Source organism: Paenibacillus sp. FSL R7-269 (genome assembly GCF_000517865.1).
In the GTDB taxonomy this organism is placed as follows: domain Bacteria; phylum Bacillota; class Bacilli; order Paenibacillales; family Paenibacillaceae; genus Paenibacillus_AQ.
The window spans coordinates 1-57,671 of the sequence record NZ_ASPS01000025.1; the positions used below are offsets into that span (position 1 = coordinate 1).

The 57,671-nt window shown below is 43.5% G+C and carries 47 protein-coding genes (1 of these 47 running past the window's edge); 38 read left to right on the forward strand and 9 right to left on the reverse strand.

Annotated elements, in window-relative coordinates; all coding sequences use genetic code 11:
* Both C162_RS36350 and C162_RS12675 read left to right on the forward strand, forming a co-directional pair.
* Positions 1–322 (forward strand): hypothetical protein (locus C162_RS36350; RefSeq protein ID WP_162174460.1); only part of this gene is annotated, 322 nt, incomplete at its 5' end.
* A gap of 791 nt (positions 323–1,113) precedes the next feature.
* Entirely contained in the window at positions 1,114–2,688 is a 1,575-nt protein-coding gene (locus tag C162_RS12675; RefSeq protein ID WP_036694830.1) for an HNH endonuclease, read from the forward strand.
* Between the two features lie 294 nt (positions 2,689–2,982).
* On the opposite strand, the gene C162_RS36890 is transcribed toward C162_RS12675, so the two are convergent.
* Entirely contained in the window at positions 2,983–3,348 is a 366-nt protein-coding gene (locus C162_RS36890; RefSeq protein WP_235218417.1) for a hypothetical protein, read from the reverse strand.
* Positions 3,336–4,409, reverse strand: coding sequence for a transposase (locus C162_RS12680; protein ID WP_235218418.1), 1,074 nt, complete (start codon positions 4,407–4,409; stop codon positions 3,336–3,338). Before C162_RS12680 ends, C162_RS36890 begins: the two co-directional genes overlap by 13 nt.
* 158 nt (positions 4,410–4,567) lie before the next feature.
* On the opposite strand from C162_RS12680, the gene C162_RS35375 reads away from it, so the two are divergent.
* From C162_RS35375 to C162_RS12760, 16 genes are all read left to right on the forward strand, one after another.
* Entirely contained in the window at positions 4,568–5,857 is a 1,290-nt protein-coding gene (locus C162_RS35375) for a TnsD family Tn7-like transposition protein (RefSeq protein ID WP_084648913.1), read from the forward strand.
* A 206-nt stretch (positions 5,858–6,063) separates the two neighbouring features.
* On the forward strand, positions 6,064–7,125 hold the full coding sequence (locus tag C162_RS12690) for a Wadjet anti-phage system protein JetD domain-containing protein (RefSeq protein ID WP_036694832.1): 1,062 nt from the start codon (positions 6,064–6,066) through the stop codon (positions 7,123–7,125).
* Positions 7,115–8,581, forward strand: coding sequence for a hypothetical protein (locus tag C162_RS12695; protein WP_036694833.1), 1,467 nt, complete (start codon positions 7,115–7,117; stop codon positions 8,579–8,581). Before C162_RS12690 ends, C162_RS12695 begins: the two co-directional genes overlap by 11 nt.
* A gap of 2 nt (positions 8,582–8,583) precedes the next feature.
* Complete coding sequence (locus C162_RS12700) at positions 8,584–9,327, forward strand: DUF6063 family protein (protein ID WP_036694834.1); 744 nt, start codon at positions 8,584–8,586, stop codon at positions 9,325–9,327.
* Positions 9,314–10,534 carry a hypothetical protein gene (locus C162_RS12705; protein ID WP_036694835.1) on the forward strand — a complete coding sequence of 407 codons (1,221 nt, stop codon included), beginning with the start codon at positions 9,314–9,316 and terminating at the stop codon, positions 10,532–10,534. Before C162_RS12700 ends, C162_RS12705 begins: the two co-directional genes overlap by 14 nt.
* Before the next feature lie 9 nt (positions 10,535–10,543).
* Entirely contained in the window at positions 10,544–13,804 is a 3,261-nt protein-coding gene (locus tag C162_RS12710) for a hypothetical protein (protein WP_036694837.1), read from the forward strand.
* 546 nt (positions 13,805–14,350) lie between these two features.
* A complete protein-coding gene (locus C162_RS12715) occupies positions 14,351–16,012 on the forward strand; it encodes a hypothetical protein (protein ID WP_036694839.1) in 1,662 nt (553 codons plus the stop codon).
* Positions 16,013–16,374: 362 nt separating this feature from the next.
* The gene (locus C162_RS12720; RefSeq protein WP_036694840.1) at positions 16,375–22,680 is read left to right on the forward strand and encodes a hypothetical protein; all 6,306 of its coding nucleotides are present in this window, start codon (positions 16,375–16,377) and stop codon (positions 22,678–22,680) included.
* Positions 22,577–23,305 (forward strand): hypothetical protein, encoded by a 729-nt coding sequence (locus tag C162_RS12725; RefSeq protein ID WP_156949622.1) that lies wholly within the window; start codon positions 22,577–22,579, stop codon positions 23,303–23,305. Before C162_RS12720 ends, C162_RS12725 begins: the two co-directional genes overlap by 104 nt.
* A gap of 224 nt (positions 23,306–23,529) precedes the next feature.
* Positions 23,530–24,900, forward strand: coding sequence for an AAA family ATPase (locus tag C162_RS12730; RefSeq protein ID WP_051493436.1), 1,371 nt, complete (start codon positions 23,530–23,532; stop codon positions 24,898–24,900).
* 3 nt (positions 24,901–24,903) lie between these two features.
* The gene (locus C162_RS12735) at positions 24,904–25,413 is read left to right on the forward strand and encodes a hypothetical protein (protein WP_036694842.1); all 510 of its coding nucleotides are present in this window, start codon (positions 24,904–24,906) and stop codon (positions 25,411–25,413) included.
* Positions 25,410–26,105, forward strand: coding sequence for an RNA ligase family protein (locus C162_RS12740; protein ID WP_036694845.1), 696 nt, complete (start codon positions 25,410–25,412; stop codon positions 26,103–26,105). Before C162_RS12735 ends, C162_RS12740 begins: the two co-directional genes overlap by 4 nt.
* A 387-nt stretch (positions 26,106–26,492) precedes the next feature.
* Entirely contained in the window at positions 26,493–26,789 is a 297-nt protein-coding gene (locus C162_RS34350) for a hypothetical protein (protein ID WP_051493437.1), read from the forward strand.
* A gap of 359 nt (positions 26,790–27,148) precedes the next feature.
* Entirely contained in the window at positions 27,149–27,736 is a 588-nt protein-coding gene (locus C162_RS12750; RefSeq protein ID WP_036694846.1) for a hypothetical protein, read from the forward strand.
* A gap of 93 nt (positions 27,737–27,829) precedes the next feature.
* Entirely contained in the window at positions 27,830–29,137 is a 1,308-nt protein-coding gene (locus C162_RS12755; RefSeq protein WP_235218419.1) for a hypothetical protein, read from the forward strand.
* Positions 29,138–29,635: 498 nt separating this feature from the next.
* Positions 29,636–30,145: an AAA family ATPase gene (locus tag C162_RS12760; protein WP_036694848.1), complete on the forward strand. Its 510-nt coding sequence runs from the start codon at positions 29,636–29,638 to the stop codon at positions 30,143–30,145.
* Here C162_RS12760 and C162_RS12765 read toward each other — a convergent pair.
* Positions 30,138–31,046, reverse strand: a complete 909-nt coding sequence (locus C162_RS12765; protein WP_036694849.1) for an AraC family transcriptional regulator — start codon at positions 31,044–31,046, stop codon at positions 30,138–30,140. The genes C162_RS12760 and C162_RS12765 overlap by 8 nt on opposite strands.
* Before the next feature lie 180 nt (positions 31,047–31,226).
* Between C162_RS12765 and C162_RS12770 the strand changes: the two genes are divergently transcribed.
* The 11 genes from C162_RS12770 (at position 31,227) to C162_RS12820 (ending at position 41,272) form a co-directional block, all read left to right on the forward strand.
* Complete coding sequence (locus C162_RS12770; protein WP_036694850.1) at positions 31,227–31,964, forward strand: SDR family oxidoreductase; 738 nt, start codon at positions 31,227–31,229, stop codon at positions 31,962–31,964.
* A 67-nt stretch (positions 31,965–32,031) separates the two neighbouring features.
* Entirely contained in the window at positions 32,032–32,628 is a 597-nt protein-coding gene (locus C162_RS12775) for a chloramphenicol phosphotransferase CPT family protein (RefSeq protein ID WP_235218420.1), read from the forward strand.
* Positions 32,625–33,023 carry a GNAT family N-acetyltransferase gene (locus C162_RS12780; protein WP_036694852.1) on the forward strand — a complete coding sequence of 133 codons (399 nt, stop codon included), beginning with the start codon at positions 32,625–32,627 and terminating at the stop codon, positions 33,021–33,023. Before C162_RS12775 ends, C162_RS12780 begins: the two co-directional genes overlap by 4 nt.
* Before the next feature lie 106 nt (positions 33,024–33,129).
* Positions 33,130–33,498 carry a VOC family protein gene (locus C162_RS12785; protein WP_036694853.1) on the forward strand — a complete coding sequence of 123 codons (369 nt, stop codon included), beginning with the start codon at positions 33,130–33,132 and terminating at the stop codon, positions 33,496–33,498.
* Positions 33,499–33,672: 174 nt separating this feature from the next.
* Positions 33,673–34,548 carry a stalk domain-containing protein gene (locus tag C162_RS12790; protein ID WP_051493438.1) on the forward strand — a complete coding sequence of 292 codons (876 nt, stop codon included), beginning with the start codon at positions 33,673–33,675 and terminating at the stop codon, positions 34,546–34,548.
* A 130-nt stretch (positions 34,549–34,678) separates the two neighbouring features.
* The gene (gene licT, locus C162_RS12795; RefSeq protein WP_036694854.1) at positions 34,679–35,536 is read left to right on the forward strand and encodes a BglG family transcription antiterminator LicT; all 858 of its coding nucleotides are present in this window, start codon (positions 34,679–34,681) and stop codon (positions 35,534–35,536) included.
* A gap of 192 nt (positions 35,537–35,728) precedes the next feature.
* Positions 35,729–37,603 carry a beta-glucoside-specific PTS transporter subunit IIABC gene (locus C162_RS12800; protein ID WP_036694855.1) on the forward strand — a complete coding sequence of 625 codons (1,875 nt, stop codon included), beginning with the start codon at positions 35,729–35,731 and terminating at the stop codon, positions 37,601–37,603.
* Between the two features lie 24 nt (positions 37,604–37,627).
* Entirely contained in the window at positions 37,628–39,037 is a 1,410-nt protein-coding gene (locus tag C162_RS12805) for a glycoside hydrolase family 1 protein (RefSeq protein WP_036694856.1), read from the forward strand.
* Positions 39,038–39,186: 149 nt separating this feature from the next.
* Positions 39,187–40,296, forward strand: coding sequence for a WG repeat-containing protein (locus tag C162_RS12810; protein ID WP_036694857.1), 1,110 nt, complete (start codon positions 39,187–39,189; stop codon positions 40,294–40,296).
* Positions 40,297–40,337: 41 nt separating this feature from the next.
* On the forward strand, positions 40,338–40,586 hold the full coding sequence (locus tag C162_RS12815) for a hypothetical protein (protein WP_036694858.1): 249 nt from the start codon (positions 40,338–40,340) through the stop codon (positions 40,584–40,586).
* A gap of 14 nt (positions 40,587–40,600) precedes the next feature.
* Entirely contained in the window at positions 40,601–41,272 is a 672-nt protein-coding gene (locus tag C162_RS12820; RefSeq protein WP_036694931.1) for a class I SAM-dependent methyltransferase, read from the forward strand.
* 42 nt (positions 41,273–41,314) lie between these two features.
* On the opposite strand, the gene C162_RS12825 is transcribed toward C162_RS12820, so the two are convergent.
* From C162_RS12825 to C162_RS12835, 3 genes are all read right to left on the reverse strand, one after another.
* On the reverse strand, positions 41,315–42,925 hold the full coding sequence (locus C162_RS12825; RefSeq protein WP_084648914.1) for a DUF4179 domain-containing protein: 1,611 nt from the start codon (positions 42,923–42,925) through the stop codon (positions 41,315–41,317).
* Positions 42,882–43,475, reverse strand: coding sequence for an RNA polymerase sigma factor (locus C162_RS12830; protein WP_036694860.1), 594 nt, complete (start codon positions 43,473–43,475; stop codon positions 42,882–42,884). The genes C162_RS12825 and C162_RS12830 overlap by 44 nt, the downstream gene beginning before the upstream one ends.
* Positions 43,476–43,885: 410 nt before the next feature.
* Positions 43,886–45,277 carry a hypothetical protein gene (locus C162_RS12835; RefSeq protein ID WP_036694861.1) on the reverse strand — a complete coding sequence of 464 codons (1,392 nt, stop codon included), beginning with the start codon at positions 45,275–45,277 and terminating at the stop codon, positions 43,886–43,888.
* Positions 45,278–45,476: 199 nt separating this feature from the next.
* On the opposite strand from C162_RS12835, the gene C162_RS37605 reads away from it, so the two are divergent.
* From C162_RS37605 to C162_RS12860, 6 genes are all read left to right on the forward strand, one after another.
* The gene (locus C162_RS37605; RefSeq protein ID WP_442792436.1) at positions 45,477–45,716 is read left to right on the forward strand and encodes a VOC family protein; all 240 of its coding nucleotides are present in this window, start codon (positions 45,477–45,479) and stop codon (positions 45,714–45,716) included.
* Complete coding sequence (locus tag C162_RS36355; protein WP_162174459.1) at positions 45,664–45,891, forward strand: hypothetical protein; 228 nt, start codon at positions 45,664–45,666, stop codon at positions 45,889–45,891. Before C162_RS37605 ends, C162_RS36355 begins: the two co-directional genes overlap by 53 nt.
* 208 nt (positions 45,892–46,099) lie before the next feature.
* Positions 46,100–46,846 carry an SAM-dependent methyltransferase gene (locus C162_RS12845; protein WP_036694864.1) on the forward strand — a complete coding sequence of 249 codons (747 nt, stop codon included), beginning with the start codon at positions 46,100–46,102 and terminating at the stop codon, positions 46,844–46,846.
* A 166-nt stretch (positions 46,847–47,012) separates the two neighbouring features.
* Entirely contained in the window at positions 47,013–47,900 is an 888-nt protein-coding gene (locus C162_RS12850) for a M23 family metallopeptidase (protein ID WP_036694865.1), read from the forward strand.
* 86 nt (positions 47,901–47,986) lie between these two features.
* Positions 47,987–48,928, forward strand: a complete 942-nt coding sequence (locus tag C162_RS12855) for a metal-dependent hydrolase (RefSeq protein ID WP_036694866.1) — start codon at positions 47,987–47,989, stop codon at positions 48,926–48,928.
* An 11-nt stretch (positions 48,929–48,939) separates the two neighbouring features.
* Positions 48,940–49,626 (forward strand): DUF5071 domain-containing protein, encoded by a 687-nt coding sequence (locus C162_RS12860; protein WP_036694867.1) that lies wholly within the window; start codon positions 48,940–48,942, stop codon positions 49,624–49,626.
* 21 nt (positions 49,627–49,647) lie between these two features.
* Here the strand turns inward: C162_RS12860 and C162_RS12865 are convergent, their stop codons facing one another.
* Together C162_RS12865 and C162_RS12870 are read right to left on the reverse strand one after the other, a co-directional pair.
* Entirely contained in the window at positions 49,648–50,475 is an 828-nt protein-coding gene (locus C162_RS12865) for a DUF2785 domain-containing protein (RefSeq protein WP_036694868.1), read from the reverse strand.
* Between the two features lie 142 nt (positions 50,476–50,617).
* Positions 50,618–53,272 (reverse strand): cation-translocating P-type ATPase, encoded by a 2,655-nt coding sequence (locus C162_RS12870; RefSeq protein ID WP_036694869.1) that lies wholly within the window; start codon positions 53,270–53,272, stop codon positions 50,618–50,620.
* A 209-nt stretch (positions 53,273–53,481) separates the two neighbouring features.
* Here C162_RS12870 and C162_RS12875 point away from each other — a divergent pair, with 209 nt between their 5' ends.
* Positions 53,482–54,156, forward strand: a complete 675-nt coding sequence (locus tag C162_RS12875) for a response regulator transcription factor (RefSeq protein ID WP_036694870.1) — start codon at positions 53,482–53,484, stop codon at positions 54,154–54,156.
* A gap of 1 nt (position 54,157) precedes the next feature.
* On the forward strand, positions 54,158–55,069 hold the full coding sequence (locus C162_RS12880) for a sensor histidine kinase (RefSeq protein ID WP_051493439.1): 912 nt from the start codon (positions 54,158–54,160) through the stop codon (positions 55,067–55,069).
* 18 nt (positions 55,070–55,087) lie between these two features.
* Here C162_RS12880 and C162_RS12885 read toward each other — a convergent pair whose 3' ends face one another.
* The gene (locus tag C162_RS12885; protein WP_036694871.1) at positions 55,088–55,843 is read right to left on the reverse strand and encodes a LytR/AlgR family response regulator transcription factor; all 756 of its coding nucleotides are present in this window, start codon (positions 55,841–55,843) and stop codon (positions 55,088–55,090) included.
* 151 nt (positions 55,844–55,994) lie between these two features.
* Between C162_RS12885 and C162_RS34355 the strand changes: the two genes are divergently transcribed.
* On the forward strand, positions 55,995–57,671 hold the 5' end (the start) of the coding sequence (locus tag C162_RS34355; protein ID WP_051493440.1) for an ATP-binding protein. 2,145 nt of this gene lie beyond the right edge of the window; only the first 1,677 of its 3,822 coding nucleotides appear in the window; it begins with the start codon at positions 55,995–55,997; its stop codon lies off the right edge, out of view.

Here is a 57,671-nt window from a genome sequence, read left to right on the forward strand (position 1 = left end):
TGATGTCATCAAAGCCATGGGGACACCAACTTCAGTTAACGGTAGTAATTGGAGTTATGATTTCTCAAGTGTCGATTTCAATAGAGAAGGTAAGGTAGAGGGCTATAGTGATATTAGTGATAATTTAAAAGTTTGGTTAGGAAACCAAGAGGCTAATAAAAGTTTCTCGATCGGTTCAACAAAAAGCGATGTTATCAAAGCCATGGGGACACCAACTTCAGTTAATGGTAGTAGTTGGAGTTATGATTTCTCATCTATTACGTTCAAAGACGGAGTTGTCGCTTCTTATTCAAACATTAGTAGTAACCTTCGTATACAATAGCTGATGCATTTCCAAGAAATCTATCGCTTCGATAAAGTGATGCTGTGAATGCCATACCATCAACCGGTATTGGCAGGCTTATAAAGCTTGAGTCCCACTAAGGATATTTTCTGGACCACCCACTTAACTCATAAAGGGACCGCGTCGTCCGTTAGACTCCATGCTAGAGCAGTAAAAACTTGCCGTTGTCTGTTTTGATACATGCTACCTTAGTTTTTTCGCTAGTGCCGAGTTTATCAAACAGGAGTTTGATTTAATGAAGAGCGTACGCGAAAATAGTGCCTTGTTGAGACTGGTGCCAGTTACTCCCTTGCTAATACGATCGAAGGACACAAAGCTCTTCTGCCAAAAATACTCCTTCGCCGAAAGTAGTACAGATGGACGACGTCAAATATTGGCTCTTTGAAGCTGAATCGATAATTCGCTCGTATTAAGCCTTGCAATACATTAGTTCCTCATGGTAACAGCCTTGAGCGGCGAGGTACGAAAAACATGAAGGAGATAAATTGTTCGGTGCTATTAACTTTGAAACCGGATATCTACTCAATAGAGAAGGAGCCCCTCAAGATATCACAGAGTTATTTGATTTCTTCAGGATCTTACGTTGGCATATTAAAGTGGGGGGGAACTTAATTCTGGATAACTGCTGAAACCTCAGAGGTGAAATTATTTTAAAGGAACATCTGCACCTTCAGTTGGTCTAATTACCCCGTACAGGGTCCAGGCTGTGCTGTTTAGTTCGGTGATATGCAGAAAACAAAAATATATTTTTTGTTTAATTGGAGGAAACTATGGATCGTGATTCACAAATCATAAGGGATCGACTCACATATTTGTATCCTAATAAAATCGTACAAGCGTTAAGCTTGAAGGATAGGCCTTTTTACAGTGTTATATATGGATATCTCAAGGAAAAGTATCCGGAGGTTAGTATAGGAGAGTATATTCGATCTCTTGGTTTTGAATACATAGGTAAGACTACAAGCTATAACGTGTTGGGGGAATTTGATTTTCGTTCGATGCATTATTTAATTGGACATTATGAGGATATAAACCAAACTGTAATCGCCCAGCTCTTAGGTATTTCTCGGCAACGAGTTTCCCAGCGTCTAAATGAAGCGACCCAGGGAGGAAGAGACTGGAGGGTATCTTTATTTACGGATGAAGAGCGTATCATTGTGAAGAGTATGGTTGATGAAGAACTTTTTGTCTTTGAATATGACGATAATAGCATTGCTATATTGACTGCGGCACAAATAGGCCCTGTATTTATACTTCGAAATACCGACTCTATCAGGATTCATTTTGATTTTGATTTAGAAACGCTACAATTGCTTGCTTCCAAAAATCGGGATCGTTTCAGTGAAGTGAATTATGTACATAGCCATACTTTTGAAAAAGTGAATGTCGGAGGCCAGATGGTTTTCCGGGAAAAATCAGGTAAAAGCAGTCTAAATATAAAACAATACTGTAGCGCCCGTGGACTTGATTATGGAGAGTATTTAAGAAACCTTGGTATCCATCCCACAATTGATGGAAGAGTATTAACAGATGAAGACTGGTTCGATAGACTTTTACCCTACGTAGAAAGCGACGGTGTACTTCGTGTGCCTCACCAGTCGGGTGTTCAATCAGGCTTGGCGTGGCGTGCCAAGGTGTTAGGCATGAGTGGGCAAGAATACGCTGAAATGCTTGGGTTTCAATGGAGACAGCGTGATTTTGCTTCCGAGCATGAAAAGCGTATGTTACGTTATGAGAGACTGGTAAAGGAGCAATCTTTTGAAGGATTTGTTTATTTGCCATCTGAGGAGGGACTATATCGTTCCTTATACTCCTTTTTACGAGGCAGAAATGAAACGCTTCATATATTTTTAGAAAGAATTGGCCTTGAACGACTGGATAAAGATGAATACCAATCTCGTTTTGGGATTACAGGCGCGATTTTAGATAAATTAAAAGAGTTGCAATCGACTCCCCAATATGAGATTAATCCAACTGCACGGATTATGAGAAATAAAAAAATGGTGACTTTACTCAAAAAATTGTATGACTATCATTGTCAGATTTGTGGAATGGATAATCCTCTGGTTCCTCGTATCGAAAAAGATGATGGCACATATTATTGCGAAGTCCATCACGTGACCCCGCTTGGAACTGCGGAGGCGGCTTCTGACATTGAGACGTTGGACCATTATTCAAATGCAATTTGTTTGTGCTCTTTCCATCATTCTTATGTTCATTATCATCAAGGAGGAGCCTTTCAAATCAGCTTGGATGGAAACCAGATTTTCCTTCTTTCGACTCTGGGGGAGAAGTTACCTATACAAATAAACAAGCACATAAGCTTTCATATAAAGGAAAATTAAGAATCTCATTGTAATATAGATACTATCTAAATGCTTTCTATTGAGCTGAGGTTTATAGTGATGGCTGTGTTTCCTATATTATATGATTTATTAATAGTACTCAAAAATATATGAGTCATTAAACGTACAACAGAAAGGGAAATTGAGGAGTTATTACCTCAGTAAGATGAGGAAAAAGAATCGGTTAATCATCCGCTAATCTCACTTGAGATTGCAGTATATGAAAATCAACTTGTTAAGATGGAAAATAAATTTAGGCATTATATTAACTGGACAGTGAAAAGTTCTACAACTCTAAGAAACCCACGAATCCTCGTCAATAGTAGACGTAGCCTGCTTGGATTTAATTATTTTGGTTATGGATAAGTGCGGATTTTGAGTAAACAGCCGAAAAATAGATTTGCGTAAATAGGCAGCAACCGTAGCCTCGGATACCACCGCGTGGGAAGGTGTCCGCAGATAGCGGAAAAAGAGTCCCGGTGTCCGGTCTGAAAAACGTAAAGCCATGAGCTGTAGCAGTCCCATGGCGATGCACTGGCACATGACAAAACCTTCGATCGCTTGAACCGTTTGTTCAATTCGCCGCCGGTCTTGTTCGTCCTGTACCGCTTCGAGCGGGTGGGCTTCCTCTTTCTTCAGAAAGCGGTTCAACTTCGGCATAGACTTGCTCCAAAATCGGTAGCAAACGCACCAATGACCTGCTTCATTTCCCGGAACATAGGCTCGTTCTTGAAGCGATAGCCGTACAAACGAATGATATCGGTGGCAGCCAGAGTAAGATCTGTACTGACCAGAATCGAGTGACGGCCCTCATGGACGACGAGTACAAACCGTAATTCCTGATACCACCCCTGCCCCCAAAGCAAATTCAGGCAGAAAAATTCAATCCTCTTCTCTTTACCGTACAGGGAAACGCTGGCCGTTTGAAAATCGGCAGCACGATTCGAGAAGAGCTCCTTCAGTTTGACGGATTCGCCTTTTTTCGGGGGAGGCTTCTTGGCAGGCGGACGTTCGTAGGCCACCACGTTAGATTTAGCTTTGGTCACCAGATACATCTGGACTTCGGAGTTCAGATGACACGCCTGCAACTGCTGCAAGGCCGGAACGGACAAGAAGTAGCGATCGAGGAGCAGCAGCGCTTGGCCAAAGGCTTTTGCCGCCTCAAACCCTTGTTCAATCATCTGAACGACATGGGAAGGCGTCTGTGTTTCGTCCTCTGTTTTCTTCCAGTTTAGGATGGTTTGGATGCCGTCTTGCAGATTAATGAATAGGGGCAAGCAGAACCATTTCCGGGGCGTACCGGCCAAAATGCCAATGGCTCCAAACAGATGGCCGAAAATATATTCGCCCTTGGAGACATTCTCGGATTCTTGATGCAGTTTCTTGACGCCTGGCATGCGCCGAGCTTCCTTCGTTTGTTTCATCCCGTCACCCACAAGAACCACCCGATGGTCAACGAGCAGTAGAGGCGCAGAGCGGCGAACGACACGAAGCCACGTTTGCTGCAAGGAGGACAACGACCAGGCCGAAGAACGGAAGAAGTGAATCAGAATCTCGTAACGTTGGCTCGGGAGGGAGAGATCCCGAATGATGGAAGTCACCCCCAGATGGTCGGAGCGCAGCATAAAGCCGATAACGATAACGACAAGCCACTCAAACGTGGCTTGTCTGGAGAAACAGGTACGGAAGGGGAGTAAAAGTTCATTCAAGTATTTTAGCATAGGTATGGTCAATCGCTCGGAAATGGGGTACACTTTTTGTCGTAACCCATTCGGCAATTATTCCTTTCGTGTGAGAACTAAAGGATACCATAATTCGCTCGATTGGGTTATTTTTCTATGCACATTTTATCGACAAGAACTTTTGACTGTCCAGTATTATGAATAACTCCTTAAAAATAGATCGAGAAATGGTTATAGGAAAACTGCGCGAAGCTTGCTGGGAGCATGGATACTATACATATTCCGGTCGTCTAACTACGAAGTTAGGGAATGACATTTTATTGAGATATCCTACAGAGGTGCTATCCAAGTTTGGTTTTTCTAAAAACAGAATTTTATCAACTAAATTTTGGAGAGAAATGCTCTGGGAAAATGATCGCTTAAGAAGTGCTGGTATATATATTTTAACGATGCGAATGTTTTCTCCAAGTGTTGAAGAGTTTCTTAAGAGAGAGAATGTTTGCATAAGCAATCCTCTTCCATACGGTTGTGGACCATGGAGATGTATGAATAAACTTTGTGGAAATTATCAGGACAGCTCTTTTTTGAAAATTAATCGTTCGAAAATAATGAACAGTATTCATTATGTCCAATTTACTTGTCCTGAGTGCAAGATGAGATTTACAGTCCGTTGGGACTGGAGGGAAAAGAAAAACATGGATATGACGATCGAATATAGAGGGGAAATGTGGGAAAGTAAAGTTCTTGAACTCTACTTACTGGGTTTAAACAATAAAGAAATCGCTGCTGAAGTGTATTCATCCCCACATCTCATAAAAGTTACTTTAAAAAGGCTATTAGGACACAACTACAATGGTGACAAGTTCCTTGAAGAACACAAGATTGTTATTGATCAGATAATGGATGCACGAAAAAGTGTTGCCGTGACATGCCATGAAGAAGAATTGATAAGAAAATGTCGAGAGAAAATACTCAATATTATTGAAGTGAACCCACACATGTCTCGTATTCAAATCGACAGATTAGCTGGAAGAAGTTATACGATATTAATGAAATATGATCGTGAATGGCTTAATGATATTTTACCAATTAAGAAGAAAAACCCCAATAAATTAAATTATGAACTTGTTGATCAAGATTTAAGTCTTATAGTTCAAGAAGTAGCACAAAGATTCCATTATAGTAACCCCTCTACGCAAATAAAGAAGTACTCGATATTGAATGCTTTAGTTCCATCAGACCGTTCTCGAATACTTAACCACGAATTGAGTCTTCCTAAAACAAAAAGTATGATTGAGAAATACATTGAATCAAAGGAGGCTTACTTGCTAAGGCATGTTCCTAGCATTGTGTCTCAACTAAAAGCGTCAGGATACCGTAATCCTACATTCCAAAGCATTGTTGCTTTTCGAAGGTCTTATCGTAATCTTCCAGAAAGTACACGGACTAAAATACAAGCGAAAGTACATGAAATATGTTCATTTTGAGTTGATTTCTGAACAAGATAATTAAAATAAATGAAAGTGAAAAGGATGAGCACAGCGATATATAGTCGCGTATGTTCATCCTTTTATAGTTTGTTACTATTGCTTTTTTGATGATTATTGTTAAAAAAGTAGGATTTTATTGATAGGTGTCGAATTTTAACATATATCAACAGTTCTTTATACATAACTGCATTAGGTAGGTGCCTATGAGTACAAAGTGGATAAAAACTTATTTAGAAAGCCTAAAGCGGCAAACGTTTGATATTTTTTCTCTAGAAAAAACGGTTCAAAACCATATTGGTATGAAGGCATTTGAGTATGCTTCTTTCGCAAACGATATTAAAGCTCTAGAACGAGACGGAGTCATTGAACCTGTTAAAAGCAAAATGAAGAATCATCAAAACGGAAGATTCCCAGTCCTTCCTATCTACTGGCGTGTCTTGAGAATGAAAGAGGAGCCGCGGTGGGATATGCGGAAAATGGTTCAACTCGCGGCAGTGATCGATTTATCATTTTATCAATCTCATCCGGAATGCCAAACCGAAGAGACGTGGCGACGGATTGAATCCGTAGCCGCTTTTTTTATGGACCTGACTCCAAAATCATGGGTGGAACGGGAAGAACGAAGTTATCAGCTTTTTCACGATGAAAAATGGCTGAAAGAGAAAAGTGCGGAATTTTTGAGAAGATTAAAACTTTCCCTTTCAGACCTTTACGTTCAAGTAAGTCCGGAGCCATTTGTTCATTGGCATAAGCCCGGCAAGTTGCTGGAGGACACCCGGGAAATTCTGATTGTAGAAAACCGAGCAATCTATCATACCTGTCTTCGCATCATGCGTGAGGGGTTGCCAGTATGCGGCTTTCGCCCGGACATGCTGATCTATGGAGAAGGAAACCATATCCATACTTCTCTTCCTTATTTGATGGAACTCGGCGTACCCGTTGGCCTCTGCACTATTTTTTATTCAGGCGATTTTGATCCAAGTGGCTTTTGGATTTACAGCAAACTTAGAAGGACATATCCAGACTACCCAATCCATCTAGCTCTTTCTCTTTATGCAAGTATTGCGTATCACGCCCGTGTTCCTGTGGAAGTCAAACCAGGCCAACCTAAGGGGGAAGACGATGTACAAATATTTTTTGAGGACTGCTCAGGCTATCAAGATGTGGAACTGGCGGCAAGGCGGTCCTGGAAGGAGCGTCACCGTTTGCCCCAGGAGGCATTATCTTATGAAGTTTTAAAAGGAGAGGTTCCTCATGAACACTGAAGTCTGGGATGGATTTCGGGAACGGGTGTCCATTCTAAATCCTATTTCGATGTTGGGTAAAGGAATGGATCTAGGCGTCGCATTAAATCCTTATCTGTTTCAAATCTGTTTGGCAGTCCTCCTCGAGGTGTTTTATCGAGAAATCAAAGATGACGATCACAGACATTTTTATGATATAAAGGAAATCGTAAATCATGTGATCGAGGAGCAAGGGTTGGAAGCAACCGAAGATCACGTGGAGCGTATAGCAAACGGATTGGTATCTTTTGGTCCACCCCAAAGCCGCCAATCGTTCCCGGGTAAAGTTTTTGATCCTAACACCGGGGAGTTTGTAGAGAAGCCGTTCTTTTATCTTACGATTGACACAGCCTATAGCAAAAAACGAGAGGCGGTATATAAGTTAACTCAAATCTCCCAAAATATGATTTTCTTAAGTCGAGAAGTTATTTTGGAATTTTCCATTGAATTTGAGCAGTTGTATACTCTTAAACTCATTCGAAACAAGAACTTCAAATCAGCCCTTCAGTCTCTCGATATGTTGATAACGAAACTTCGTTTTCTAATTTCTCAAGAGATGGAATACCGCCGTCAATTTTTGCGCAACCCCAAGATTATGATGGGACCGGATAAAGAAGTCAGGTACGAAAAGCGCAAAGAAATTGAACGCCAAATTAAAGAAGCCGATGACCGGTTTGAAAGTATGCTACGAATGTTGCAAAAATCGGATTTGGCCACCCTCGAGGCAAGAGGTCAAATCATGGAGATGGAATTAAAGGTTCGTAAAAGCTCGGAATTAACGACGAGCCTGCACACCCATATGTACGAAAATATCGAACTGGAAACCTCAACGAGAAAGAATCGCCCGTCTGCCTTTATGAAGAAGAGAACCACATCATTTAAAACAGATGTATGGGAGAATGAGTTGCTGGCCAAAGGCATAGGGGCGCCCGATACGATGGAGCTACTTCTCTCACCTCTATTTTCCCCACGTCCTCCTTTCATTTATCCATTGGGTTGGATTTGGGAGGAACAAAACACTAAACAGTCTGAAGATGAACTCGAAGCGGAGCAAGTGCAGATGGAGCAGGCGGTAGAAAAACCGAAACGGGATTGGTCTCTGTTGTGTAGGTTGTGGGGTCCCGTATTTAAAGAATTGTTACGGGATAGCTCTGTTAGATTAGGTTCCCGTCCGGTATCTGAATGGACTCTGGAAGCACTGGAAATGTGGATGATCTTTAAGACGGAACCAATGCACGTTCCCCTCTCTTTGGGAGAGGCCAAACCCTATCCCGATGAACGGATGGAATTAATCCGACAATTGATTTTGTTAGACCCTGCATTTAAGGAGATCGCAGGAAAAACTATTCGGGCTGTCTTCACTAATGAAGCACCGCTGCAATTTATGGGTGTCCGCATCTCCCCTATTACAATTTTTATCGAACCCCAGGAGGGATAACCGTGACTACAACATCCGAGCAGCTGCACCAAGCCTCTGCCGTTTATTTTCATTTGCTTAAAAACCATATGGTAGATAAAAAACATGACGCGCTTAACCCTTATTTTGCGGATCCAGCTATTCAGGAAGCTGTTCATATTTTTGCGAAACAATCCGGTACGCTTGTACTGGAGACATTTACTAAACTCCACTTGGTAGTGGAGGCCCAGGGAAGCTTATATGCCAGCAATTTCAGTCACTTAAAAGAGAACCACGGAAGGATCAAATCCATCCCTGAAATGTACATGGCTCACCTTTTGCTCATGGTGTTGCTGAGTGAGATCGATGGAGACATGACCATTCGAAATGAACGAGAATTGAGCGGAGTCGGCTTTTACAAGTGGGTTGAATTGATGGACCAAACCTTTGCTAAATGGACTAAAGATTTGACAGAACGACCAGAGCTTGAAGACCAGTGGGGAATCGCCATTACAACGGTTATGGACATTTGGAATGGCAAACATATGCACGACGGGGATGGGAAAATATCAGCAGGTACAAAAACCAAATTTCACTTTTGTATGTTAGCCGCGAAACTGCTAGAGGAAGAAAAGTTGGTACGCCTTTTGGATGATCGGGAACAAACGATCGTCTATCCAACGGACGATCTCTATGAACGATTGGATCTTTTATATCATGACCAGGAACGATTTAAACAGGTAAAAGAAATACTGGCTCTCAGGAGGCCCAACTATGCCAGCCATTGAACATCTTCGCATTGTCGGGGTGCGGTACAATCAGCAACAAAAGATGTATAAAGATCGTACGTTTGACTTACGCTCTAGTCACGCCTTGATGTCGATGATTAACACCGGCGGGAAGGGGGTAGCCCTTCAATGTATCTTTCAAGTTGTGTTGCCGCTAGTTTCGTGGGGCAAAGAAGGAAAGAACCACGTCCGGCATTTCTTTTACGATGATAAAGGTAGGTTTAAACCCTACACCTTTCACGTGGTGTTGGAATGGACTCTGGATACTTTCCCGAGGCGCCATTTGTTAACAGGCATTGCTATAACGGCTCGGTTGGGCCAAAAGAAAGACAATTCGGTCGAACAAGAAGACCCGGTGGAAATCGATTATGTGACGTACACCAAAGAGTATGCAGAGCATGAGTTGTATTCTATCTTCAAGCTACCTTTGTTCGACGATGCAAATCAGACTGTTCTCCCTTTTAAAGAATGGGAGAAGATGCTCGAAGAGTTAGAAATAATAGAAGACTTCAAGATGTTTTCTAATTCGTCTAAGGACAAAAAGAAGTACAAAGATACATTGGCTTCCTATGGCATTCATGACGACGATTGGAATGAAATGGTCAAGATGAACCGGAACGAAGCCGGTATTCAAGACTATTTTGAGCGCATACATCCGAATTCTCGAACCAATACGGGCTTGTTTAAGGATATGATCATCCCAACCATTGCCGAGCAAGTACTGCAAGAGACCGTAGGACAAGGCAATTTGGCCCAGTTGTTTAAAGATGCAGCGGTCATCGCCGAACGCCTTCCTTTGCTTCGCAACCGTGAAGATGCCTACCGTATGCTGATTGAATGGATGGATGTGATCGAGCAAGACTTGCTTCAATACCAGACGGCTCAAAGCGATCTAAAGGGTACGGAACGCCATGGCCGACAGTTAAGACATTGCGTGGAGGCACTTCTAGATCAAACGCAACAAGACCATGAACACTGGACAGTGGAACAGGGCAAAGTATCCGAATGGAAAAAGGAACTTGATTGGCAGGTTAGCAATTTGGAGTACGTCCGCTCACTGAGGGACGAGCGACAAAAGGAGCATACCCTACAAGAAGCCTTCAAAACTCATGATGATGCCTGCGTGAACGTTCGTGAAAAAGAAGTGGAAACATTTAAGGCGAAACGGAATGTGCTGAGGCGAATTCATGACGATTTTTTGTCGTAGCTCGTTCGGTTGGATAAGGAAATTAAGGCTATTGAGCACTCGGCCGAGTATAGGGGAAATCAACAAAAACTCGAAGAATTGACACGTAAAGTTGAAAACCAGTGGTCTGCGGTGCAAAAAGAAATGCTTGAAGTCATGAATGCTTATACTCAGTACCAGAAGTATCTCGAACAAGAAGCGGAGGAGGGCAGATCCAAAAGCCGTCAAGCCCAACAGGAGTTGGTAAACGCTCATATTGAGGTTCGTCGCACTCGAGATTGGCTGGATCGGTTCGAAGCTCGAACCAACACGATTGTGGACCAGTATGGACATGGCGTGCGGTTTGATCCTGTTCCTTTTGTTGAGCATGAACAGATAGAGCAAGAAAAAACAAAGCAGAAGCTGATCCAATGGGAGAATAAAGCAAAATCACTGGATCAACAGCACCGATCTCTCGAGAATGGTGAAACGAGACTAAAATCCGAGTTAAACCGAGTTACTCAAGATACGCACCAGCGGTATACCCAATATGAGGAACAAATCCAAGCGGAGCATAATCTGGCCGCACAAGTGTGCCGGCTACTGCGTGTGGACCGAGAAGAGCATGTGCCTCTGCCCGAATTTTTGCTCTCTCGACGATCCGTTTTGGAGGAACGACAGGACTATTGGAATAAACGGATCACCGAGCTGCGCAAACAGCAGTGGGATATTGAGCAGGTGTTGAGCGTAGACGCTGAACTGGGCGGTTCTGATACGTGGATTCCGAATAAAACGATGGCAGAAACCAAAAGTAAGTTAGAGAGCAAAGGATTTCGCATAGTAAGCGGAACTGAATATTTACAAGATAAAAACGAATCACAACAAGAGTCGTTGCTTCAATCTTTCCCTCTCCTTCCATATAGTCTTATTGTCATGCAAAACGACATCGGTTCTATTTGTTCCTCGAACCTATTTGCAGACGACATTCATACATCTCCGGTTCCGTTATATGCGGCGGAGTTACTGGGTGAGCAGGAGCACAATTTGTTTCACATTGCTTCAAACCGTGCCTATCAACTAGCAAAGGATCCCGAGGCTTGGAAGAGAAAGAAAGAACAGTTGGAATCCGAGCGTCAGTTATTGATTGAACAAATTGGAAAAAGTGTGGATTTTGAAGAGGAACATCGGGAAGTGGCCCAGTCTATTAAAAACCTGCTCTACACGACAACCTCTGTTCGACTTCTTGCGGAATTCGAGCAATTGGATCTTACTCAAAAGGAAATGGATCATCAGCTCCAAAACATTCAGAACGAAATAATAGTATGTCAGAAAGAACTGAAAGAATGCCTGGAAACCGTCGATGCGACACGGCAGGTGCAGGACCAACAAGCCCAAATGTTGCAGGAGCTTATAGACTATGCCGAGTTGTTCTTGGAGCAGGATCAATGGCGCCATGACCACTACTCGGAGGAGCAAAAAGTGAAAGAACTGGAGGTTAAGGATAGGCAAGGAGACGAACAACTTAAACGTTCGAGTCTCTTATCTAGGGAATGGGAAACTGCGTATTGGGAATGGGATACAAAGATGAACCGTATCCTCGAAAAGGTACAACTTTTTATCCCTTCAGCCCTTCTACCGAGGCCGACAGCTTCTGCAATCTCGTCAGTGGAGCCCGTCTTGCAGTGCAACACGTCGTTATTAGAAGAGGATATTGCCGTTTTGAAATCGCTTCGGGATGAGATCGATCAAAACCATATGCAATTGGGCATCCTGCGAAGCAAACGAGTAGAGACTATTGATAAAGGACAAGCAGCACAAAAGAATTTGGTAGACTTCGACTCATCTTGGGAGGATCAACCTTCTCCTACGAGCTCACAAAGCGTGTTGGAACGTAAGGTGACCGATTGTGAGATGGAGTTAACCAAAGCCCACGCTTTGGAGCGAGAGCAAGATATGGCAAAAACGAGAGCAGAAAAAGACGTCGAGCACGCCAGAAATCTTCGTATCCGGCAAGAAAGTCGAGTCAAGAGTCCGAATCCGTGGGAGGAAGAACAAGACCTCGACAAAAAAGAGAGGGAAATCCATTTCAACTTGGAGAGCCAAAAACGACAATCAGATGACATAGTAGCGCAACTTAATGCTACGGATGGCCTCATACGGGAATTAGAGAAGGTATCGGGTTCTTTGCGAATGGTAGATACTGAGGGAAATTGCTTGCCATACGAAACAGGTTTAATAGAATCATTACGAAATCGTGCTCAACAGGTCGTGGAAGAATGGATTAACCAGCGAAAAGCAAAGGTAGCCAAGGCGGATGAAGCCCAACGGCGAGCGCAGAGTACACTGAATCGGTATAAAGGTAAAACAGAGCAATCTACGTGGGACGAAGTCTTAAAACAAGCGGTGTTAAGCGAGTTCCGGAGTTGCGAAGCCACCAGGGACAAAGTGGAGGAATCGTTGGAAGTGGTGGCTGCTCTCCGGGACTATGTACAGTTTGAATTAGAGAAGCAACAAGAAGAAAAGAACTTATCGGAGAAAGCCCGCAGTGATTGGAGCAAACATGCGGCCCGGTTCTGTATCCAAGTCATAGGCAATATAAAAACCATGACCCAGCAAATGACGATCAAAAGCAACCGGGGCGGGTATAAGTTTGAACTGGTTCGATTAAAAAGAGCCGAGCGACTGCCGCAAGCCATCGAAGATATTGAAACTCCGGTTCAAGAGTTTTTTGATAAGACGTTGATCGACCTGTTGGCTGTTCATGAATCCATGGAGCGTGTAGAACTGAAGGCTGTAATTAAACGTGTAAACGCCAGCGATATGGTCTATGCGGCGCTCAACTACTCGTATCCCATCCTTGAAATGTATAACCTGAACACGGATAATACCTTTTTAACCGAGCCTATGCGACCCAATGATTTTGATACATGGGAGACAATCAATAACGGATCTTTTACAAAAACGGCTGGCAGCGGAGGTCAGCTAGTTGCCGCTAGAACTCTCATTGCGATGATGCTAATGACGTTTAAACGCCAGTCTAGTGACAAGCATCGGTCGGTACTCATCTCCGACAATCCTTTTGCCAACGCCATTTCCCCTCATGTCATAGATCCGATATTTGCGATTGCTGATGTGCTGCAGTTCCAATGGGTGGTGTTTACTCCTACCGAGTTGGTCAAGCTGGAAATCTCACAAAAGTTCCCGGTCTATTGTGCATTGGAGCTTGAGAAGCAAGTAAGTGGAAAAGACGTGGTCATCCACCACGTCTATCATGGATTCCGCCAAATCGAGCAAGCCCCGCGGCTGATTTAATTGAAAAATCCCGATTTAGTAGAAATGTTATCAAACTATATCATATGTTTTACTAATAAGTTACTCAAAATTGTATGAGTCATCTAACGTACAAACAGAAAAAGAAAATGCAGGAGTTATTACCTCAGTAAAATGAGGAAAACGAGAGGTTTAAAGCCGCTTAGCAAATTTAGTGCCGTCTCAAGACTCGAGGCGGCTTTTTTCTGTTGTTTGTAAGTTTACGTTAAATGCTTGAACGAGTGCTTATTAGAGCCACATACGAGTCTAACGGTTGAAAGTTTATAGCACGCACAGATATTATGTAGGGAAATAATGGAACGTGTCGAATATAACAGAAAGAAGTTTAAATCCGTGGAAATAAAAAGGAATAAATAAAAATTTGGGTGAAGACTGCCCAGGTATTCATATGACTGTAAATTTTAACCCTGATTTTTCATAAGCATTTCAGACCATGCTACAAAACGGGGAAATATTAATATGGATGTTAGAACTATTTATATTTAAAAAGCTGAATTTTTGAAGTTTTTAACTAAGGAGGATGCTTATATGCAGTGTGAATTTTGTGGGAAGAAGATTCGGTCTACTCCCAATGGACTCGTTTGCAAAAAGTGCGAAGAGGGATCATTTCTTGCGCGTGCTAGCAATTTTGGATATATGCAATGGGTAAAATCACTCGAAGTGAATTTTGATAACTATACCTGGAGAAATGTTAAGATTAGGGTTGCCCAAATGATTAAAGTTATACAGGAAAATTTTCCTGCAAAGGATTTTTCGGAACAAGTAGAGATCCTGGATCAGTCAATTCTCGATGAAATTAATTTAGTATTATCCTTCTACCATAAAGATGATTTAGTTGTAGCGACTTTGTCTATTAAAGAAGCATGCCGGACCAGTATGTTAAACCCGAAGGATTCTGACCATTGGAGTATACAAAACGAATATTCCATGGCTGTTCTTTTGCAACGCGAGATTATGTTAATTGATGATGAATCTTTTATGGGAGCGCCTATTGAAACATTAGATCATGGATATTATGGTTTTATAACTGCTTTGGTGTATGCAAGAGTTTTAATGATGCTAAGGGATAACTATGATAAATATAAATTTTTAAAGCATACTGATAGTTTGATGGAAATGGCTTTTACATTTTATGAAGATGAATCAATGAATAAATATTTTGATAGATATTTAAATGATGGAATCAGTGAAAAGCCGGAAGACTTATTTATTCAAAATATAGAATTAAAAATGGAACTGACTAACCGAGGAATTATATATGAAGAAATTAGAGAAGATATAGTGGAAGAAGTGAAAAAACAATTCGGAGTAACATTCAAAGACCTTAAAGAAGTTTTTAATACAAAAGCCTTGATGCTAGGAAAAAGCGATAACATATTACCCGTAAAAATAACTAGAAAAGATAAACTTATAAATCAAAAAAGAGATGGGAATTTTATTGAAGCATCCATTGATCTTTTTTCAATAAACAAAATACCTAAGTATATATCTTCTCCTTCGGATAGTCACTATGAATTAAGAAGTATTTATGAAGTGGGTGATTTTATTGTATTTGGCGAAATTGACTTAATTCAAAATATTTCAATATTCGAAAAGTTAGTGATTTCAGGGCATTTTTTAACCATGTACAATGATAAAGCAAGTTTGACTTCTGCTTTCAAAAAATCGCAGACTAAACTGAGTAGTTTGTTTGCTTTTAAATTAACAGAATCATTAAGTCAATCAAAGTATATAGTTCCGACTGAAATGAAAAATGGCAAACAGATTGTTCGAGCCGAAATAAATAATATTTTGGGGTACGATAAAAAGAATATTCTAAAGAAAAAAGATGGTATGAATTTAGGAGATATAGATGCAATGGCAATAAATCTTGAAAATCACGAAGTAATACTATATGAGCTGAAATTTTTCAAACCTGCAGTTTCATTTAAAGAGATGCTATACAGTGATAAGAGGAAATTAGTTAATGATGAAATTGTTAGAAAAATGATGAATAGACAGGATGCAGTAGAAGAAAATCTTGATGCTGTTATTGCCTTTATTGGTGGTGATCAAGATATAAACTATACAGTGAAATCAGTTCTTGTAACTATTAGATCAAATTACTATTGTTTTTATGAGGACGTAGGGGTGGAATTTGTCACCTGGAATGAATTACATGATAGTTTGAAAATGCAAGATGCTCAGTAGAGACTAAGAGATTGTTGTAGCAAAAACAACAGAATCACCAGGTACGATAATTGGGGATGATTTATATATAACAGGTAATTAATGAGTGGCATTGTCCAGAAATAGTGTTTATGGAATGGATGAATAAGTAGGTGCGGATTTTTTTTAATTGGCACTGCCACCAAAATCGGAAATAGTTGGACACTTAATCATAGGCTTCAGTTAATTTGATACCCTCAGATATAAGGTTGATGAATTTGGCTTCCGTAACGAAGATATAACTTTGAGCTAGCGCTCGTGAATGCGCGAGAGAAAAGATATTCCGCATAAATATCGGACGCAACGATGAACTGAATTGATCTTAGTTCAGGAGGGAATGACTCATGGAAAATGAACTTGTTAGATATTCAAGAGCTGGTGATACTTTTCACTATCGGTGGGCAGCTCGGCGCTGTCTTCGTTTAATTCATCCTAAAACTCAAATGATGTATGTTGTGATTGAAGGATCTAGAGAAAGAAAAATGGCGGGGGAGTATGTAATTGATGTTGCTGAGTACTCGGATTCTCTAACAAAAGAAGGATTCCGGGATGTGGCTTATTATCAATTAAAACATACTACTGTACATAAGAATAATCCATTTAACCTGAGTGATCTCAAGGAAACTTTTGAGGGCTTTTCAGCACGATTCAAGGAATTCACTACGAACACAACAACAGCTGATAAAGTCACCTTTACTGTTGTTACGAATAGGCCCATAAATCAAAATTTAAAAGATATCGTAAACTCTTTATCAACAGGCAAACAGGTCAAATCTCCGTATACAAATACGCTTTCGAAATATACACAGTTATTTGATGAGAATTTAAAAAAGTTTTGTGTATGTCTTAGATTTGCAGATGGTGAAGGGGATTATAATGCTCAGAAGCATCAACTTCATATAGAAGTATCACAATTGATTGCCGGCAGCATTGATAACCCAGAGTTAGAGAATATTACTGCCTTGGTCCGAGATAAGGCTTTACCTGATTCGGATGGTGTGATTTTTCGGGAGGAGTTACTTGCAAAATTTGGCGTTACCTCTGAAAGAGACCTTTTTCCAGCCCCTCCAGAGTTTGAAACATTAAAAAACGTTGTGCAAAGAGAACAATACATTACCCTTCGGAATATTATTTTATTTTCAGTTGAACCTTTGATTATCCATGCTTCAGGGGGTGTTGGCAAAACAGCATTTGCTCGTGAAGTGATCCATGCATTACCCGCTGGTTCTTTTGGTGTAATTTATGATTGCTTTGGCGGGGGGCGCTATCGTAATCGAAGTGAATTAAGACATCACCATCGCCAGGCATTTGTTCAAGTTGTCAATGAATTGGCTACAAATGGCCTGTGTGATCCATTACTTGTGAATTCAGGAGCATCAGAAACAGATATATTAAGAAAGTTTCTTGAGCGATTAGAAACTGCAGTAACTTCCCTGAAAAAAACAAATAGTGATGCAACTCTAGTAATTCTGATTGATGCAGCTGATAATGCTGAAATGGCCGCGGCAGAGTTTAATGATAATTGCTTTGTCCATGAACTCCTTCGTGAACATATAATCGAGTGTGTTAAAATAGTTGCCCTTTGTAGGACTGAGCGAATTCCTTTGCTCCAACCACAAAGCAACATTAAACAGATTGAGTTGAAACCATTTTCAGAGGAGGAATCTCTTCATTATCTACGAACAAATTATCCGCAATCTTCTGTAGAGGATGGGAGTGAATTCCATAGGCTTACCAGTGGAAATCCTCGTGTACAATCAAATGCATTAAGTATCGATGCAGGTAACATTACTGAAATGTTCGCTAGTCTTGGTAATATTGGAGCTACTGTTGATGAACAGATAGAGAGACAACTAATGTCAGCAGTTGATCTAATTAAAGATAAACTCTACGATAATTACAGAAAACAAATTGATTCCATCTGTATCGGGCTTGCAACTTTACCACCGTTTATTCCATTGCATGTGTTATCAAGGGCCGCTGATGTTGAGGAATCCACTATAAGAAGTTTTGTCGCTGATATAGGACGTCCTTTATGGCTTTCTGAAGACGCAGTTCAGTTTAGAGATGAGCCTGCCGAAACGTGGTTTAGGCAGAATTACGCAGCAAATAAAGAGCAGATAGAGTTCTTTATTAATCAAATTAAAGCATTAGCTAGCGAGAACTCATATGTAGCTTCTGCACTGCCTTCTCTCTTACTACAAGCGGAGAAAAATGCTGATCTTATCGATTTGGCATTGTCAGATAATTATCTTCCTGACAATCTTATTGATAAGCGTAATGTGCGGGTTTACCGTCTCCAATTTGCCTTTAAGGCTGCATTGAAACAAGGAAACTATGTAGAAGCAATAAAGCTAGCTTTAAGAGCTGGTGAGGAGGTAGCGGGCGACAAACGACAAATGGAACTTCTAACAAATAATGTTGATTTAATTGCGCCGCTACAAGATGAACAGCGTGTACAAGAATTTGCATTTCGTCGTTTGTTTGGTGGTTCCTGGAGAGGTTCAGAAAGTGTTTACTCTGCAGCGCTGCTATCCACTGTGAAAAACTTTAAAGGCGAAGCCAGAAGCTTTCTCAGAGCCGCAGAAAACTGGCTGAATTTATACTTTCAAGATAGAGAAGAACAACAAAAGGAAGCACCTTTTCATCATGAACTATTAAAGAACGAAGAGATTATGGAACTAGTTTTCACACATCTTAATGTACACGGGGTTAAAAAAGCCTTTAAATATCTTGTTGGTTGGAGCCCTCCTGAAATTATTTATGATGTTTCCCGGCATCTGTTTAAAAGGCTAGTAGATCTGGGAGAACTATCTACTGCAACACAATTTGCAAAGCTAGGGACACGCAACCAATATCTAGTCATTGCATTTGCTCATGAGTTCTTAAGCATCGGACATATTCCTGACTCTAGTGTGCTCTCAACTTGCCTCGATTTACTTACGACCAAGCGAGCTAGGATTAGAATAAAACAAAGTTCTTTCCAAGATACAACGCTTCAATCTCTTATCTCTTTCCTTGAATCTTGTGCTGCAAATAAATTACCTAAAGAGAACATTATTAGGGTTCTTAATCATTATTATCCTCAAACAGCTTCAAGCTCTATTACAAGCGACTTTAACAATAAAGATCGCGCAGTTTTAATGCGTGCTTGGGCATTGAAAAAAGTTTTACTTTCAGAATTTGAATTTAGAATAAATGAATGGCTCCCAAAAGAACTTCAAGTTCAGGATAGGAATTATGAAAACGAACAAAAGATAAAGGAGATAGATCAGGTTATTGGTGGGCTGTTACCATGGCATTTATTAAGGGCACGTATTATAGCTAAGAATGTTTTAGAATTTGAAAAAGAAATAGGAGAAGTTAGTAAGAGATCAGGATCAGCGACTTCCAGTCGATATAGAGACCATGATAGTTTACCTATGGATATAACTAGAGTATGTTGTGATATTTTAATGTTTCACACCTTTTCTGGACAGATGTCTATCAAAACATTCTATGAAACCTATATAAAGAATAGGGGTATGTTTCTTCCTGATTATTTGAAATTAGTTCGTTCGGCATTTCGATTGGATCATTTGAATGAACTGAAAAGGGATATTGAACAATACTCTTACAGTGCAATTTGTTCTGCAACAGATATTGGTCCTGAGGAAAAAGCAAAGCATTATATTGATCTTGCGCGTTCAATCATTAATGTTAATAAGGATGATGCTGCGGTTTACTTCAATCTCGCCATTGATTCGGTTTCAAAATTTGGAGATGAAATTGTTGAACGATGGGAGACAGTCATTTCCCTGGCAAATCGAAGAAAAGCTAATGAATTTACTTCCTCTGAGTTAGCTTACAGATTTATACGTTGCGCTGAGCTTGTAGGAGAGAATGTGTATCGTGAAAAACACTGGAATAGAAATGAAGCGATTAGAACATGCATTCGGATGTCTCCTGAGATGGGAGTTGCAGCACTGAGCAGGTGGCAAGACCGAGAAATTGGTCGTTTTAATCGTCAATTAGTTGCGGTGGCAGAAGAAATTGTGGAAATGGGTTATGTTGCACCTAGCATCGGATGGTCATTGTCAGCCTTTATGACTGAGTTTGAACTTGTGGATTTTTCATTGAAATGTATTGATAAGGAAACATCAGTTGATTCTCGCAGGTATATCTTCAACTCAGTTATTAAAGAACTTAGGCTAAATGGAGCCAGTGGAGAGGTTTGGAATAAGATTAATACGATAGCCCAGAAGCATTCTTTACAAAATAATCAACTGGACGAAGTAAATAACTATACTCAATATACAATTGATAGAGAAGAGAAACCGGTCAATACTGAGGACGCTCATCAGGTAAACTTTGGCTCAGATGAGAGTACTACTGACTGGAATGAGATACTGTATGATTTAGATTTGTTAACTTCAAATGGACTAAATGAAGCTTCTCTTCGTTATAATAGAATTCCTCAAAGACTGCGAAATAAAGGATCTTTGTGGTGTGAAGTATATAATCGAATTTCTGATCATGAAGCGAAGAGGTTTTTAAATGAGCTTATAAAGGTAGAAGAATTAAATATATATGATCTTAATAATGCTCTTTCATTAATTCCAATAAAATGGTTTCACAAGATAAGTATTCAAGTAGAGTGGCCTAAAATAATGCAATTAGTGGGAAATAGATTTGCCGAAGATCTATTGCAAAGAGGGTCAATATCCTTTTTTACTGAAAGATTATATTTAGGGAATGAAAATATACCTCATATAAAAAAGGGGATCATAGGGGGATTAACAAGTCATGGAGATTTAGTTCATGCAACAACATTGTTTGGCTTTGTAACAATAGCATCAGAATTTATTACAACAGAAGAAGCGAACAATTTACTTGAATTCGCACTATCAAGATTTGAATTGCATATTGATCCAGATTATGGTGATGGACCGTGGTCCCAATGGTTGATGCCGCCGGTTGATATGAAAAGTTCATTTACAGGTTTTATTTGGTCTTCTTTAGGTTCTCCAAAAGCTTCAATTCGCTGGCGCGCTGCCCATAGTGTTCGAAGACTTGCAGATGCTCAGTGTATTGAAGAAATTGATTCATTAATAGAATGGATGGAAAAAGATAGTGTTGATTCTTTTGGATCGCATACATTTCCATTTTACAATTTAAATGCAAGACAATATTTATTAATTTCACTGGTACGAATATCAATCGATAATCCCAAAATATTATTACCCTATAGTAATATTTTCTATAAGCACGCCTTACAATTTTCTTTGCATATTCTTATTCAAAAAACTGCAGCTGATATTGGCCTCAATATTGAGAATGCATTTCCGGGGACTTATCCGAAAGAAGTGATCGAATCATTTCATAAAGTAGGAAAGAGTCTGCTAAACAAACTGGAATTAGAAAGGTTTGGAGAAACAAGGGATAGTTATTGGCATGCTAATAAGAAGATCGATACAAATTTAGATTTTTATCATGGGTACGATTTCGATAGCTACTGGTTTGAACCATTGGGAAGAGTGTTCGGTATTTCAAGCAAGCAAGTCGAGGATCTTGCAACGGATGTAGTTATCAATCAATGGAAAATTGGACTTGACGGCGGCCATATAAAAGACCCACGCCATACTATGTGGAGATCTTCGAGTGATCAGGAAAACACCTATTATCATCAAGGGGGATATCCACGGGTATACGATTACAAATTCTATCTGTCATATCACGCTATGCTTACTGTAGCTTCTAAATTGCTGGAGACAATGCCTGTTGTTAATAATTCGGATAGCTATGAAGAGGAAGATGTGTGGAATGAGTGGTTACATCGGCACTCGCTTACACGAAATGACGGTTATTGGTTATATGACCGAAGAGATCCAATTCCTTTGTACAAACGGAACTTTGTAAACACAAGAGACCCTCATTGGCATGAGCAGGTAACAAATGATGATTTTCTCGATGGTATCTTGTGTGAACAACGAGATGAAGAGATATGGTTCAATGTGTTTGGATCCTGGGAAGATAGCGATAGTGAGAGCGTTGAAAGTTTCTATATAACAAGTTCCCTCGTAACAACAGAAGGTGCCCAATCACTACTAAACGCATTGAGTACATGTTCAAATCCTCATGACTTTAAGCTGCCAGATTACGAAGAAGATAGAATGGAAGTGGATTTAGAGCCTTTTAGACTAAAGGGATGGATAGAACAAGAAGAAGCGTATAAGCATCTAGATGAGTTTGATCCATACTCTTCAAATGTAGATTTCCCTCCATATACAATCGGTAATTCAATCGCAGAGAAAATGATGATTTCTGCAGACTATGAGAAACGAGAATGGACTCGGGCCAATGAGAGTAAACCATCAGTAAAATGCCAAATCTGGGCGTTAACTCGTGATAGTCTTGATGATGAGCCGATGCGCCAAGGGAATCGATTAAACGCTTCAATTTCTTTTCTGAAAACACTCTGTCAGGAATTTCAAAGTGAATTAATAATTGAAGTTCAAATTAGAAGGCAGCATAAAGAAAGGTCATATATGAGGAGGGGAGAGGCAAATGTATATAAACCACCGCGTAGCAAAGTATTTATCTTCTCAGCCGATGGAAGACTCAGAGATACAGAAACGTACTATGAACTTAGGAAAGGCGTTAGTCAATGAGCTGAATTTAGACCCAGGAGTAGATACTCTTGCTCGATGGATGGCCCATTATATTGCTGATCAAATAACCATCGTTGAAAACTCCAGCGGAATTGAAAAAAAGGAAGCAGAAGAACGCTGTTTTGCAACTATACTAAAATTATGGAACCACAGATCGGGCATGCCCGGAGAGAATAAACCATTAATGAATTTTGAACCGATTCTTCAAACTTTAAAACGTCTTGATCCTGAAAATGAGCATCATTTCTTTTTTAGAAATAGAAAGAAAACAAAAGACAATGTACCTGAAGAAGTTCAAAAGTGGCTAGATATAGCAAATGGAATCGATGAAGCAGCACGCGTTTGGCTTAAATATGTTTTCAAGCAGGCGGCATCAGCAGCAACAGACACAGATACATTGGATTGGCTGGAGAATTCTGCAGCACTTCAAGAGGATGATCCTTATTCATTCATACTTCAAGATTTGTACATTGATGATATTTGGGGAGAGACTCAAAATGAAAATGAGAAAAAACGGAAATCTTTAATTAAGAAGATTGAAAAACTGGAGTCTTTTGCAGAATTAAATCAATTGTTGCTGAAGGAAAATAGGGATGAACTTAAAAAGTATGAGTATTGTGAATAAACCATTAAAGAGATTATTATTCACTAAGATAGTTTGCAATTGATTTGAACAAGTAGACGCTGATTATTTATTACTGAGTTGCAAGATTTTATTGAATCATTTTTTCTTAAAAGCTCAATATAATACAAAAATTCACAATGCTTAGCCTTATAATAGTTGGAAATAATAAATATTAGGTTAGTAATAATACATTAAAATTTACCTATTTAAGGAGTGAATATAGTTTGATAAAAGCACTTGGGATGGATAATTTTAAATCTTGGAAAGAACTTAAACCAATAAGGTTAGGGAGAGTAACTCTTCTTTTTGGAGAAAATAGTTCAGGGAAATCCTCTATTATCCAAATGTTACTTTTAATAAAACAAACTGCTGAAAGCTTTGATCGAGCTCAACCTCTTCATCTTGGATCTGCTGAATCATTAGTAGAATTAGGATTGTTTGATGATATTGTATATGAGCACCAAGTTGTTAAAAATCCATTGAAGTTGCATTTAGAGTGGACTCCAGACAACTATGAGCAATTAGATGAAGAAATGAAGCTTGATGTAGAGTTTAAATATATCACAGATATGATAAGAGTAACTAAACTACAATTTGAATTTTTAGTTGATCCTCATATTAAAACTGTGGACCCAGAACTTATAGAGAATGCAAAATTAACGAGATCAACTAAAGGCGGATATGAACTTGAGATAGAGGGGAAGAAAATAGAACAACTTGGGGTAACTAGAGAACTAGCTCCTGTAAAGTTTTATGGATTCCCATCTAAGGCAACTTCAATGTTTCCAGGATTAAATACTTTAAGTTATTCTGTTGATAAACTGGCAAGCGATATTCATTATATTGGGCCGCTAAGACAAATAGCCAAAAGAGAATATGCTTGGTCTGGCTCTTCACCTGACGGAGTTGGAAGAAGTGGAGAAAATGCAATACAGGCAATCCTGGCTAACATAATTGAGCGACGCTCTTGGAGGAAAGCTGAGAAAGAAAAGACGATGAGTTTATCAGATTCTACAGGAGAATGGTTAAAGAGGATGGGACTTATAGATTCTTTTGAAATAAAAAATGTAGGAGGTAGACAGTATAAAGCAGTTGTAACAGTGCCAGGTAGTTTAACTAAGGTTAATGTGGCTGATGTTGGAATTGGAGTGTCTCAAGTACTGCCTATTGTTGTACTTGCTTACTTTGTTCCTGAAGGAAGCATAATTATTTTAGAACAACCTGAGTTACATTTACATCCTTCAGTACAGGCTAAATTAGGAGAGTTCTTTTTTGAAGTTTCTAGTGAGAGAAATATACAATTTATAGTTGAGACACATAGTGAGCATTTATTGACACGTCTCCAAAGAAAAGTTGCAGAAAGGGGTCCAGATGATTTAACAGAGAAAGATGTTCAGTTGTATTTCTCGAAATATTCACAAGGAAAATCATCGATTGATAATTTAAAGATAGACGATACAGGCAAAATAACAAATTGGCCGACTAATTTTTTTGGAGATACAACCTCTGACAGAGAAGCAATTATGAAGGCGATTATTCGGAAAAAGAAACAATTAGCTTCCTCTGAAAACAAAAGTAATGCTGAAAGGGAATAATCGATGAATAATTATATTATAGATACAAATGTATGGATGGTTGCTTCAGAAGAAGGTGATTTTTCCGCTGAGACAATGGATATCTGTAGGCAATTTCTTCAATCAATTAAACAAAATTCCGCAGCAAAAGTTGTGATGGATCAAGCGAGTTTTGATACTAATGTCCCAGGAAACTCAGTATACTATGAACTAAAACGTAACTTGGTAGAAGGAAGTTATGCTCATGATCTTTTTAATAAATATATTTTAAATGAATTTCGCTTTGAATTGATAGAATTAAACTATGATTCAGAAGGCGCTGTTATACCTGGAGGTATTCAAATATTTCAAAGATTCGCAGGTGGTGGAGTTGTTCCTTTTGAACCTAATGATCGTAAATGGATAGCACTTTATCTGAATTGTCCTTCAAATCCTATATTTAATGCTTGTGATAGTGACTGGGAAAATGCTAGAGAAGATTTAATTGCCAATAAAATTAGAGTTCATCAACTATTGACAGGAAATCATATATGAATAACTTCATTAAGTTTACTTCTACTAATCACTTATTTGATTATGGTGGTCATCTTTCAAGAACTGATAAGTTAGTTTCTCCTAATAAAAGAGAACTCTTCTTTGGTCAACCAATAGTGCTAGAGGAAAAAGTTGACGGAGCTAATATTGGATTCTCATTATCTCAAGAGGGGGAAATATTAGTTCAAAATAGAGGGAATTATATTACGGCAAATAGCCATCCACAGTTTAAAATTTTAGATAGATGGATTCAGCAGCATGAAGATGCTTTATTTGATATTCTTGTTAAGGGGTTTATACTATATGGTGAATGGTGCTATGCGAAACACACCATAAACTATGATCGATTACCAGATTGGTTTCTAGCATTTGACATGTGGGATATTAATGAAAATAAATTTTTAAGCAGGCAACGGAGGCATTTAGAATTAAATTTAGCAGGAATTTCAGAAGTTCCTTTTGTCGGGGATTTTGTTGTAACACCGACTGTACTTGAAGGTCTTCTCCTTAGAACAAAATCCAAATTATATGATGGTCCGGTAGAAGGGATTTATTTAAGAGTGGATAATTCTAATGGATATTTATCTGAAAGAGCGAAAATTGTCCGTCCGGGTTTCATACAAAGCATTGAGGAACATTGGACTAAGCAATCATTAATTTTAAATAATTGCATCAATGAAACACTTTTATGAGCGTTAGTTTACAGATCTGACACTCAAAGTAATTGACTAAACTTTCAGTCTAATACTTTATTTTCTGTGAACAGTTTTTGGTATTAAAAAGTTTGGAACCAGCAAAGAAAGTATAGAACCAATGTTTAAAGTGTAAAAACATATTAAACATCATGAGCCGTCCTGCATTTGAGGACGGCTTATTTTTGCGCATATAGCATGAATATTCTTTCTGAAGGTAGTAGGAACTTCACAGGATATATTATTGGGTGGAACAGCTTCTTTATTTTTCTATGGGGCAGGGATAGCTAAATAATCTCGCGAATATTCTGCATATAGAGTAATTTATGAAGTTCGTAAATTTGACGTTATAGGAAATTGCCTAAAAGGAGAATAGGAGAGTCCACGATGTCAGATTATATCATGAAAATAATACCAAACCATGAGAAAAGTATACCTCTAATTAAAGAGCGGACTGAACTTGAAAATCATTTAAGAATGGTTACTTCCAACAAAGAACTAATTGATCATCTGTATGATGAAGTAACATTCATAGATTCTGGATCTAATTTTGAAGGGATTAAGTGTAATTTTTGCCTAAAGGAATTAGAAACTGAATGGTGGTCTGATCAAATGGAACTCTGCAGTTTGAGTAATTTCAAAGATATATCCATAACAACACCTTGTTGTAACTCGAACGCATGATTAAATCAACTGGAGTATATTTGGACAGTAGGTTTCGCGAGATATGTTATTGAGATAATGAACCCTAATGAAGATGGTAATTGAAATGGAAAAACTAATAAAAGATAAAATTAATAAATTAATAAGGACACATCACTAGAGTAGCTCTAAGACGCTGGCAACATCCTATAACAATATGTTCACGCATCGGGGCATACGCCCCTCGTTTCCGGAAGGAAAGTCGAGGAGGCAATTGCCGGGACACATCCGCACCACCCAACCGCATCGCGGCCAGTCAATTCGTTCCTTTAGGGTGGTGGGACGTCGTGAACACGGGAACGTTATAGGAAATACATGCAAAGTGCTGATGGGAGAATAATATGCAAAACATTACTAAACAAAATGCAATTAATGAAATAACTGAATTAGAAAAGAGTTTACTTCAAGTACACGCAACACTTTGGAACATAGCTTCCGACAATAAATCAGAAATTAAGGCATCATCCCTATTACATCAGCTTAGATTTAAGAAAATATTTAAGGATCCAATATCGAAAAAACCACAGAATTTTATTGAAACAATTAACCAAACCTATACATATATTATTACATTTAAAGCTATAGTATTTCTTTATGAAAGCAATATTGTTTTACCAACTGATACATTTGATGTGAATATTGGAAGTAAATCTGGCGTTGATTTAAAGACAACAAGCAATCAGTTAGTAGCAGAGGTTTTTACAGCTACAAAACCTTCTGGTAATAGTAAACTTAAAAAAGATATTATCAAAGTACATAAAGAAGCTTTAAGCATAAATTCTTCTTCACCACCTAAACAATTTGTTTTCTTTTATTCGCCCAATATTAAAATAGGTAAGTATCAAACATGGACAATTAAAGACGTTAATAGAAACGATATTACAGCACAATATAGTCATATAGAGGTACATTGTTTGAACATTTTTTGATAGCAAATACAAGAAGGCATGTACATCCTATAGAATAATATTCAAGCTGCGGACCTCGTTGATCAACCATATTGGCAGGATAATATTGAAAGAATGATTGAAATTGAGGGTGTCATAAGAGAAATAAGAACAGTAGAAAATAAATATCCGAATCGAAAAAACAGTAACACATATATTGACACTTTTCAAAAACCGAGTCTTTTTTGTAAAGAGATTCTTAGAGAGTGTGGCCTCGGGAGCATTGAGATTATCGATACACCAGGCGTTTCTGGTAATGTAGAGGCATCCATAATTGCTAAATCTGATATTTATTTTTTTTTAGTAAAACCAGATAATGGTATTGAATCAGAGACGATTAAGAGAATTGTGACAAAAATTAAAGCAGACGTTGCAACTAGTAAAGCAGTCTTTTTGTATAAGAAAGAAGGAATTCTTAATACAAAGAAGAAATTTGAGGCCGCACGAATAGCAATACGTAAAGATATGGCTGCGTACAGCAAATTGTTTGATGATCTTAAAGGAAACATTATTTCTACAGAATTAGATGTTTTAGATCCATCAAGTCACTGCATCCTTTTTCCCACAATGGATGACGATGAAATTATTCTTTCGGAAGAACTGTTTCTTGAAGATATAGAAGTCAAATTGCTTGAAGCATTTAAACCGGAGGATGAAAGCAACAGAGAAGAGGAGTTCAAAAAAATAGTTTCAGAACTGGGGGACCAGGCAGAAAAATTCGTGCTGAGTATCATGAGGAATATTCATGTGCACGGAGTTGGTGCAGGAGAAAAGAAATATACTGTCGAGCAGGTAATTGCGGAACAGCATGATAGAGTCATGACAAAAGACAATTACAGACTCCGAAATGATCTGGATTCTGCTTATTCTCTAGAAAGTAATATATTGGATGATTACTTTTCATCTTTTACGGCTGATGAATATCCAGAAGAATGGCAGCAGATTATCATCAAGTATGTGCATAAAAAACTGACAAATAGCGTTAGAACAGATCGTGGGTTAGGTGTTGGAAACCATCATTGGGAGGAAAGACCTGCTAGAACCATGTTGGTTGAAGAGTCCATTTTAGCTGATAGAATTCTTGCTAACATCCTAGATAAGGACGATAGGTACAAAAATGAACCATATAGAAATGCATTTAGAGATAGTAATATTACCAGTGCAACATGGAATTTTGTCGGGTGTGTAAATGATAATGATGCAGTTACAAAGCTGAAAATCGTCAAAGAGTGCTTTCTTAATATCGATGTGTCATCTCGTCAGGAAATGGTATTGTGCAGATATGTGGGTGGACTTCGAAAAATCGCAGAGAATAAGATCCTTGAAAACATGGGATATACAGAGGATAAGTGCATGGAAGAACTAAAGACCCTGCCTTTCTAAATTGCATTCTTTGAATGGGCTAAACCTCACAAAATTTTTGATCTGTTTTCAAGATAAGAGAGAATAACAGATGAGGGAGTTAAAGATTTTCACTGCTAATTTTCAGTTAGTAATAGTTTCCAACATTCTTTCCATGATAATTTCTAGTGGTTCCACACTTTCTTTTTTTCGTGTTTATCACGTGTTGCTGTAAACCCAATAAAATCAACAGAAATAGTTCCACAGATTTATTTCACCCAACAATTTTTTGATCAATGTTGATATAAAAATATTCAACAATTAAGTTCATTCTGAGCCGTCCTGAGAAATTAGGGCGGCTTATTTTTTTGATGTAAGATACAAATAAATAAACCAACTTCATCGTTAAATCCGGTAGAGTCTGCTATGATATGCAAACGATTACATTCTGCGGGGCCTAGGGTAGTTAAGGTATCATCATTTTCAAAGAGACAGTAGGCATAGAACAGTAAACAGGTTGTCATGAAGGAGGAAATCCATATGCTGTATATATTCGGAGGGTTGCCAGGCACCGGTAAGTCTACATTAGCATCGGCTTTAGCAAGCGAACTACGGGCACCGTATCTTCGGGTTGATGTCGTAGAACAGGCTATGCGCGTAGCCGGGGTTAAGGTTGATGGACCACAGGGTTACATCGTTTGTTACGAGATAGCGAGGCAGAATCTGATCTTGGGTCTGGATGTGATAGCGGACACGGTCAATCCCATTGACTATACCCGCCAAGCTTGGCGTAATGTAGCAGAGTCTCTAGGAATTCCGTTTGTCGAAATCGAAGTGGTCTGCTCGGACGAATGTACGCACAAGCAGCGAATCACCACTCGTACAACAGATATTCCCGGCTTTATCCTGCCCACTTGGAATGAGGTGAAGAACAGACATTACGAGCCTTGGGACCGTGACCACATCGTAATCGATACAGCTCATCAAACCGTGACGGAAAGCTGGATGTCGTTACGTGAACAGCTAAGTCGGAAGAAGTTAGCTACTTAGATAACCCAAGAATCCCCTGAACATCCGACACCGGAGGTCTCCCATACTGGCGGGTGTATTCGCGGCTGAATTGGGAGGGGCTCTCATAGCCTACGCGGAAGGCGGCATCGGAGGCTTGGAGGGATTCGGTCAGCATGAGGCGGCGGGCTTCCTGCAGACGGATGACCTTCTGGTATTGGAGCGGGCTCATGGCGGTGACACGCTTGAAGTGCTTATGGAAGGCGGATGTGCTCATATTTACGGACTCAGCCAGCTGTTCAACGATAAGGGATTGATCGTACTGCTTAGTGATCACTTGGATGGCCTCAGCAATCCGGTGCGCATGGCTGCCGATGATGGCGAATTGATGCAGGTGTGCGCCTTGGTCACTCTGAAGAACACGATAGAGAATTTCACGGATCACGAGCGGGGACAGAACAGGAATATCCTGCGGCGCGTCGAGTAATTGGATGAGCCGTACGATGGCTTCAAGTAAGGGCTCAGAGGTTCGGGCAACCGTTATGCCAAGGGAGGTTTCACCCGGAGCAAGGGGGGAGTCTGCCATTTCTTTTACAATTTCGAGGATAGTGCCGGGATCGAAGCTTAGCTTGATGCCCAGAAAAGGATGCTCAGACGTAGCCCCGGTAATTCTCCCGTTAATTGGCAGCTCGACAGAGGTGACTAAGTACGTTGATGGATCGTAATGAAATGTCTCACCCGACAGGGTGGCTGCTTTGGCTCCTTGGGCAACCACGCAGATCGATGGCTTATAGACAGACTCCAGCGGTTCGGCTGCATCTGTGGCGTGCATCAACTGCAAGGAAGGAATGAGTGTCTGGCGGGTGCCTGCCGATGGAGCATGGCGGAGGATCAGCGCAGCCAATTGCTGTAAAAGCGGCCCGGTCCGCAATGAATCGTCCAAGTTAGAAGCCTCCTTTTTCCGTATTCACGGGGTTTGTTGTTAATCATAACGAGTTGAAGAGAAATAGGCAAGAAGTGAACAGGTCTGTTATAACTGGATGCTGGTCGATTGATTTACAATGAATACATAAGGCCAACAGATCATCATCCGGCCTAAGCAAACTTAAGGAGAGTGGTCCTAATGAGTCAGAACGGAAAAGTAGCCATCATCACAGGTGCATCAAGGGGTATCGGAAGACAAATCGCCATCCAGTTGGCCGGGTTAGGAGTAAAAGTAGCTGTCAACTATTCATCCAATCCGGGGAAAGCGGACGAGGTTGTCCAAATCATTAAGGAATCCGGCGGGGAAGCGATAGCCGTTCAAGGCGACGTAAGCAAGGTGATTGAGGTCGAAGCGCTGTTCTCGGAGACAATTGGGCAATTCGGGCGGATCGATATTTTGGTGAATAATGCTGGAATTATGGAGTGTGTGCCTATCGCAGACGTAACGGAGGAGATGTTCGACCGGCACTTTGCAGTAAATGTAAAAGGGACTTATTTCGCCTGCCAGCAAGCGATGAAGCATATGGAGCGGGGCGGGACGATTATCAACTTCTCGACCTCCGTATCGGGTGCCATGCTGCCGACTTATAGTGTCTATGCTGCAACCAAAGGGGCCGTTGAGCAGTTAACCCGCCAGTTAGCTAAGGAGTTCGGAGCGAAGGATATCGTCGTGAATTGCGTTGCGCCTGGGCAAGTATCAACGGAGCTATTCCTGAATGGAAAATCTGAGGAGCTGGTGGATTCCTTCCGCTTAATGAATGCTTTTGGACGGCTTGGTGAACCGGAGGATATTGCGAATGTGATCGACTTGCTCGTCAGTGACAAGGCCCGCTGGATCACCGGGCAGACGATTCGCGTCAATGGCGGGTTTAACTGATACAAATGATGAGTTCCTTCCTCTATCGCCTATGGTTTATAATGGAAGATAATTAGGAGGGGGCAAAATGAACATGAACAATAAAGGCATGTTGCTTGTTCTGAATGGGACTTCAAGCTCCGGGAAGAGCTCCATCTCGGCTGAATTGATAAAGCAGAAAGAGATTCCATTTTATCATGTGTCGATTGATGATTTTTTCATGAATTACAATGATTTCATTAATCATAAATTTCCAGACGAGCCTGTACGTGAAATCGACCATCAGGTGGTCTCGGAAATACTGGATGACTCTATAGTCTCAGTGTACTATTCGACGATTAAGCTGTTAGCGGAAATGGGATTCAATGTCATCGTGGATACTGTATTCGACAACGACAAGAGATTTAATGAGTTTTTGGATCATTTTGCCGGCCGGACTACGTTATTTGTTGGTGTCCTGTGCTCCCGGGAAGAGCTCATCCGAAGAGAGCAGGCCAGAGGGGACCGGCAGATTGGACTGGCGGATACGCAGTTCGACATCGTGTATTGTTTTGATGAATATGACCTCGAAGTGAACACGGAGGAGCTGACCCCGGCAGAATGCGCGGAACAGATCTTAAACTATATTAAGTCCAATCAGGAATATTTGGCATTTCAGAAATTACGTAAAAGGAGCCGCCCATGAACCTTGAGATCATCATCAATCTCCCAATCGAACCGCATGAAGTTCCGGCCTTAAGGGAGCTGGCGGGGTGGGAGGGCAGGCAGGCGGATTACCCTGCTGTATTCGAGCGCTGCAACTTCTGGGCAGGCGTGAGGGATGAACAGAGCCAGCAGCTAATAGCGTTCGGTTATGTTGCTGGAATGGGCTTGCAGCATGGCTATATGGAGGACATTCTGGTGCATCCTGAATATCAGAGGAAGGGATTGGGGCAAGCCCTGGTAAAGAGATTACTTCAGGAAGCGGAGCACGTCAGGCTGGAGATTGTAACCCTGACCTACGATACCAAGCATACGTCCTTTTACACCGGATGCGGATTTACCGCTTGTGCAGGAGGCGTCTGGAGGAGACAAGACTGAACCAAGCCGGGGCAGCAGATAGAACGCTACTGACATAACGTTGTCAGGAAGGGTGGGTATAATGAAGACTATATTAACCTACAAACGCGAATATTAGGAGGCTATTATGTCAGTCATTGGACCCGATTTCATCTCACTTCAGGTCAGCGATCTTGAAGGCTCTGCTGAATTCTATCAACACTATCTTGGACTCGTCCGTTCACAGGCGGGCCCGCCTCATGCGGTGGTTTTTGACACCAAGCCTATTGCATTTGCACTTCGTGACCTCATGCCGGGAGTCGAACTTAGTACGGGGACTCAGCCTGGACTGGGTGTTGCGCTATGGCTCTATGCCCCGGATACGCAAGACATTCACGATAAACTCGCAGCAGCAGGCGTAAAAATCACATCCGCACCCATCGACGGCCCCTTCGGACGTACCTTTACCTTCGCCGATCCGGACGGTTACCTGATCACTCTTCACAGTAAAGGCTGATTCGCACCACAAGAAGAAAGTGTTTCTGCACTGATTTGCTCCCCATATGGTAGACAGGTGAGATAATAAAGCCTGTTGCTGCATGGGGAGTTTTTGTTTGATTGAATTCTATTTTCTTAGAGAAAAGATGCGAGAGAGTAATTTGTGGTGAATTATTTAAGAGGAGGAAATATTATGATAAAAAAATGGACAATTGCATTGCTTTCATCAGCATTTCTTATGCTATCTTTAACAACTGGGTCTAGTTATGCGGCAGAGACACAAACATCTACAACGATTAACAATGGTCAAATAAACAACGGACGAGTCTTAATTCCCTTACGTGCTGTCTCCGAAAATCTTGGCGCAAGCTTGGAATGGTTTCAAACAGATAAAGTTGTTAAAATCAAAACCGGGAATTCGACGATATGGCTTGCAGCAAATTTCAAACGTGTGATTATTGAATCTGCTCCCTCAAGTGAAGCTCCAGATACACCAGCACAGAAATATGTCGATTTGGATACTGCTACACAAGTCATCAATGGAACCACTTATGTTCCTCTTCGTTTTGTTAGTCAGTCGTTAGGGGCAACGGTAATGTGGAACCAACTGTCTAAACAAGCTACAGTAACAGTGGGCAACAAAGGATTAGTTGTTCATATGGAGACCCCGTCTATTCAAATTCCGGAAAAGAACAAAATTTCTGACGCACGTTTGAAACTTCTATCTGATAAATTAAATCAAGCCTCAAATGTATCTTCAATTAAGAATGTAAATTCAACCTTTAAACCGTACTTTACGGATAAATTAATTAAGTCTATTACTCAGAATAAAGGATTGAAAACAGCGGGTACTTATGAAACGCCTGTCACTTCACCTATTTATACCAGTAAGAATTCTGCCACACTTTCACAATCTGTAATAGTAGCGAATGGTCTTACAGGTGAAGATCAATATGCAGAAGATCGGACAGTCTCGCTAATATTCGCGAACGGAACTTGGAAGGTGGACAGCGTCACTAAGGGTTCTAGAGTTCTGATTTCGGGATTCTCTGATTATCATCCACAGTGATTTTGCTTACTATACGTTCAGTACCAATACGTACCTGATGACTGGGCTCCCCCGCCTCTTGTCTTTTCTAACACCACTGTGTTATCTTAGGATATATTTTCAGGGAGTCATACAGAAGAGGTGAAGCACCATGATTATCCGGCAGATTTTCAATAACAATGTCATTCGGGCTGAAGACCAGGTCGGTCATGAATACGTTGTCATTGGGAACGGATTAGGCTATAAAAAGAAGGCGGGGCAGCGGGTTGAAGAGGAACGGATCGAGAAGACCTTCATGCTCAAGCCCGAGAAGGTTCCGCGCAAATTGATTGACCTGATCGGGGAGACGTCTGCTGAATATTTCTCGCTGGCCGATGAGATTATAGCCCACGCCAAGGCGGAGATGGGCGACATCTTCAACGACAATATCTATATCACGTTAATTGACCATATTCATTTTGCGATTGCCCGCTACCGGAAGTCGATGAATCTGAAGAACGCCCTGTTCTGGCAGATCAAGCGGTTCTACCCCAAGGAGTTCGCTATTGGCGTACACGCGCTGAGTCTGATCCGCAAGCACTTTGACATCGAGATGGATCAGGATGAGGCGAGCTTCATTGCGATGCATTTCGTGAACGCCCGGCAGGATGGCCAGGAGATGCAACGGACGGTCGAGGTGACCAAGGCGATGAGTGATATCTTCGGCATTCTGGCGGAAGAATATCAGGTGAAGCTCAATGAGAATTCGTTCAATTATTCCCGGTTCCTCACTCATCTCCAGTATTTCCTCCAGCGTATGATCAGCGGGGAACAGGAGCGGTCCGCATCGGGCGACAACTTCCTGTACGATCAGATTAAGGTGAAATTTCCGCAGGCTTTTGCATGTACGAATAAGATCAATCATTACTTGGAAGAGACGTACGGGAATGCTATGTCCATTGACGAGAAGGTCTATCTGACGATTCATATTCAGCGGGTCACTTCAAGAGATATGAACCCGTTGGATTAAAAAGGAAGCCGGAAAAGGCTTGCAAACGATTACCTAATCCGCTATATTGGAGTCACAACTTAAATCTAAGGATTGTTACTGCTGAAGCAGGCGATACCTAAACGAGATGTGGATCACACCGGTGTGATCTCACAACTTTCGTTTAGGTTTTTTTTATGCTCATTTTTGGCAGTATAGCAAAGGAGAATCAGCATGGATAACCGAAAAATGTCGGAAGACATCATCCGTCTCGTAGGCGGGGAGCAGAATATTAACGATCTTGTCCATTGTGCCACCCGGCTGAGATTCAGCCTCAAGGATAACAAGAAGGCCCAGCGGGAGGAGCTGGAGAAGCATGAAGGCGTCATTACCGTGGTGGAGAGCGGGGGGCAATTCCAGGTTGTCGTGGGAAGCAACGTAGCGAATGTATATGCCGAAATTGTCAAAAGCACCAGCTTCTTGTCCAGCACCTCCACAGATGCGAAGGAATCCGGGCAGAAAACCTCGGCGGTATCGAAGGTGTTCGAGGTTATCTCCGGAAGCTTCTCGCCGCTCATTCCTGTAATGGCCGGATCGGGGATGCTGAAGGCGCTGTTGACGGTGCTTACGCTGGCGGGCTGGATGTCCGATTCAGGCGATGCCTACAAGATTCTGTCTGCGGCCGGTAATGCCGTGTTCTACTTCCTGCCGATCTTCCTGGGAATTACCCTGGGCATCAAGTTAAAAGCGAACCCTTACGTAGCAGGAGCAATAGGGGCGGCGCTGATGGAACCGAACTTTACGGCGATGCTGGAGGGGGATGGCGGACATTCCTTCCTGGGAATTCCGGTGGTGATGGTCAGTTACGCTTCCAGTGTCTTCCCGATCTTCATTGCGATTAGCATCTACGCCTTGCTGGATAAGCTGCTGAAGAAGATTATCCACAAGGACCTGCAGATCTTCATGGTGCCGATGCTCTCGCTGATGATTATGGTTCCGCTGTCGGTGATTGCCTTCGGTCCATTCGGTACGAGTGTCGGCGACTGGATCGCTTCCGGCGTGACCTGGCTGATTGGCGTAAGCGGCATCCTGTCGGGGATCGTGCTTGGCGGGGGGATGACCTTCATGGTGGTGTTCGGACTCCACTGGGGCTTCACTCCCATCACGCTGCAAAATATAGCGAACGGCGGTGACCCGATTGAAGCCATGGCTTCAGCAGCGGTATTCGCCCAGATCGGTGTAGCCTTCGGGATCTTCCTGCGGGCCAAGAAAGACCGGAACCTGCGGAGTATCGCCGCCTCTTCCGGGATTACCGGACTGCTGGCCGGGGTCAGTGAGCCGATTGTGTACGGCCTGATTCTCCGCTACAAGCGAGTGATTCCAATCGTTATTATTGCCGGGGCACTCGGCGGCGCTATTAACGGACATTTCGGTGTGCTGTATACGGCGTATGTGTTCCATAATATTTTTTCGATTCCGGTGGAACAGCCGATGTCGATCTTTATTGTCTCGATGATCGTCTCCATGGGGACCGGGCTGCTGCTGACCTGGATGTTCGGCTATGAGGGTAAGGGTAAAATTGAAGCATCCGCTCCGGCAGCCGCACCTGAACAGATTCAGCCAGACAAGCCAGTAACACCAGTTGTAGACTTGAAAAAGGAACTGATCTTCAGCCCGCTGACCGGCGCAGCCTTCCCGCTTAGTGCAGTGCCGGACGATGCATTCTCAACCGGGGCTATGGGTAGAGGACTGGCGATTGAACCTGTAATTGGAGAAGCGGTCGCTCCTGTGGACGGGACGGTGACTTCTATTTTCCCGACAGGCCATGCGATTGGCATTACGTCCGCCGCTGGAACAGAGCTGCTGATTCATATTGGCATAAATACGGTCGGGTTAAAAGGAAAGTACTTCACACCAGTGGTCAAGGAAGGCGACCGCGTGAGCCAGGGCGATCTGCTAATCCGCTTCGATCTGGAGCAGATCCGGGCAGCCGGGTATCAGACCATTACGCCGGTTATCGTCACTTTAACGGCCAAAGAGGTTGTAGTTTTTGAGACAGACCAGCAGCAGATTGAGCAGAACGAAGTGCTTTTGACATTGGTGGATTAATACAAGACTGAGGAGGAATAAGGTATGCTGCACAAACAACTTCACGCTTTTCCAGAGAATTTCTTGTGGGGGGGCTCCACTTCGGCTTATCAGCTGGAGGGTGCCTGGGATGAGGACGGCAAAGGGCCTTCCGTCATTGATCTGGCCAACCATGTGGAAGGGGTAACGGACTTCAAGGTCGCCAGTGACCACTACCATATGTACAAAGAGGATGTTGCCCTGATGGCGGAAATGGGCTTCAAAGCGTACCGCTTCTCTATCGCCTGGAGCCGGATCTACCCGCAAGGAGACGGAGCCGTTAATCCGAAGGGGCTTGAATTCTACAGCAATTTAATTGATGAGCTGCTTAAATACGGTATTGAGCCTATCGTTACCATGTACCATTTCGACCTGCCTTACGGGCTGGAAGAGCGGGGAGGGTGGTCCAGCCGGGCGACGATCGATGCTTTTGAACAATATGCCAAGACGCTCTTCGAGCATTACGGGGACCGCGTGAAGTGGTGGCTGACGATCAACGAACAGAATATGCTGATTCTGCATCCGGGATCAATTGGAACCCTGAATGAGAACATGACCGACCCGCAAAAAGAGCTCTACCAGCAGAACCACCATATGCTCGTTGCGCAGGCGAAGGCTATGGTGCTATGCCATCAGATGCTGCCCGATGCGAAGATTGGTCCGGCCCCCAACATCGGTGTCATCTATCCGGCAAGCTCTAAGCCAGAGGATATGCTGGCCGCAGATAACTATGCAGCGATCCGCAATTGGCTCTATTTGGATATGGCGGTCTACGGACGGTACAACCATATTGCCTGGAGTTATTTGGTGGAGAAGGGCTATGAGCCGAAGATCGAGGAAGGGGATATGGATATCCTCCGGCAAGGCCACCCGGACTTCATTGCCTTCAATTACTATACTTCCCAGACCGTAGGCGAGAGTAAAAATGACGGCAACGACTTCTCCCACACAGGCGATCAGCACGAAATTGTCGGCGAGCCGGGAGCGTACCGGGGATCGGTGAACCCTAACCTGCAAACTACGGAGTTTGGCTGGGAGATCGATCCAGTCGGCTTCAGAACAACACTCCGCCAGATTTATTCCCGTTACCACCTGCCGTTGATTGTTACAGAGAACGGGCTGGGCGCATTCGACAAGCTGGAGGAAGACGGAACCGTAAATGATGCGTACCGCATTGAATTCTTCCGCAAGCACATCGAGCAAATTCAGCTTGCACTTACCGACGGGGTAGAGGTGTTCGGCTTCTGTCCTTGGTCTGCCATCGATCTGGTCAGCACGCATCAGGGCGCAAGCAAACGGTACGGCTTCATCTATGTAGACCGCGAAGAGTTCGACCTGAAGGAGCTGCGCCGCATCCGCAAGATGAGCTTTTACTGGTATCAGAAGCTGATTGCTTCCAGAGGCGAGGTTCGCTGAATGTAATTGCAAAGGGTTGTCCTGGTAGCCATGAGAGGCCGCTTGGGGCAGCCCTATTTTTTTCTTCCAAATATTGCACAACAAAACCGGTACAATCGCCGTCTATACATAAAGAATGGAAAATAGCCTCTGAGGAGAGTGAACCACAGGTGTTTAAAAAGCTGGCTTTAACCCTACTAATGACGACGATGGTGTTCAGTGCAAGTGCAGCGGGCCCATCGCAGGACAAGGCCCAGGCTGCCGGTGCGGGTACTGTGCAGGCCAAGACAGCCGATCAATTATATCCGGTTGAAGTGAACGGGAAAAACGGCTTCATCAACGGCAAAGGTAAGGTGGTTATCGAAGCGGTATACGACGGATACGGGTATTCAGGAATGCCCGGAGGGACAGTATACGTCGAGGACCATGCGGCTAAGAAGCAATATTATTTCAGCTCGGCCGGCAAAAAGCTGTTCGAATATAAGCTGAGAGATGCCGGCATTCTGTATAATGACCGCGCGCTGTATACAGCGAAGGTTCAACCGGCTGGCGGGGCCGCGGCGACCCGGTACGGGTATATCGACAGTCAAGGCAAGGTGGCTATACAGCCAATCTACGTCCGGGCATTTAATTTCTCCGAAGGACTGGCTCGGGTCAATATGGGCAAAGCCTCAGGGTACATTAACACGAAGGGCGAGCTTATCGTTCCGTACCGGTATAGCTTAACGTCTGATTTCTCTGATGGCATGGCAGCCGTTGCGCTTGCCGTTGGCGGAAAATACGGCTATATTGACACCACCGGCAAGCTTCGCATAACGCCCCGGTATGATTATGCTACACCGTTCTCCGACGGAGTAGCAGTTGTGTATGTGAACGGCAAATACGGCTACATTGACAAAACAGGCAATTACCTTATCAAGCCACAATTCAGCATGGCGCAGCCGTTCTCGGAAGGACTGGCATTCGTTGAACGTAATGGAGTCACCTTCTATATTAATAAGAAGGGCGCCAAAGTCATCCAGGGATATACGGCCGGAGGCTTGTTTAAGGGCGGTCTGGTTCCAGCCAGTACGGGGCAGCGGTACGGCTATATTAATACCTCCGGCCGCTTCGTGGTCAAGCCGCAACTCTATTGGGCTGATTCGTTTAACGGCGAGTTGGCGGAAATCACCCTGCTCGTTCCAGAGACACGCGAGGAAATCGGAGGGTATATGAACCGCAGCGGAACCATTGTCTGGCCGCCGGCTTCCGAGCTACCAGCCGGAGTGGTGAAACCGTAACTAAATCAATCCACCAAGAGTAGAGGAGGCAATAATATTCCATGGGCAACAACTTATACCGAAAACTAGGGGCGGCCTTTCTGATTGCTGCCGGGTTAATCTACACGATCGAACGTGTAGGGGCGTTAATCGCCCGCAGTCATGAAATTAATGCGTTATACCAAGCGCAAATGTTCGATGCCCAGCCTAAAATCCATATCGCCGGCTTCTTCGATAACATCTTTGTGCCCATCCTTACGTTAATTGGTGTGATACTATTCGTATACGGTTTTCCGAAGAAAACAAAATAGGAGAGTGAACAGTGATGGACAGTGGGGAAAGGTTTACTAATCGTGTCGATTCCTATTTGAAGTACCGCCCAAGCTATCCACAAGAAGCTATCGATTATTTGTACAACAATATTGGTCTGCGCCCGAACAGTAAAATAGCAGATATCGGTTCAGGCACAGGGAGCCTGTCCAAGCTTCTTCTGGAACGCGGCAGCGATGTATTCGCGGTCGAGCCTAATCAGGCCATGCGTGTAGCCGCAGAGCAAAGGCTCTACAGCAATCCGAACTTTCAGAGTAGGTCAGGCTCTGCGGAAGCTACCGGGTTACCGGATCGGTCGGTTGAGTTTATTGTCTGTGCTCAGGCATTTCACTGGTTTGACCGGGTAGCCGCGCAAACGGAGTTCCGCAGAATACTACAGCCTGGCGGGAAAGTCATACTCATATGGAATTCCCGCCTTACACACGGTACTTCATTTCGTGAAGAGTACGATCAACTGCTTCACACCTACGGAACCGACTATGAACAAGTAAATCATAAAAACATTTCTGAGGCGACGCTTGTCTCTTTTTTCAAAGAGAACACGATGCATAAAAGCCTGTTTGAAATGACTCAGGAGTTCGATTTCGAGGGTCTGAGCGGCAGGCTGTTATCCTCCTCCTATAGCCCTGTTCCGGGGCATCCGAATTACAAGCCGATGATGAAATAAATCAATACAAGCGCCAAAATGTGGTTTTCTCACTACTGTAAATTAATTGATTTCGTTGTTTTTCAATCCGGGGATTAGTTTGCCTCTTGGAAGGTCAAAAGACCATTGAATATCTGAATAATACCGATCGACAATACTTCGAATTAAAGTTAGTCTCATTGGTATACTGTTTAACCCTTTAACGATAAAAATTCCATCTTGTTCTTTCTGTTCAAGACTTGTTCTCCCTCGAAACTCTACAGGATAATTATTGCCTTTATCATCAATGGCTTGCCATTGATCAATATCAGGATTGCCCGTATTTATATAGGTACCCTTAATTTCGAAAACTCCCGCCGATATTGGTTCTTGATTCTCAATAACTCCAGCCGCTATTGCCGCTTGTTGATCAGGGTCCTGAGTGATTTTAAAGGATTTAAACCTTACTGTATCACCAGAATTATTAAATACGGCATTTTCTTTGCTCAGCTTTGATGGATAAATGACTAAGGAATCCTCGCTTTTCTCGGGCATGGAATATCCATCAAATACCATTTTTATGTGTTGTGTATCATAAGGCAAATCAATAAAGGTATAAGCCCAATGAACCCCTGTTTCAGTACGCTTTGATGTAACTCCCACTAACATATCAAAAGAGCCTAGTCCATTAACTAGTGATATTATTTTTCCTTGTTCATCTTCAAAGTGGAACATCAGTTTCTGCTTTTCTTCCATATCAGCCGGAACTTTATTTCTTATTTGTTGGCTTAGTGATGTTGTAAGTTCCAATTTGACTCCACTCGGGGTATGGGTAAGTCTATTCATTTGAATCGTCAGGCCTTCTGGGGTAACATAGCGCTCGTCCAACTCATCTACAGTAGTCAGAGAAGCTGCTCTAGTCAAATCCACAGAAAAAGAAAATTTCCAGTTTCCTTTGGTTTCCTTGATCTTATCAATAAGACTCTCTACAATAATCGTTGATGAAGTAAGCTCCCCTTTATAAGTGTATTTATAAACATATACACCACCAACATATCCTGTAATCCCACTCCCTAGGCCGACTTCATTTCCTTGCTCATCTTTAACGATAAGTTTCTCTGGATCGAATCCGTCTTTAATGGGTTGTCCAAAACGGTCAGTGATCTTCAACGCTATGGTGAGTCTGACCGCATCTGCTGAAACTTCATTTATCTGAATTCTGTACCCGTGACTACTAACATTTATTCCTGGATCTTGAATCAGACCTAATTCTCTGGATTGTAGTAGTCCAGGGTCTAACGAGGCGTCAGATGAAAACATGGAACGAACGAATTCCGCTATAGATGGACTTGCAAATATTAAGGATCCACACAATATGAGAATCGTCGCAGCAGCAACCGTCCATCGTTGTATGGTTCTATTTGTCCGGTGAGCAGACTCTCCAGACGGGAGATTCATTTGCACTGGCTCTCCGACAGGATCTATTGTGGTTTCTTGTATTTCTTCCATGATTTTGTTTGTGAATGAAGAAGGCAATGCATCCGGGAATAGGGCATCAGAGAATTCAGATTGTTCTTGCAGGAGCTGATTGTAACGAGCCAAACACTCCGGGCAGTTTTCAATATGCTTCTCCAACTCATCCAGTCGCCCACTAATGAGAGACTCTTCCATCTCCACAATGCTCCAACATTTCATTTAAGTCCACTCCTTCCTTTGTGAGTAATTTATGAAGTCTTTTTTTAGCCCGATGCAATCCGTTTCTGATTTGATTAATACTGTACCCTGTAATTTGCTCCATCTCTTCATAGGTCAGGTCATTTGTATATCTCAGTAATATCATTAATCTGTATTTGCTTGGAAGCTTGTTAACAAGAGCGGAGAGTTCTTTTCTGTTTTCCTGGTGTATAGCTTCGCTTTCCGGATTAGGTAGTGAGCTTAAGAGATCGTTGGTGATTTCTAGATGAACCTGGTGCTTCTTTCCTCTGTATCTATTCTGGAATATATGAATCGAAATTGTGTATATCCATCCTGCAAAACTTCGGTCTGTGCGATGACTTCCCAGCTTCCGATAAGCTGTTATAAAGGTTTCCTGTGTCATATCTTTTGCATCTTCAGTAGAGGCTCCCATTTTTAAAAGCAGGCCATAAATCTTGTTTTTATATTTGTCTACCAGGAAAGTGTAGGATGCCTTATTTCCTCTTAAAACATCGTGGATTATGCTAAGCTCCTGTTCCCTGTCGTTCATTTGTAATCCTCCTTTCCTGCTGTTCTACTTCTAAGATGCAACAAACCATTCAATATTCTCACTTCATTACAAAAAAAATTTATAACAGACCAGTTTCAGATGGAAGAGAGGAGATGGAATATAAAGAAGCAAGGCTCGTTGTTGCGATTCAGATTTCTTTTTTTCTGCTGAAATTATTTTTCTTTAGTATAATTGCCACTACTGTGCCTTATCATTTAGAAAAGGGATTGTAAAAAGCCTGCACCCCATACCGGGATTACAGGCTTCTTGCTGATCAGATATAGAGTAGTTCAGGATTTCATGAATTCTATGCTTCCAACTTGGGAATCAACTGCTGGACATGTGCCCGCCATTATTCCCGGTTCTGCCATATTTCCCTTGCAGCTCTTCTCCATGTCTGTCACGTTCACTCAAAACGTATACACATGATCCCCGGCATCCGCCCAGGCCAGCGTTCCATCCGGCATCCAGTCCAGGAGGGTGCCTGCGGATACGAACGTGAAGGTCCGCTCCTGGGTGTCGTAGACCTGGATGGTTCCTGTGCCGGATTTGAAGGCTGCGAATCTGTTGTCAGGTGACCAGCGGAGTTCAGAGAGCAGTAAGTCATTGTGCGGCTGCTGCTCATGCTCTGTGAGATCCTGCTTCAACTGGTCCGTGATGCGCTTATCCTGCATAACCGTGGACGTTCCGCTTCCGGTATTGTATCGGATTTGGCCGAGAGGGTTCTTCTCACCTCTGTCTGTGGGAAGAATCAGATGCGAATCATCCTCCCAGGTCAGCGAATAAACGAACAGGAAGCCGTCACTGTGGGAGATGAAGGCAGCGTTCTCCTTGGAATGCAGTATTTTCCCCTTCTGATCCAGCACCGTCAAGTCTGCCCCGGGGCCAATGAACTCGTAATGTGCGGTTAATACAGCGATACGCTTACCGTCAGGTGAGGAGGACATTCCGTAGACCGGCTTGTTGAACACATGAAGCTTCGTACGGGTGAAGGCCTTCAAGTCTACGAGATACAGCGTCTTATTGCCTGAGATCATATAAGTGAAGTCCCCGTAGAAGCGGTCAGAATACATCTCATGGTATCCGTAGTCATTGCCGAAGGCATCCTTCTCCTGCGGAAAAGCCGGAATCTCCAGCGCCTCGCCCTTCAGGGCTTGCACCAAATGATGCTTCTCCTGTCCGTAGAACAGATAGGAGGGAGCGGAGGATTCAGCAGTTTGAATCGACTTGATCCAGCCCGTGTTCCAGGCAGGTACTACGCGCCGGGTACCGGAGGTGATGCCCTGGAACAGCAGGCTGCCTTGACCAGCCTGGGCTCTAACCACAACCGTGTTGCGGTACGGCTGCTCGGTACTGGCATACTTGCGCCCATCTGCGGTGACGGCTTCATCCAGGGTGAACGTCCCGGACCAGGCGCTGCTCTCATCCAGATGCAGGCGGATTTGCACAAAGCGCGGGGACTCCCATTCCAGCGTGTAACGGAACTCTGCCTCGGGAGTACTGGTCTGTAGACTTTTCTTCAGCGCTTGCTCCAATGATTGTTTATTGATATCGGTGTTCGACTTCACCTGAATCAGTTGTCCGCCTCCGCCGATAATTCGCAATTGCTCAATGTAGAGCAGTGGCTCTTCCTCGCTCGAAGGTGCTGAAGCGGAAGGTGTGGCTGACACAGCCGTAGGTAATCCGGTGGTTGGGGAAGCGGTCGATGGAGCTGAGGAAGAGCCATTAACAGCGGCCTTGTCTGCTCCCTGACATCCTGAGAGCAGAGCCGCAGCCAGCACAATTGCTGCCATATAGCGCATACATAAACCTCCTGTTGTCTTCAATTATCCTTTTGTTTTCAGAGAATAGATAGATTTTCCATATTGTTATGGACGCGGATGCTGCGCAGAAGTTGCAGATGCGGGTTTGACTTCAATTCTCTGCATGGATACCATGGAAGCAAAGATATGGCTGTTATGCCACAAACAGAGGTGATCCTAAATGATAAGAGAAGTAGAGATGCAAACGCATTCCTTGAAAGAAATGAAAGACTTTTATGAGAATACTCTTGGGCTGGCGGTAGTCCAGAAACTTTCAGCCTCCTTTAGTGTACAAGCAGGGGCGTCTACTCTAACCTTTACTGAGTCTGACCCAGGCAGACAGCCGAAATATCATTTTGCGTTCAACATCCCTGAGAACCAGATAGATGAAGCGTTGCTGTGGATCACTGGGGCTCGTTCCTTGGCAGGATTACAATAGCCAGTTCGCCGCTCTGGGTGACGAGCATGGGTTAATTATTGCAGTGAGGCAAGGCCGGATATGGTTCATGTCTGACCAGGAGAAAGCTTATCCGCATCCGCTAATGATTAGGACGGACGTCTGTGAGATTACGCTGGATGATTCGGAGGAGACGCAGGTCCGGCGGCTTCGTTAAGCTAACCGTACAGAATGAGTATAACGGTTCTTTCTTTTGACTCCCCGGCTCCAATTCTATACCCTTGAAGTTACATAATAAGGAAAGCGAGTGAACTTATGAATAGAAGCGCTGACAGGCTGAACGTTGTCATTCGGGACACGGAAGGGGTTAAGCTGTCACGCCAATACACTTCCGTGTAAGCACAACAGATACGGAGGGATAGCTTTTGAAGAATAAGCAAGCAGCCTTTGAGTATAGTGGGGATTATTATGAAGCCATCGGAGATTTCATGCGGGAGCAGTATTTGAAATACGGTTTCGCCCAGGGAACAATGCAGGAAGCAGACTTTTTAATGGAGTTAATGAATCTGCGGCGGGGTACTCGCACTCTGGATATTGGCTGTGGTCCGGGGCGGCATAGTCTGGAATTGGCCCGGCGCGGAATCAGAACAGTAGGCGTGGATATTTCTGCGGAATTTATCAGGCACGCGAATCGGGAAGCTGCGAGGGACAAGCTGCCGGCAACATTTCTGGTGGCGGATGCCCGCGAGTTAATGTTTGATAGGGAATTCGATGGTGCGATCTGTCTCTATGAAGGAGCTTTTGGACTGGCAGGCAGTGAAGAGAATCACCGGAAGGTCCTTAGAGGGGTGCAGCGGGCGCTGAAGCCGGGTTCCGTATTCGTGCTTACGGCAATTAATGTACTTAACTTAGCCCGGAATATACAGGATGAATCTTTATTTGACCCGTATTCCTGCACCGTAATCGATAAAGAAGAGATCCACAGCCCCGAGGGCGAATCCAAAGAAGTGTTGATTTACACTACCGCATTTACCTTCCGTGAATTGCAGATGCTGCTGGTCAGTGAAGGGTTCGTAGTAGAGGCCGCATATGGTTGTAGCCCAGGACAATTCGGGAACCAGCCCTTACAGCTCGGCAGCATAGAGATTATGATGGTTGCCCGCCGTAAGTAAACAATAGTGTGTTGAATAAGCAGCGGTAGCCGGTCTTAAGGGGCCAGGGTACCGCTGTTTGGTTTATAATATTCTCTATAGGTTTGCAGTTTATCCCGTTACAGATGTCGTCTAATTAATGAGACTTCATACATATGTTCATTCCGGGAGCTGAGCTGAATCTGTTATGAGAAAATCAAATGTTCTATCGTTGCTGTTCATATTGTTGACGCTTGGGTGTTGGGCCAGCGCATTGTGGATTCATGGGATGGTCGGCGTTTATGCCTGGCTGGCACTGAAATTTGCAGTTCCTGCTGTGGGAGGGATATGGGCTGTCGTTAATTTGATTGGGCTGGCGGCTAAGCTTGTGAGGTGTGTACGTCCAAAGGGACTGTTGCTGAACATAGGAATATCAGCTGTACTGATTAGCCACTTTCTTTTGACCATGAATATCATTCCGCTTGCCTATCCAACAGCTATTGCAGCCACTAAGCCGGGGCTTACAATTCAGCTGCCGCTTCAGTCAGTGAGTGTTGTCGGCTGGGGTGGAGATGCCGTAGAGGATAATGCGCCACATGCCGTTTGGCCCTCCGAACGCTGGGCTTATGATCTGGTGATGGAACCCTACAACACGGGGAGCCGTAATCCTGAAGATTACGGCATCTGGAATCAGGAGGTCTATGCACCGCTGGACGCAGTGGTTATCGCTGCTTATGATGAAGAGGCTGATATACCGCCCGGTTCGGAGGATATTCTATCAATGGAGGGTAATTATGTCTATCTGAAGGTTCCGGCTACAGGGACATATCTCTTGCTCAATCATCTGAAGCAGTATAGCGTTACCGTTACTGTAGGCGACAAGGTGCAGACAGGTGACCTGCTCGGACACGTTGGGAACAGCGGCTCCACCTCTGAGCCCCATCTGCATATCCACCATCAGCGCCAAGATCCTACACGCATGTGGATGCCTATTATGGCGGAGGGGCTGCCGTTGTATTTTGATAATGCCGAGGGCGGATCTATGCCTGTTAAGGGTGAAGTGATTGTGCCAAACTTGGTGCATGAAGACGAGTGAACCTTTTCCCCGCTCCATTTGTTAATAACTTGTCAGGCTCTGAGTAGTGAAGCTTAACCAACAAAGCGGGGGGATTACAGGTGTCTATGATATTGGCTATGCACATTGCTACACATCTGCTTACGGGCAGTTTCATTGTATCGATGGTGCTCATGCGCTATGAGATTTCTTTCAGGGAAAAGATTGTTCTGCTCGGACTGACCTCGTTCTTGGGAATTGTGCCGGATCTGTTGGGGAACAGATATGTATCTCCTTGGTCGCATTCCATTATAGTCATGGGGCTGGTTATGGTTCCAATTGTGTTCCTGTTCAGGCTGCTGCTGAAAAAATATTCGTATATCCACTTGTACCTATGTTTTGCTGGGAGTGTGCTGGGGCATATTCTGGTGGATTATTTGGGACATGGGGTCCATTTGGTCTATCCGCTGTCCAGCGAAGCTTATACCCTGCCCTTGATCTATCTCGGTGATCCTACGGTATGGGTGCCTATGTTGGTGGGGGTTATGAGTTTTGTATTTCCGGTGTCTTTGGGCAAGAGACGGGTGCTCAATGCAGCCTGTGCCGTGCTTCTTGTCCTGTACCTCGGTCTTAAGCTCGCCATGCTGATGCAGCTGGAGCAAGGGCTTCCGCGTAAGTTCACGCTAACTCCACAGGCCGCAGTACAAGTGTATCCGCTTAGGGATAATCAGGTTCATAGACTTACGGATTTTTGGAAAATGGGGTTTGACGTCATCGACTCCCAGCGCAGGGTGCTTGGGGTGTTGGCTGTACCGGGCGGTGGCATCCGGTTGGATGCTAACCTGATCTATGCCGTGAAGGGGGACGTTGTCCGCAGCAATACGGGAAAAGACGGGCTGGAGTATGTATACCGGATGCCCCCTGCCGGGGATGAGGCTTCATTTGAGGTGATGGAGGAGAGCGGCGACGGGCCTGCGGTTGAGATTGTTGCACGGGACCGGGAAGGGAATCCCCTCCATTTCATCTATAAGGATGGAGAGTGGCAGGAAGAATCGAAGATTGCAAAGTAGGGGGATAGCACGTGGAAGACATTCAAGCACTCATTCAAAAGCTAGACTGGGATACATCTGAAGGCGAACAAGCGGAGGCTATTCAGAAGCTTCAGGACATCCAGGATGCGGAGCTTCATCTATTGTTGCAGCCGTTAGGCAAAGAGTATTGGGGCGGAGCGGCGGAGGTTATTGTTAAGCTGGGCTATCCGCGGGTGAAGCCTATCCTGCCGGGACTGCTGGAGTGGATTCAGGACATGAATTGGCCGGGATCTCGCCGGATTGCTCCTTTTTTGAGAGAGGTCGGTGATCCGTTAATTCCATATATTCAAGAGGTATTCAGGAATTGGAACAAGGAACAGATCGCTCAAATTCAGGAGGAGCTAATCCGGCTAACTGGAGGGACCACAATTGCTCTGAAGGCCTTGCGGACGCTATGGGTCCACCAGATCTATTCGGGAGAAGCAGTTCTACTAATATTAGCGGACAAGAAACAGAGAGCCCGTGCAGAGATTGTGGAGCTGGACAGCGCGTATCCCGGCATTGATTGTGAAGCGCTGCAACGAGGATTCCGTGAAGTGATCTCCAAACCGGGATTATCCAAATTTTATATTGAGCAGCATCAGGAAGAGTTCAACTTCTGTGACCGGAAATCCAGTCTTCATGACTTCATAAGTGAAATTGAGGAACTGGTCAGTGAAGTGTCAGGCTCCGAGTAGCATCACGCGCTGAAGGATCAGTCAGCCATAATACACGCTATCCACTTGGTACAAGGTTTGCTCGATCACCGGGCAGAGGGCGGCATCCGTCTGGTAGAATTTGACTTGGAAGTACAAGCTCTTGAGGAAGTTCTTGATGTTGTTCTTCTGCCGGAAGGCGGGAAGGAAATCTGTACTTGCACTCACTTTGGCCTCATAAAAATATTGAATCCACCGCTCCACATCATCCTTACTTAGGAGTCGTCTATTCAGGACGCTGATTACAGCTCTTACCATTCGCTCGTCCTCGCCATCCGAATATACCCGATCCGTTATGGTCATCTTGCTGTGAATTAAATGCAGGATGTCCATGAGATCCTTATGCTCCAGCTCCGAACACTGCGCCAGATCGTCCAGAGCATCCGCCCCGTGCGCGATGGCATGAGCCCAGCCCTTATCTTCATCGTACCCGCGGTAATCCCGCTCTTCTTGTATGCTGTACAACACCTTCTTCTTGACCTCATGAATCTGCTCCTGTGAGAGGAAGGGAGAGGCTCTATGTCTGATGAGCAGCAGCGGTACAATGAGCATGGAGAAGGAGCGGGTGAACACGGAATCTGTACCCTGTTCCCCAAGCTTATAATGCAGATGGTCCGTATCCAGCGTGGTGAGGAGGAGCTGTTCCAGTTCAGGTACGGACAGCACATCGCCTGGAATCCAGTGAGAGAAGGTGGTGTAGATGAGATCATCCCGCAGTTCAGCATCTATAGAACCGATATGAAGCAGCATGTCTTGCGCCAGTGGGAAAGCGTCCGGGGGTGCCTGATAGTTATTGGTTTGGATGAATTGGAGCGTTTCTTTGATATTCAATCTGTGTGCCTCCTGCTGTTGAGATGATGTTACTTTCGCCATTCTATCACTGTTCAAGGACGGATGTTATCTCAAAATAGCCTGCACCGCAATCGAGATGCGGTACAGGCTGTCTGTGGCGGGTGCGTGACCACTTGCTTCACTATCCGGCCTGCTTCGCAGGCCGGAGGCGGCGGATCAGCTTCGCCAGCTCCATCACAATGACTGCGCCTAGGGCGAGTCCGGTGGCGGTCAGCCAGTGGTTCATTCCGAACGTGGCAGGGATTGAGAAGATCTCACGGACACCAGGCAGGACCGCAATGCCATAGAAGGCGAAGCAGATCATGACCGCGCCGATTACATATTTGTTGCTGAAGAATCCGGCTTCCACAGAAGTCTGGCTGTTGGAGCGGGCTGCGAAGGTCTGCAGGGTGCGCGCCAGAATGAGTGTGGTGAAGGCCATCGCAATTCCCATTTCATCCGAATGCTGCAGCCCGATATACTGGGAGATAATCACGGCAATCCCGATTAGCAGACCACGGGTAATCACTGCCTGCATCATCCCGCCTGCAAAGATGCCTTCGCTGATGTCCCGCGGCTTGCGGCTCATTACATCCGGCTCGGCCTTTTCCATGCCTAGCGCAATCGCCGGGAGGGAGTCATTCGCCAGGTTAATGAACAACAGCTGAATGGCCGTGAACGGATTGATCCAGTCGAAGATCAGGGCGAACAGGATGGCGATAATCGCACCCAGATTGCCCGCGAACAGATAGGCGATCGCCTTCTTAATGTTATCGAACACTGTCCGGCCAACGGCCACTGCATTTACAATCGATACGAAGTTATCATCGGTGAGGATCATAGCTGCCGAATCCTTAGCGACATCGGTTCCGCTGCCCATCGCAACCCCGATATCGGCTTGCTTCAGTGCAGGGGCATCATTGACACCGTCACCAGTCATGGCGGTGATTTTACCCTTGCGCTGCCAGGCCCGGACGATCCGGATCTTGTTCTCCGGGGAGACGCGGGCATAGACGCCGATCTGCTCCAGCCTGCTGTCCAGCTCCTCTTCGGACATCGCGTCCAGCTCCTGGCCAGTGACGGCGATTTCGTCCTCCGCCATCAGTCCAATGTCGCGGCCGATCGCCTGGGCGGTGGTCTTATGGTCCCCGGTGATCATAATCGTGCGGATACCTGCTTTGTTCGACTCGGCAATAGAGCCATATACGGCTTCGCGCGGCGGGTCAATCATCGCCGACAGGCCGACCAGAACCAGGTCCTGTTCATCTTCAAGGCCCACCTCTGTCACCGTGTCCGGTACATTCTTATAGGCGTAAGCAAGCACGCGCAGTGCTCTGCTGGAGAACTGTTCGTTGGCTTCATTGAAGCATTCCAGGACCTCCTCTGACAGCGGAACCTCCTGGCCCTCCAGCAGGACATGGGAACATCTGCTGAACAGAACATCCGGGCCGCCTTTGGTAAGGAGCGCCTTCTGTCCTTCGAACGTATGCAGCGTGGTCATTAGCTTGCGTTCCGAATCGAACGGCAGCTCGGCCTCGCGCGGGAAATTATCGCGGATCTCGCGGTAATCCCTGTCCTTGTTGTTGCTGAAGGCAATCAGTGCTACCTCGGTCGGGTCGCCCAGCTCCTTGCCTTCTTCATTAATATTGGAATCGTTACAGAGTACGGCGATGTGCAGCAGCTTGCGGGCTTCTTCCGACCAGTCATCGGCCTTCAGCTTGAACTGCTCTTCCGGCCCTCCAGGGAGGAAATAATCGACAACCGTCATCTTATTCTGGGTTAGTGTTCCGGTCTTGTCCGTACAGATGACACTCGTTGATCCCAGTGCCTCTACTGCAGGCAGCTTACGGATAATAGCATGCTGACGGGCCATCTTGTTCGTGCCCACGGAGAGCACAATGGTTACGATAGAAGACAACGCTTCGGGGATAGCGGCGACGGCTACTGCTACAGCGAACATCAGGGCATTCAGGATGGCTTCGGTGGTGTCCACCGTGTCATTCGAGAGCCAGACGCGTGCGGCCTGAATGGCGAAGATCAGCACAGACAGCAACAGGACAGCGATTCCCAGCTTTTTGCCGAAGCTCTCCAGCTTGCGCTGCAGGGGCGTCTGCTTGGCTTCAGCACTCTCGATTAGCCCGGCAATCTTCCCGAGCTCGGTGCCGAGTGCCGTTCCTGTAATCACCAGTGTTCCCCGGCCATAGACGACCAGTGAGCCGCTGAAGGCCATGTTGCGCCGGTCGCCCAGCGGAGCCTCCTGAGGGATAGGGTCGGTATGCTTATCCACGGCTTCAGATTCGCCGGTCAACATGCCCTCGTCAATCCGCAGACTCCCGGATTCAATAATCCGTCCATCCGCAGGCACATAATCGCCAGCCTCCAGGAAGACGATGTCGCCCCGGACCAGCTCCCTGGCCGGAATCGACAGTAAGGCCCCGTCCCGCATGACCTTGGCTTCGGGTGCGGACATTTTGCGCAGGGCGTCCAGTGAGCTCTCCGCCTTCCGGGTCTGCACCACACTGATTACAGCATTCAGAATCAGCACCACGAAGATGATGACGGATTCCATAATATGTCCCATTACGATCTGAACTGTAGCCGCGATGAGCAGCACAATGACCATAGGATCTTTGAAATTCTCCAGAAACAGCTTCCAGAGCGGGTCCTTCGCTTTGCCCTTCAACTCATTGTAGCCTTCCTTGGCCAGCCGGTTATCTACTTCAGCAGACGTAAGCCCGCTTGCGGAACTGCCGACTTCTTCCAGGGTTTCTGATATATTGCGGCGGTAATACTCCATCAGGTACAAGCTCCTCTCCCGTATGTTATTCTTTAGTCTGTATGGTCCAAATTTACGTTATATAGTATGACAAGTTTCAAGATTTTCAGTACGGGCGGCTGTTCTTAGATAATTTCTGAGAATTCTAATGAAATTCAAAGGAAAGTAGGGTATATTTTATAAATATAAACTTTTTTTCTAAATTGAGGAATCGAAATGGAGCTGATTCCGTGAGGATTTTATTAGTGGAAGATGAGCAGAGACTTTCCGAAGCCTTAGTGTATATTTTGAATAAGAATAATATTACGGTGGATGTAGCGAATGACGGAATTATAGGTCAAGGTATGGCTGAGATGGGAGGGTATGATGTAATTGTTTTGGATCGGATGCTTCCTGGCAAGGAGGGAGTAGATATTTTGAAATATCTGCGCTCCATCCAAATTAAGACTCCTGTGATTATCGTGACGGCTAAAGATGCCGTGGAGTCCAGGGTAGAGGGACTGAATGCAGGGGCCGATGATTATCTGATCAAGCCATTCTCCGTGGATGAGTTCGTAGCCAGAGTACGGGCGCTCGGTAGGCGCTCTGAAGCTGCTTTTACAGACAATAAGGTCAAGATTGCCGCACTAACTTTTGATCCGTTGCTGGGTGAAGCTATCTGTGATTCTACTACTATAAAATTCACACAAAAAGAGGCACAACTGTTGGATTTGCTTATCCGTAACCAAGGACATGTACTGACCAAAGAACAAATCCTGGAGCGGGTCTGGGGATTCGATACTGACGTCGAGATGAGCAGCGTGGAAATCTATATCTATTATTTACGTAAGAAACTGATCCCCAATGCATGTGGAATTACCATTAATACCGTGCGGGGCGTGGGCTACTGCCTGAAGGAGGCCTAACATGCTTCAAAAGGTCAGATGGAGATTAACATTTATTAATATCACAGTAATAGGCAGTATAGTGTTATTGTTCTCACTGGCGATTTACTGGAAATCACCCCGCAATCATGATGCTTTGTTTCCTTTGCTGTATAAATCACTTCCACTTCTCCTCATTACGTTACTTCTGGTATTTCTGGGGAGCTGGTTCATTGCCGGTAAAGCGTTGGTTCCGGCGAGAAAGGCATGGCAGAGACAAATTGATTTCACAGCGGATGCTTCGCACGAACTGCGTACGCCAATCACTGTTATTCAGACGAATCTGGAGCTTGTGTTGGGCAACCCTGAGGAGACCGTTGAGAGCCAGAAAAAGTGGCTGGATAATATCTTCATGGAGAATAAAAGAATGACCCATCTGGTTAACGATCTACTGATGCTTTCACGTGCAGATGCCAATGAGCATCCCTTCTCCCTGGTGTGGATGGATCTGGATCAAGTTCTTCTTGAAGCGCTTATCCCTTTTGAACCTCATGCAGCTAATGCAGACGTTACCTTAGTTTTCGATCTTGAACCGAATACATACTGCTGGGGAGACCCAGAGAAATTAAAGCAGTTAATCATTATTTTAATGGATAACGCTCTTCGTTACACTGACCGATCCGGCCAAATTACAGTTCAAATGGTCAAGAAAGACAAGACTGTAGAACTGTCAGTGGCCGATTCCGGTGTGGGAATAGAAGCGGAACATCTGGAGAAGATTTTTGACCGCTTTTACAGGGTTGATAAAGCCAGATCAAGAGACGGTGGGGGATCCGGTCTTGGGCTTGCTATCGCCAAGTGGATTGTGACGAAGCATCACGGACATATTCGGGCAGTAAGCAGCCCGGGGGAAGGGACAGCTTTTCAAATAACGTTGCCGGTGGTTAGAGCTTAATGAAGCAGCTAAAGCGTCTTACAGAAGGCTGTTTTTTAATAGGTTGTAAGTTGCGTAGTTCCTTCTGGTCAAGGGTACCCTGTAATGACTGTCTGGATAGATAATTTCGTGATTTCCCGGTATAGAGGGGAACGGAATAACTGCTTGTATATGTATAATATTGGCCAGATAGCTACGGTGGGGAATGAATATATTAGGAGAACATTGCTCTTTGATCTGCTCCAGATTCGTACTGGTCTCTATGACAGAATTATTGGCCATATAAATTTTGAATAATCGTTTGTCTGTCTTTTCTATAAAAAAAATATGGTCTTCATTAACATCTATGTCGTAATATCGTTGTTTAATATTGATCAAATGTGCTTTTTCGTGTAGCAACTGGTTGAGAAGTCTTTGTTCATTAAGGTTGGTTTTGGCTTGCCTGAGAGCCTTGTCCAGTCGGGCTTCCTGTATAGGCTTGTTGATAAAGTCCACCAGATTCAGTTCAAATCCAATACTGTAATGTTCGGGCAAAAAAGAGTTTGAAACCACAATAATTTGCAGCGGGAATCCTTGTTTGATTAGATTGCTGCAAGCGGATAAACCATCCATTCTGTCCAAAAGAATATCGGTAATAATGATATCAGGTTTGTACTTCATTACACTTTCCATTAATCTTGTTCCCGAGGAGACGCTATCCAGCAGATTGAGTCCTGCACCTAAGGCAGCCTGAATTAATTGTTTTCTTACATGATAGTCATCTTCTGCAACAATACAAGAATATCGTTCTTTCATGGCGATCTCCTTTTATAATTGAGAATCATATGAGTGTTTTCAGTATATTTTATATTTTTGACAGAAAAAAGTCTATGAGTTATTTCTTAGCTATATTATTGGAAGGTACTTTAATAACCTATGAGCGGAGAAGCAGGGGTGGTTGTCTGGGATGCTCAAGCATATGGTATATATTTGTGCGTTTATTTTTATCATTGTTTGTTTGGAAAATGGAGGATATTTTCTTGTTCATAGTAGTCATACCACTTCCTCTTTTGTAGTACTGGACAAGCCGGAGTACCGTCTTGGCGATTCCCCTTATGATGAAAGCGGAGTACCTGTGTGGACCTATCTGGACAAAACTCCGTGGGAGATTTCTAGCTCAACGTTCCTATCCAGAGCACGAGAAACAGAAGAACAGTATGTATGGTTTAAAATTAAACTTCCAGATGCAGCTTGGAAGCATCCTTATCTGTATATTTACCGGGTTCATGATAGGTTCGAAGTATACTCTAACAATAAGCTGCAGTATGCTTCCAGTGATTTGAAGCCGTCTCAACAATCATCTGCCAGCTGGACTTCGCATTATATTGAATTAGATGAAGAATTGCTGGGACACGATGTTTTTTTTCGTGTCAATTCAAATAGCCGACATCTTGGGTTTGAGCCCAAAATAATGATAGGCACTAATTCGAGTGTAATTAGAGAGCTTTTCTATGGGGATCTTGATAACTACGCGGCTGGTGTCATTCTAGGTTTTGTGGGTTTTTTGGCACTCTTCGTTTTTTTTCGATACAAAAAAGAACCTTCACTACTACATCTATCATTGTTTTCTGTAAGTGGTGGCATTATTGCTGTTACTGAGCAGGTGCAGACCCGTTTTTTGTGGAACACTCCGGTGCTGGATTCTTATCTCCATATTACAGCTATTTCTTTTATATGCGTACCCTTTCTCTCGCTTGTAGAAATGATGTACCAGAAGCAGACGATTAACAATAAAGTAATAAGAGTGTTAAAGCAAGGAGCTATTCTGCTGTTCTTTTTCGTAATCACATTGATGTGTTTTGATATGGAGCTACTGGACAGAATTAATTATCACATCTTGTTTTCTGTCTTTGTTTTTGTTGTGTTTTCAATTCTGAGTGTTACCTTGAGCCTTTCTCTAATCAAAAGAACAATGGATCAGGAATTGATTATATTAAGCTATGGCGTATTCGTATTTCTGCTAATCAATATGAAAGATCACATTGATCACCTCTTGCATTCTTTTATTTTTCTTCCGGGAAGAGGCATGAATTTGCAGCCTCATCCGGTACAAATTTCCTTGCCCTGGTCCTTATTGTGTATGATGATGACTTTTTCCATATTTCTGTACAGACGCTTTTCGAAAATTTCTGATCAAAATAAGCTATATTTAATGAAATTAGAGGAGCAGAATGAGGAACTACGGGGATTGAATACCATGAAAGATGACTTCTTGTTCAAGACCTCCCATGCACTGCTTGCTCCTTTAAAAGGGATGATTGGGGTTGCAGATTCACTTATAGAGGGCAGAAGCGGCTATTTAGACGAAGTGATTAAAAAGAGCTTATCCATGATTGTGATCAGCGGGAAAAGGCTGACTAATCTCGTTGACGGAATATTGGACTTTACCAAGCTTAAGTATGAAATAACAACCCTGGATCGTAAGGCCATTTCGTTAAGAGAGATAGCCGAACTGGTTATCCTTTCTTGTCGTACTCAGCTTCAGGGTAAACCAGTAAAAATTGCGAATAGGATTGATCCCAATGTTCCGCTTGTAGATGCGGATGAAGGCCGTGTTCAGCAAATCATTTATTATCTAATCGAA

What these genes read in the sequence shown, in the direction of transcription:
- C162_RS12675 (WP_036694830.1), top strand. Translation starts at nt 1,114, where the DNA reads ATGGATCGTGATTCACAAATCATAAGGGATCGACTCACATATTTGTAT.
- C162_RS36890 (WP_235218417.1), bottom strand. Translation starts at nt 3,348, where the DNA reads ATGCCGAAGTTGAACCGCTTTCTGAAGAAAGAGGAAGCCCACCCGCTC.
- C162_RS12680 (WP_235218418.1), bottom strand. Translation starts at nt 4,409, where the DNA reads ATGCTAAAATACTTGAATGAACTTTTACTCCCCTTCCGTACCTGTTTC.
- C162_RS35375 (WP_084648913.1), top strand. Translation starts at nt 4,568, where the DNA reads ATGAATAACTCCTTAAAAATAGATCGAGAAATGGTTATAGGAAAACTG.
- C162_RS12690 (WP_036694832.1), top strand. Translation starts at nt 6,064, where the DNA reads ATGAGTACAAAGTGGATAAAAACTTATTTAGAAAGCCTAAAGCGGCAA.
- C162_RS12695 (WP_036694833.1), top strand. Translation starts at nt 7,115, where the DNA reads ATGAACACTGAAGTCTGGGATGGATTTCGGGAACGGGTGTCCATTCTA.
- C162_RS12705 (WP_036694835.1), top strand. Translation starts at nt 9,314, where the DNA reads ATGCCAGCCATTGAACATCTTCGCATTGTCGGGGTGCGGTACAATCAG.
- C162_RS12715 (WP_036694839.1), top strand. Translation starts at nt 14,351, where the DNA reads ATGCAGTGTGAATTTTGTGGGAAGAAGATTCGGTCTACTCCCAATGGA.
- C162_RS12720 (WP_036694840.1), top strand. Translation starts at nt 16,375, where the DNA reads ATGGAAAATGAACTTGTTAGATATTCAAGAGCTGGTGATACTTTTCAC.
- C162_RS12725 (WP_156949622.1), top strand. Translation starts at nt 22,577, where the DNA reads ATGTATATAAACCACCGCGTAGCAAAGTATTTATCTTCTCAGCCGATG.
- C162_RS12735 (WP_036694842.1), top strand. Translation starts at nt 24,904, where the DNA reads ATGAATAATTATATTATAGATACAAATGTATGGATGGTTGCTTCAGAA.
- C162_RS12740 (WP_036694845.1), top strand. Translation starts at nt 25,410, where the DNA reads ATGAATAACTTCATTAAGTTTACTTCTACTAATCACTTATTTGATTAT.
- C162_RS34350 (WP_051493437.1), top strand. Translation starts at nt 26,493, where the DNA reads ATGTCAGATTATATCATGAAAATAATACCAAACCATGAGAAAAGTATA.
- C162_RS12750 (WP_036694846.1), top strand. Translation starts at nt 27,149, where the DNA reads ATGCAAAACATTACTAAACAAAATGCAATTAATGAAATAACTGAATTA.
- C162_RS12755 (WP_235218419.1), top strand. Translation starts at nt 27,830, where the DNA reads ATGATTGAAATTGAGGGTGTCATAAGAGAAATAAGAACAGTAGAAAAT.
- C162_RS12760 (WP_036694848.1), top strand. Translation starts at nt 29,636, where the DNA reads ATGCTGTATATATTCGGAGGGTTGCCAGGCACCGGTAAGTCTACATTA.
- C162_RS12770 (WP_036694850.1), top strand. Translation starts at nt 31,227, where the DNA reads ATGAGTCAGAACGGAAAAGTAGCCATCATCACAGGTGCATCAAGGGGT.
- C162_RS12775 (WP_235218420.1), top strand. Translation starts at nt 32,032, where the DNA reads ATGAACATGAACAATAAAGGCATGTTGCTTGTTCTGAATGGGACTTCA.
- C162_RS12780 (WP_036694852.1), top strand. Translation starts at nt 32,625, where the DNA reads ATGAACCTTGAGATCATCATCAATCTCCCAATCGAACCGCATGAAGTT.
- C162_RS12785 (WP_036694853.1), top strand. Translation starts at nt 33,130, where the DNA reads ATGTCAGTCATTGGACCCGATTTCATCTCACTTCAGGTCAGCGATCTT.
- C162_RS12790 (WP_051493438.1), top strand. Translation starts at nt 33,673, where the DNA reads ATGATAAAAAAATGGACAATTGCATTGCTTTCATCAGCATTTCTTATG.
- licT (WP_036694854.1), top strand. Translation starts at nt 34,679, where the DNA reads ATGATTATCCGGCAGATTTTCAATAACAATGTCATTCGGGCTGAAGAC.
- C162_RS12800 (WP_036694855.1), top strand. Translation starts at nt 35,729, where the DNA reads ATGGATAACCGAAAAATGTCGGAAGACATCATCCGTCTCGTAGGCGGG.
- C162_RS12805 (WP_036694856.1), top strand. Translation starts at nt 37,628, where the DNA reads ATGCTGCACAAACAACTTCACGCTTTTCCAGAGAATTTCTTGTGGGGG.
- C162_RS12815 (WP_036694858.1), top strand. Translation starts at nt 40,338, where the DNA reads ATGGGCAACAACTTATACCGAAAACTAGGGGCGGCCTTTCTGATTGCT.
- C162_RS12820 (WP_036694931.1), top strand. Translation starts at nt 40,601, where the DNA reads ATGGACAGTGGGGAAAGGTTTACTAATCGTGTCGATTCCTATTTGAAG.
- C162_RS12825 (WP_084648914.1), bottom strand. Translation starts at nt 42,925, where the DNA reads ATGAAATGTTGGAGCATTGTGGAGATGGAAGAGTCTCTCATTAGTGGG.
- C162_RS12830 (WP_036694860.1), bottom strand. Translation starts at nt 43,475, where the DNA reads ATGAACGACAGGGAACAGGAGCTTAGCATAATCCACGATGTTTTAAGA.
- C162_RS12835 (WP_036694861.1), bottom strand. Translation starts at nt 45,277, where the DNA reads ATGCGCTATATGGCAGCAATTGTGCTGGCTGCGGCTCTGCTCTCAGGA.
- C162_RS37605 (WP_442792436.1), top strand. Translation starts at nt 45,477, where the DNA reads ATGCAAACGCATTCCTTGAAAGAAATGAAAGACTTTTATGAGAATACT.
- C162_RS36355 (WP_162174459.1), top strand. Translation starts at nt 45,664, where the DNA reads ATGAAGCGTTGCTGTGGATCACTGGGGCTCGTTCCTTGGCAGGATTAC.
- C162_RS12850 (WP_036694865.1), top strand. Translation starts at nt 47,013, where the DNA reads ATGAGAAAATCAAATGTTCTATCGTTGCTGTTCATATTGTTGACGCTT.
- C162_RS12855 (WP_036694866.1), top strand. Translation starts at nt 47,987, where the DNA reads ATGATATTGGCTATGCACATTGCTACACATCTGCTTACGGGCAGTTTC.
- C162_RS12870 (WP_036694869.1), bottom strand. Translation starts at nt 53,272, where the DNA reads ATGGAGTATTACCGCCGCAATATATCAGAAACCCTGGAAGAAGTCGGC.
- C162_RS12880 (WP_051493439.1), top strand. Translation starts at nt 54,158, where the DNA reads ATGCTTCAAAAGGTCAGATGGAGATTAACATTTATTAATATCACAGTA.
- C162_RS12885 (WP_036694871.1), bottom strand. Translation starts at nt 55,843, where the DNA reads ATGAAAGAACGATATTCTTGTATTGTTGCAGAAGATGACTATCATGTA.